At 39.8% G+C, this 57671-nt stretch carries 57 protein-coding genes (2 of these 57 cut by a window edge); 27 read left to right on the top strand and 30 right to left on the bottom strand.

Translation table 11 applies throughout. The annotated features are described in order from the left end of the window. Nucleotides 1-121, top strand: the end of a protein-coding gene (locus JKG64_RS20755; RefSeq protein WP_210356188.1) for a catalase. It extends 1370 nt beyond the left edge of the window; 121 of the gene's 1491 nt are visible here — the last part of the coding sequence; its start codon lies beyond the left edge, outside the window; it ends in the stop codon at nt 119-121. A gap of 114 nt (nt 122-235) precedes the next feature. Continuing rightward, nucleotides 236-1408 carry a trans-sulfuration enzyme family protein gene (locus JKG64_RS20760; protein ID WP_210356189.1) on the top strand — a complete coding sequence of 391 codons (1173 nt, stop codon included), beginning with the start codon at nt 236-238 and terminating at the stop codon, nt 1406-1408. A gap of 72 nt (nt 1409-1480) precedes the next feature. Here JKG64_RS20760 and JKG64_RS20765 read toward each other — a convergent pair whose 3' ends face one another. Further along, nucleotides 1481-2056 carry a hypothetical protein gene (locus JKG64_RS20765; protein WP_210356190.1) on the bottom strand — a complete coding sequence of 192 codons (576 nt, stop codon included), beginning with the start codon at nt 2054-2056 and terminating at the stop codon, nt 1481-1483. A 427-nt stretch (nt 2057-2483) separates the two neighbouring features. On the opposite strand from JKG64_RS20765, the gene JKG64_RS20770 reads away from it, so the two are divergent. Beyond that, nucleotides 2484-3416 carry a lysylphosphatidylglycerol synthase transmembrane domain-containing protein gene (locus JKG64_RS20770; RefSeq protein ID WP_210356191.1) on the top strand — a complete coding sequence of 311 codons (933 nt, stop codon included), beginning with the start codon at nt 2484-2486 and terminating at the stop codon, nt 3414-3416. Beyond that, nucleotides 3416-4126, top strand: a complete 711-nt coding sequence (locus JKG64_RS20775; protein ID WP_210356192.1) for an SDR family NAD(P)-dependent oxidoreductase — start codon at nt 3416-3418, stop codon at nt 4124-4126. Before JKG64_RS20770 ends, JKG64_RS20775 begins: the two co-directional genes overlap by 1 nt. A 30-nt stretch (nt 4127-4156) precedes the next feature. Here JKG64_RS20775 and JKG64_RS20780 read toward each other — a convergent pair whose 3' ends face one another. From JKG64_RS20780 to JKG64_RS20795, 4 genes are read right to left on the bottom strand one after another with little or no spacing between them, the layout of a single operon-like run. Then, nucleotides 4157-5521 (bottom strand): alpha/beta hydrolase family protein, encoded by a 1365-nt coding sequence (locus JKG64_RS20780; RefSeq protein ID WP_210356193.1) that lies wholly within the window; start codon nt 5519-5521, stop codon nt 4157-4159. Between the two features lie 3 nt (nt 5522-5524). Continuing rightward, nucleotides 5525-6109: a hypothetical protein gene (locus JKG64_RS20785; RefSeq protein ID WP_210356194.1), complete on the bottom strand. Its 585-nt coding sequence runs from the start codon at nt 6107-6109 to the stop codon at nt 5525-5527. Further along, on the bottom strand, nt 6096-6578 hold the full coding sequence (locus tag JKG64_RS20790; RefSeq protein ID WP_210356195.1) for a hypothetical protein: 483 nt from the start codon (nt 6576-6578) through the stop codon (nt 6096-6098). The genes JKG64_RS20785 and JKG64_RS20790 overlap by 14 nt, the downstream gene beginning before the upstream one ends. Then, on the bottom strand, nt 6568-6840 hold the full coding sequence (locus JKG64_RS20795; RefSeq protein WP_133585974.1) for a DUF2089 family protein: 273 nt from the start codon (nt 6838-6840) through the stop codon (nt 6568-6570). The genes JKG64_RS20790 and JKG64_RS20795 overlap by 11 nt, the downstream gene beginning before the upstream one ends. Before the next feature lie 194 nt (nt 6841-7034). Here JKG64_RS20795 and JKG64_RS20800 point away from each other — a divergent pair, with 194 nt between their 5' ends. Then, a complete protein-coding gene (locus tag JKG64_RS20800; protein ID WP_210356196.1) occupies nt 7035-7772 on the top strand; it encodes a lysophospholipid acyltransferase family protein in 738 nt (245 codons plus the stop codon). On the opposite strand, the gene JKG64_RS20805 is transcribed toward JKG64_RS20800, so the two are convergent. Together JKG64_RS20805 and JKG64_RS20810 are read right to left on the bottom strand one after the other, a co-directional pair. Further along, nucleotides 7769-8833, bottom strand: a complete 1065-nt coding sequence (locus JKG64_RS20805) for a glycosyltransferase family 2 protein (RefSeq protein WP_210356197.1) — start codon at nt 8831-8833, stop codon at nt 7769-7771. The two genes, JKG64_RS20800 and JKG64_RS20805, sit on opposite strands and share 4 nt — an antisense overlap. 49 nt (nt 8834-8882) lie before the next feature. Next, nucleotides 8883-9857 carry a lysylphosphatidylglycerol synthase transmembrane domain-containing protein gene (locus tag JKG64_RS20810; protein ID WP_210356198.1) on the bottom strand — a complete coding sequence of 325 codons (975 nt, stop codon included), beginning with the start codon at nt 9855-9857 and terminating at the stop codon, nt 8883-8885. A 94-nt stretch (nt 9858-9951) separates the two neighbouring features. Here JKG64_RS20810 and ruvC point away from each other — a divergent pair, with 94 nt between their 5' ends. Further along, nucleotides 9952-10515, top strand: coding sequence for a crossover junction endodeoxyribonuclease RuvC (ruvC, locus tag JKG64_RS20815; RefSeq protein WP_210356199.1), 564 nt, complete (start codon nt 9952-9954; stop codon nt 10513-10515). Here the strand turns inward: ruvC and JKG64_RS20820 are convergent. Beyond that, entirely contained in the window at nt 10512-11555 is a 1044-nt protein-coding gene (locus JKG64_RS20820) for a hypothetical protein (protein ID WP_210356200.1), read from the bottom strand. The genes ruvC and JKG64_RS20820 overlap by 4 nt on opposite strands. 266 nt (nt 11556-11821) lie before the next feature. On the opposite strand from JKG64_RS20820, the gene JKG64_RS20825 reads away from it, so the two are divergent. From JKG64_RS20825 to JKG64_RS20845, 5 genes are all read left to right on the top strand, one after another. After that, nucleotides 11822-12292 (top strand): Lrp/AsnC ligand binding domain-containing protein, encoded by a 471-nt coding sequence (locus JKG64_RS20825; protein WP_133585980.1) that lies wholly within the window; start codon nt 11822-11824, stop codon nt 12290-12292. Between the two features lie 117 nt (nt 12293-12409). Next, nucleotides 12410-14284 carry a DNA mismatch repair endonuclease MutL gene (gene mutL, locus JKG64_RS20830; protein WP_210356201.1) on the top strand — a complete coding sequence of 625 codons (1875 nt, stop codon included), beginning with the start codon at nt 12410-12412 and terminating at the stop codon, nt 14282-14284. Between the two features lie 10 nt (nt 14285-14294). After that, nucleotides 14295-15008: a rhomboid family intramembrane serine protease gene (locus JKG64_RS20835; protein ID WP_210356202.1), complete on the top strand. Its 714-nt coding sequence runs from the start codon at nt 14295-14297 to the stop codon at nt 15006-15008. A 43-nt stretch (nt 15009-15051) separates the two neighbouring features. Beyond that, complete coding sequence (locus JKG64_RS20840; RefSeq protein WP_210356203.1) at nt 15052-15930, top strand: rhomboid family intramembrane serine protease; 879 nt, start codon at nt 15052-15054, stop codon at nt 15928-15930. Further along, nucleotides 15930-17042, top strand: a complete 1113-nt coding sequence (locus JKG64_RS20845; protein WP_210356204.1) for an endonuclease/exonuclease/phosphatase family protein — start codon at nt 15930-15932, stop codon at nt 17040-17042. Before JKG64_RS20840 ends, JKG64_RS20845 begins: the two co-directional genes overlap by 1 nt. On the opposite strand, the gene JKG64_RS20850 is transcribed toward JKG64_RS20845, so the two are convergent. Then, the gene (locus JKG64_RS20850) at nt 17039-18658 is read right to left on the bottom strand and encodes a S41 family peptidase (RefSeq protein WP_210356205.1); all 1620 of its coding nucleotides are present in this window, start codon (nt 18656-18658) and stop codon (nt 17039-17041) included. The two genes, JKG64_RS20845 and JKG64_RS20850, sit on opposite strands and share 4 nt — an antisense overlap. 228 nt (nt 18659-18886) lie before the next feature. On the opposite strand from JKG64_RS20850, the gene JKG64_RS20855 reads away from it, so the two are divergent. The 3 genes from JKG64_RS20855 (at nt 18887) to JKG64_RS20865 (ending at nt 21530) form a co-directional block, all read left to right on the top strand. After that, nucleotides 18887-19456 (top strand): hypothetical protein, encoded by a 570-nt coding sequence (locus JKG64_RS20855; RefSeq protein WP_210356206.1) that lies wholly within the window; start codon nt 18887-18889, stop codon nt 19454-19456. A gap of 138 nt (nt 19457-19594) precedes the next feature. Further along, nucleotides 19595-20992 carry a class II fumarate hydratase gene (fumC, locus tag JKG64_RS20860; protein ID WP_210356207.1) on the top strand — a complete coding sequence of 466 codons (1398 nt, stop codon included), beginning with the start codon at nt 19595-19597 and terminating at the stop codon, nt 20990-20992. 103 nt (nt 20993-21095) lie between these two features. Next, the gene (locus JKG64_RS20865; RefSeq protein WP_246512736.1) at nt 21096-21530 is read left to right on the top strand and encodes a fumarate hydratase; all 435 of its coding nucleotides are present in this window, start codon (nt 21096-21098) and stop codon (nt 21528-21530) included. 41 nt (nt 21531-21571) lie between these two features. Here the strand turns inward: JKG64_RS20865 and JKG64_RS20870 are convergent, their stop codons facing one another. Together JKG64_RS20870 and JKG64_RS20875 are read right to left on the bottom strand one after the other, a co-directional pair. Then, nucleotides 21572-22675, bottom strand: a complete 1104-nt coding sequence (locus JKG64_RS20870) for a toxic anion resistance protein (RefSeq protein ID WP_210356209.1) — start codon at nt 22673-22675, stop codon at nt 21572-21574. An 8-nt stretch (nt 22676-22683) separates the two neighbouring features. Beyond that, nucleotides 22684-23460, bottom strand: a complete 777-nt coding sequence (locus JKG64_RS20875) for a hypothetical protein (RefSeq protein ID WP_210356210.1) — start codon at nt 23458-23460, stop codon at nt 22684-22686. Between the two features lie 109 nt (nt 23461-23569). On the opposite strand from JKG64_RS20875, the gene JKG64_RS20880 reads away from it, so the two are divergent. Next, nucleotides 23570-24583 (top strand): acyltransferase, encoded by a 1014-nt coding sequence (locus JKG64_RS20880; protein ID WP_210356211.1) that lies wholly within the window; start codon nt 23570-23572, stop codon nt 24581-24583. Between the two features lie 2 nt (nt 24584-24585). Here JKG64_RS20880 and JKG64_RS20885 read toward each other — a convergent pair whose 3' ends face one another. Continuing rightward, on the bottom strand, nt 24586-25818 hold the full coding sequence (locus JKG64_RS20885; RefSeq protein ID WP_210356212.1) for an ROK family transcriptional regulator: 1233 nt from the start codon (nt 25816-25818) through the stop codon (nt 24586-24588). A 197-nt stretch (nt 25819-26015) separates the two neighbouring features. Then, nucleotides 26016-26393, bottom strand: a complete 378-nt coding sequence (locus tag JKG64_RS20890; protein ID WP_133585993.1) for a DUF3127 domain-containing protein — start codon at nt 26391-26393, stop codon at nt 26016-26018. A 67-nt stretch (nt 26394-26460) separates the two neighbouring features. On the opposite strand from JKG64_RS20890, the gene JKG64_RS20895 reads away from it, so the two are divergent. The 8 genes from JKG64_RS20895 to JKG64_RS20930 all read left to right on the top strand — a co-directional run bounded on the left by JKG64_RS20895 (nt 26461) and on the right by JKG64_RS20930 (nt 33684). Continuing rightward, nucleotides 26461-27624: a THUMP domain-containing class I SAM-dependent RNA methyltransferase gene (locus JKG64_RS20895; protein WP_210356213.1), complete on the top strand. Its 1164-nt coding sequence runs from the start codon at nt 26461-26463 to the stop codon at nt 27622-27624. A gap of 2 nt (nt 27625-27626) precedes the next feature. Continuing rightward, nucleotides 27627-28274 carry an HD domain-containing protein gene (locus JKG64_RS20900; RefSeq protein WP_210356214.1) on the top strand — a complete coding sequence of 216 codons (648 nt, stop codon included), beginning with the start codon at nt 27627-27629 and terminating at the stop codon, nt 28272-28274. A 40-nt stretch (nt 28275-28314) separates the two neighbouring features. Beyond that, nucleotides 28315-29145 carry a phosphodiester glycosidase family protein gene (locus tag JKG64_RS20905; RefSeq protein WP_210356215.1) on the top strand — a complete coding sequence of 277 codons (831 nt, stop codon included), beginning with the start codon at nt 28315-28317 and terminating at the stop codon, nt 29143-29145. 31 nt (nt 29146-29176) lie between these two features. Further along, nucleotides 29177-29941: a glycerophosphodiester phosphodiesterase gene (locus JKG64_RS20910; protein WP_210356216.1), complete on the top strand. Its 765-nt coding sequence runs from the start codon at nt 29177-29179 to the stop codon at nt 29939-29941. Nucleotides 29942-30159: 218 nt separating this feature from the next. Continuing rightward, nucleotides 30160-30993 carry an endonuclease/exonuclease/phosphatase family protein gene (locus JKG64_RS20915; RefSeq protein WP_210356217.1) on the top strand — a complete coding sequence of 278 codons (834 nt, stop codon included), beginning with the start codon at nt 30160-30162 and terminating at the stop codon, nt 30991-30993. 46 nt (nt 30994-31039) lie between these two features. Next, nucleotides 31040-31822: a DUF4197 domain-containing protein gene (locus JKG64_RS20920; protein WP_210356218.1), complete on the top strand. Its 783-nt coding sequence runs from the start codon at nt 31040-31042 to the stop codon at nt 31820-31822. Nucleotides 31823-31839: 17 nt separating this feature from the next. Then, a complete protein-coding gene (pepT, locus tag JKG64_RS20925; RefSeq protein ID WP_210356219.1) occupies nt 31840-33102 on the top strand; it encodes a peptidase T in 1263 nt (420 codons plus the stop codon). A 12-nt stretch (nt 33103-33114) separates the two neighbouring features. After that, a complete protein-coding gene (locus JKG64_RS20930) occupies nt 33115-33684 on the top strand; it encodes a nitroreductase family protein (RefSeq protein WP_210356220.1) in 570 nt (189 codons plus the stop codon). Between the two features lie 42 nt (nt 33685-33726). On the opposite strand, the gene JKG64_RS20935 is transcribed toward JKG64_RS20930, so the two are convergent. From JKG64_RS20935 to JKG64_RS20980, 10 genes are all read right to left on the bottom strand, one after another. Further along, nucleotides 33727-34377: a hypothetical protein gene (locus tag JKG64_RS20935; RefSeq protein WP_210356221.1), complete on the bottom strand. Its 651-nt coding sequence runs from the start codon at nt 34375-34377 to the stop codon at nt 33727-33729. After that, complete coding sequence (locus JKG64_RS20940; protein WP_210356222.1) at nt 34367-34915, bottom strand: RNA polymerase sigma factor; 549 nt, start codon at nt 34913-34915, stop codon at nt 34367-34369. Before JKG64_RS20940 ends, JKG64_RS20935 begins: the two co-directional genes overlap by 11 nt. A 195-nt stretch (nt 34916-35110) precedes the next feature. Then, nucleotides 35111-36364 (bottom strand): YeiH family protein, encoded by a 1254-nt coding sequence (locus JKG64_RS20945; protein ID WP_210356223.1) that lies wholly within the window; start codon nt 36362-36364, stop codon nt 35111-35113. A 3-nt stretch (nt 36365-36367) separates the two neighbouring features. Continuing rightward, a complete protein-coding gene (locus JKG64_RS20950) occupies nt 36368-37285 on the bottom strand; it encodes a TIGR01777 family oxidoreductase (RefSeq protein WP_210356224.1) in 918 nt (305 codons plus the stop codon). 160 nt (nt 37286-37445) lie between these two features. Then, complete coding sequence (locus tag JKG64_RS20955) at nt 37446-38879, bottom strand: phytoene desaturase family protein (protein WP_246512738.1); 1434 nt, start codon at nt 38877-38879, stop codon at nt 37446-37448. Between the two features lie 134 nt (nt 38880-39013). Beyond that, nucleotides 39014-40798: an acyl-CoA dehydrogenase family protein gene (locus tag JKG64_RS20960; RefSeq protein ID WP_210356225.1), complete on the bottom strand. Its 1785-nt coding sequence runs from the start codon at nt 40796-40798 to the stop codon at nt 39014-39016. Nucleotides 40799-40823: 25 nt separating this feature from the next. Beyond that, a complete protein-coding gene (locus JKG64_RS20965; RefSeq protein ID WP_210356226.1) occupies nt 40824-41999 on the bottom strand; it encodes an acetyl-CoA C-acyltransferase in 1176 nt (391 codons plus the stop codon). 27 nt (nt 42000-42026) lie between these two features. After that, complete coding sequence (locus tag JKG64_RS20970) at nt 42027-42386, bottom strand: four helix bundle protein (RefSeq protein ID WP_210356227.1); 360 nt, start codon at nt 42384-42386, stop codon at nt 42027-42029. A 33-nt stretch (nt 42387-42419) separates the two neighbouring features. Continuing rightward, a complete protein-coding gene (locus JKG64_RS20975; RefSeq protein WP_210356228.1) occupies nt 42420-44846 on the bottom strand; it encodes a 3-hydroxyacyl-CoA dehydrogenase/enoyl-CoA hydratase family protein in 2427 nt (808 codons plus the stop codon). Nucleotides 44847-44973: 127 nt separating this feature from the next. Further along, nucleotides 44974-45429 carry a MarR family winged helix-turn-helix transcriptional regulator gene (locus JKG64_RS20980; RefSeq protein ID WP_210356229.1) on the bottom strand — a complete coding sequence of 152 codons (456 nt, stop codon included), beginning with the start codon at nt 45427-45429 and terminating at the stop codon, nt 44974-44976. 204 nt (nt 45430-45633) lie between these two features. On the opposite strand from JKG64_RS20980, the gene JKG64_RS20985 reads away from it, so the two are divergent. Then, on the top strand, nt 45634-46596 hold the full coding sequence (locus JKG64_RS20985; RefSeq protein WP_210356230.1) for an isopenicillin N synthase family dioxygenase: 963 nt from the start codon (nt 45634-45636) through the stop codon (nt 46594-46596). Nucleotides 46597-46663: 67 nt separating this feature from the next. Here JKG64_RS20985 and JKG64_RS20990 read toward each other — a convergent pair whose 3' ends face one another. The 4 genes from JKG64_RS20990 to JKG64_RS21005 form a co-directional block, all read right to left on the bottom strand. Then, a complete protein-coding gene (locus JKG64_RS20990; RefSeq protein WP_210356231.1) occupies nt 46664-47434 on the bottom strand; it encodes a porin family protein in 771 nt (256 codons plus the stop codon). 26 nt (nt 47435-47460) lie between these two features. Then, nucleotides 47461-48591: a PCMD domain-containing protein gene (locus tag JKG64_RS20995; RefSeq protein ID WP_210356232.1), complete on the bottom strand. Its 1131-nt coding sequence runs from the start codon at nt 48589-48591 to the stop codon at nt 47461-47463. 242 nt (nt 48592-48833) lie between these two features. Further along, nucleotides 48834-49199 carry an MmcQ/YjbR family DNA-binding protein gene (locus tag JKG64_RS21000; RefSeq protein WP_210356233.1) on the bottom strand — a complete coding sequence of 122 codons (366 nt, stop codon included), beginning with the start codon at nt 49197-49199 and terminating at the stop codon, nt 48834-48836. A 26-nt stretch (nt 49200-49225) separates the two neighbouring features. Next, nucleotides 49226-49789, bottom strand: a complete 564-nt coding sequence (locus JKG64_RS21005; protein ID WP_210356234.1) for a thioredoxin family protein — start codon at nt 49787-49789, stop codon at nt 49226-49228. A gap of 241 nt (nt 49790-50030) precedes the next feature. On the opposite strand from JKG64_RS21005, the gene JKG64_RS21010 reads away from it, so the two are divergent. The 3 genes from JKG64_RS21010 (at nt 50031) to dnaK (ending at nt 55736) form a co-directional block, all read left to right on the top strand. Continuing rightward, nucleotides 50031-52730: an outer membrane beta-barrel protein gene (locus tag JKG64_RS21010; RefSeq protein WP_210356235.1), complete on the top strand. Its 2700-nt coding sequence runs from the start codon at nt 50031-50033 to the stop codon at nt 52728-52730. A 52-nt stretch (nt 52731-52782) separates the two neighbouring features. Continuing rightward, nucleotides 52783-53682: a GLPGLI family protein gene (locus JKG64_RS21015; protein ID WP_210356236.1), complete on the top strand. Its 900-nt coding sequence runs from the start codon at nt 52783-52785 to the stop codon at nt 53680-53682. Between the two features lie 146 nt (nt 53683-53828). Further along, on the top strand, nt 53829-55736 hold the full coding sequence (gene dnaK, locus JKG64_RS21020; RefSeq protein ID WP_210356237.1) for a molecular chaperone DnaK: 1908 nt from the start codon (nt 53829-53831) through the stop codon (nt 55734-55736). A 107-nt stretch (nt 55737-55843) separates the two neighbouring features. Here dnaK and JKG64_RS21025 read toward each other — a convergent pair whose 3' ends face one another. The 3 genes from JKG64_RS21025 to JKG64_RS21035 all read right to left on the bottom strand — a co-directional run. Continuing rightward, the gene (locus tag JKG64_RS21025; protein WP_210356238.1) at nt 55844-56527 is read right to left on the bottom strand and encodes a TIGR02117 family protein; all 684 of its coding nucleotides are present in this window, start codon (nt 56525-56527) and stop codon (nt 55844-55846) included. Between the two features lie 68 nt (nt 56528-56595). Continuing rightward, a complete protein-coding gene (locus tag JKG64_RS21030; protein ID WP_210356239.1) occupies nt 56596-57510 on the bottom strand; it encodes a sugar phosphate nucleotidyltransferase in 915 nt (304 codons plus the stop codon). Nucleotides 57511-57664: 154 nt separating this feature from the next. Continuing rightward, nucleotides 57665-57671, bottom strand: the 3' portion of a protein-coding gene (locus JKG64_RS21035) for a helicase HerA-like domain-containing protein (RefSeq protein WP_210356240.1). It continues 1541 nt past the right edge of the window; 7 of the gene's 1548 nt are visible here — the last part of the coding sequence; its start codon lies off the right edge, out of view; its stop codon occupies nt 57665-57667.

Below are 57671 nucleotides of genomic sequence, written 5' to 3' on the forward strand. Positions count from 1 at the left end.
TGACGAAATAGTTATGCGTCAACTTTGCCATTGGTTCAGAGCGGATATGAATCTAGGAATGGGGGTAGCAAAAGGGCTAGGCTTTTCAATGGATAAGCTAAGTGAATATATGCCAAAATAGAAGTTTCAAAAAAAAAGCTACCAATATGGTAGCTTTTTTTTTGCATAAACAATTAATAGATTTTACTTTTATACAAAAGTAAATTTAGTGCTTGTTAAAAAAAGTAGTACATATATGAAAAAAGACCAATCCCGAATCATCAGAGAACAGGCTCCCCGCTCTAACACACGAGAGCATTCCGTACCGCTTTACCTGACTTCTAGCTTTATATTTGACAGTGCGGAACAAGGTAGAGCTATCTTTGCTGACGAAGAAGAGGGAATGGTGTATTCACGTTATGCCAATCCTAATACCGCTGAATTTATCAACCGGGTATGCGCACTGGAATCTGCAGAAGCAGGTCTATCTTTCTCTTCAGGCATGGCTGCTGTATTTGCGGCTTTCGCTGCCTTTGTTCAAAACGGAGACCATATCGTATCCAGTAGAGCTATATTTGGTTCGACACATCAACTATTGACCCAACTGTTACCGCGCTGGGGAGTCACCACCACCTATGTCAATAGTGCGGACATCTCTGACTGGGAAAATTCGATACAGGAGAATACTAAAATTCTATTTTTAGAATCCCCTTCAAATCCAGGGCTGGAGCTGTATGATCTAGAAAAGCTCGGGAAACTGAAAGAAAAATATCCAAATGTCATTTTCGCCATTGACAATTGTTTTGCTACACCTTATCTACAGAAACCATTACAGTATGGCTTTGATTTATCCATACATTCGGCAACAAAATACATGGATGGACAAGGTCGCGTTTTGGGAGGGGTTATCGTAGGTAACAAGAACCTAATGGACAAGTTAATGTTCTTTATCCGCCATACTGGACCTGCGATGTCTCCTTTCAATGCCTGGGTTTTATCTAAAAGCCTGGAGACTCTAGGGCTTCGTATGGACCGCCACTCCTCAAATGCCTTAGCGATTGCTGAAGCACTGGAAAAACACACCGAAATCCTAGAGGTTCGGTACCCTTTTCTTCCATCACACCCACAACACGAATTAGCTAAAAAACAAATGAAAGCTGGTGGAGGCATTATTACCTTCGAGGTAAGCGGTGGCCAGGAGCGAGCATTCAGATTAATCGATGCTCTAGAAATGATACTATATACATCAAATCTTGGCGACTCCCGAACCATTGCCACACACCCCGGATCGACAACTCATTCCAAATTGACAAACGAAGAAAGAATAAACTTAGGAATTAAACCCGGTACGATAAGACTCTCTGTAGGCTTGGAAGACAGAGATGATATTTTATCAGACATTTTACAAGCTATAGAAAAAACAAAATAAAAAAGTTATCAAAAATAAATAGGGGTACCACCAATTGGTGTACCCCTATTTATTTTAAAAAAACTAGAAGCTTTAGTTAGCCTGTTTTGAGAAATTAAAAACGAGATGTCCTCGTGCTCCATTCTCCAATGGAATAGGCATTTTCAACACTAACGACTGCTCGTCTGCGAAAGATAGTCCTAATGCATAACCATTCTTCACATTTGCAGCTTTATCTCCTGCATATAATTTCTTAAACTGGAATTCTGGTTCTCCTCCCATTTTTCCTGGATCGTAGATAGACCAAACAATCGTACGTACGGCACCATTAGCACATAGCTTGCCTGAAGCATTAAACGTGATACTACCCGTCTGATTTCTCATCGCTCCAGCTGGCAAATGCCATACACTGCCAATAAAACACTCAACAGGAGCCTCATCAAAAATATTTTTGATCGTATATGCATCAGGAATGTCTTGACGAGTTACCGAATTTAACACCCATGTCCCTTTGACACCCGAACGCCATTGCGAAGCGGATGGACCTGTTACAGAAGTAGATGAAGAACCATTATTGGTACCGGATGCTCCTTTTTTTTGAGCTCCACATGATGTTACCAACATAATCACTGTAAAAAGTGAAAGGAGGGAAAGAATACGTTTACGCATAATATAATTACTTTAAATAATCTATGATGTATCTTTGCAAAGATATAAAACATTGATATCTTAATTAGCGATGGCATCCAAAAATCATACCATAAGTAAAATTATAGCTAAAACCTTAATACGTGTACTCGTTATTATCTTAGCTTTTTCGGTTTACCTATATTTTGCAAAAGGAGACCAGTTATCGACCACCATACACTTCGAGAACCTGTGGTCTTTAGTCTTTCCTTTTCTCCTCTTCATCATTGTATTTGTTTTAATGTTCCTTACTTTAAAGCACAAATTCGCACATAGCGATATCAATTGGCTATTTTCACTCTCCTGCCTATTCTTCGTTATATATCTTATTTTGTTATATTCAAGAATTTACCCCCTGATATAATGAATAGGATATGTACTTTTGTAAGCTACAAAAAGTAAAAATCGCATGAGCAATAAGACAACACTAAATGTTGTAAAGAATATATTCAAAGTAATCGTAACAGTTGGTGCGTTATACTGGGTAGCACAAAAAATCGACTTTGACGATTTAAAAAATGCACTTATTGACTGTAATTGGGGCTTCTTATTCCTAGCCTTATGCAGTTACACCCTATCCATACTGATTGCCTCTTCGAGATTAAATTCTTTTTTCAAAGCCATTAATTTAAGGCTTAGCGAACGCTACAACCTAAGGCTCTACCAGTTAGGATTGCTTTATAATTTCTTCCTACCTGGAGGTATTGGAGGTGATGGATATAAAATATACTTTTTAAAGAAAAACCATGATATATCGGGACGAAAAGTCCTGAGCTCCGTTTTCTTTGACCGTCTTAGTGGACTCTGGGCACTTGCTATTATTATATGCGCTTTGGTTATTTTCATGCCGAGACTAGCCATTCCCAATATTCTCCCGATCTCAGTTGCTGTTATCGGAACAGCCACCTATTACTTTTTCTTACACCTTCTGTTTCGTGGGTTTTCTAGAAAATTCATCAGTACCCATATTAAAGCACTAGCAGTGCAAGGGTTTCAGGTGATTACCGCAATATTGATTTTGTATTCACTCAATTTTGACGGAAAATTTTCGCCCTATCTCCTCATCTTTTTAGTTTCTTCTTTAGTAGCCATTGTCCCCTCAATCGGAGGTGGCGTAGGATTACGTGAACTGGTTATGATATATGGAGCTAATTATTTTCAGATTGATGAACACACAGCTGTTTTGGTCAGCTTGTTTTTTTATATCATATCACTTCTAGTTGCTTGTTCGGGTATTTACTATATCTTTAGACCTCAGCGTCTAGGTGCAGACCGATTACCGTCGGCAGCCGAAGTAGAAAAAGAAATCGATAAAGAGACACTAGAAGAAAACAATATATAATGGCAAATATTATTATTACAGGGGCAAGCAGCGGTATCGGATTTGAAGCTGTACTAGACCTCACAGCAAACAAAGACAACAATGTAATTGCTTTAGCTCGGTCCGCAGACAAACTACGCAAGCTGCATGAGATTGCTTCTTCTTTGAACCATGATGGAGGAACACTCTATCCTGCCCAATTTGACATTGTATACGACAATTATGCAGAATCTTTAATACCATTTATCAGTTCAAAGTTTGACAAAGTAGATATACTCATCAACAATGCTGGAGCGCTAATAAACAAGCCATTCCTAGAGACATCGACTGATGATTTTGCACAGATGCTACAAAGCAATCTACTAGGACATGTCAACATGATTAAACACATTGTACCTCTAATGACTGAGGGAGGCCACATTGTCAACATAAGTAGCATGGGTGGCGTGCAGGGAGCATCTAAATTCCCTGGATTGAGCGCCTACTCAAGCAGCAAAGCAGCACTCGCTGTATTGACCGAATGTCTTGCGGAAGAGTTTAAAGACAAAAAAATACATGTCAACTGCTTAGCATTGGGATCCGCTCAGACAGAGATGTTTGAAACGGCATTTCCAGGTATGCAGGCTGGAACCTTAGCTTTTGAAATGGGGCGTTATATTGCAGATTTTGCGCAAAATGGGGCGAAATATTACAATGGAAAAATACTTCCGGTAGCCAACACTACACCATAAAAATAAAAGAGCATGATGCTCTTTTATTTTTTACAGTCCTTTTATCCAATCGCCGATATCCTTTAACACTTGAGGACTCATCGTTTCTTCTATTTGGGAATACTCTGCCACCTGCCCTGTCTTGGCCCGCTGGAACAAGTGGTTCACTCCCTCATATTCCTTTAGAACACTATTTTTGTTTTTTGGCAAAAGATCCGCCAAACTCTTCAGATTTGGGGTAGCAGGCACTTGAACATCCAACGAGCCAAACGCTGCAAAAACCGGAATCGTAATCTTAGACAGATACGCTTCTGGCTCTATACGAATGAAATAACGATAAGCGGGTGTCAACATGGTCATTAGTTCGCCCCTCAATTCTGTATTCCCCTTATCCTCAGCAGAAACGCCTACATTATTCAATAGGGCTCTATAAGCTTCTGTCGTGGTTGCATTACTTTTTATTACAGCAAAGTTCTTGATATTAATCTGTTTTGCGATCTCTAGATTAAACTCATTCATCCCCGCCGCTTTGCCTATGGCATATAACTGTTCCACCATCAGTTTATCGATAGCGATGGCTGGCCCCGCCAATGAAACAATATAGGATAAATGAGGCAATTTCTGCCCCGCTAACAATTCGGCAATTAATCCCCCTTCACTATGACCGATTATCCCTATTTTTTTTGCATCTACCTGCTTTTGCTTCTTCAAAAATGCAATAGCCGCGATAGCATCTTTACTAAAATTCTCTATTGTGCTTGCTTCAAATCTCCCTCCACTCTCAGCAGTACCTCGGTCGTCATACCGTAATACAACAATTCCCTGCTTTGTCAAGTAATCTGCCAATACTTTGAAAACCTGATGCCCAAATAGTTCTTCGTCCCTATTTTGCGCTCCAGATCCTGTTAATAATACAACCGCTGGGTAACATCCTGCCTTTCTGGGGTAAGTCATCGTACCAGCTAGGACTACATTATCATAATCATTAGTAAACTTAACATCTACCGTATCGTATCCATAGGGAGGCTGCGGCGTTTGTGGCCTATTTAGCCGGAATGGTTCTTCCCGCATTCCAGTCTGCCTTAATAAAACGAGCGGTAGTTCGACCCCGTTTTGTACAAACGTAGATTTTATCGTGTCAATACCAGACAAATCCCCCGATATACGTATCCCTCCCTGCAACTGAACAAAAAGAGAATCTCCTTTAAAACTTACTTTTCCAGGTATTCCTTTTACTCCTTGTTTGGGACTATCTGCTGTAACGTTCCACTGCCCATCAACTTGTTCCAGCTTTAGAACAAAGGGTAAACTAGCGCTACCATACCTCAAATCCCCTTGCCATAGGCCTTCATAAGATTGTGAAAAACCAATACACGATTGGATCAATGCGAAAAACAAAAAAACAACTCCTCTCATTACCTATAGATATATATTTATAAACTGTAGCACGGTGTTCAATACTAGGGTCAATAATACGATAGCTATCGTATCCCCTCCTACTTTGCTATTCATGGCAATTTTCATTCCTTTTAATAAAAGTGAAAAGAAACCAATCAAGCACGCCAGCGAAAAAAAAGCAAAAACCAACATTAATCCTATTTTGTCGACCGATATGCCTGTTGGATTGTCTATATGGTCTAACACTAAAAACTCCATAGACTTTAAAAAATCTGACACGAAAGGAATAACTGTAATAAGGAGCAAAAGATACATCGCTAGATGGGCTATCAACACCGAATTAACCACATCTATAAATCTAGTCTTTGCAAATCTTAAAATAGCAAATAAATACAAAACAAGTATGTTCGCTAATAGGGTAATCCCAAGATTACAGAGCGATACATACCAAAGCATCGGCTTTGTATTCACGATCTTTAATGCTCCTAACAACATTACATCGTTATAACTGCTCAATAGAGCTGCAAAAACAAAACCGACTAAACCTATGACCAACAGTTTCAGTTCAGAATTGTGTATAAATGGGTTCCAGCTATTTTTTAACATTACTATTTATAATTTCTTTAATAAATTCGTCTACTTCATCCTGCTTTTGGGTACCAATCAAGACTTTCTTTCCATTCTTTAACTCCATCTGAATACCATACCTGCCCTTACAAGTATATGCCACACCACTTCTACCTACGCGATAGCCCCAGCCACCAAACTCGATCAAATCGTATTTTCGAACTTCAATATTCCCTATACTATCCCAATTCCATCGTTTACGCCAAGCGAATGGAATAAAACTAATCTCGACCCCTTTGTTATCGATCGTAGTACAAAGGCGGCTGAATATAAAATACAGTAATACCGGAACGATTATCCACACTCCTACATTCAGCATCCATTCGCCTGTATTTTTGTAGTCTTGATAAACATCTCTACACGCTATCAAAAGGATAATAATTAACAAACTAAACAACCAAACGGACATAAAGCTTTGCTTTTCTCTCCAAAAACTCCTATTTGCCATTTTGTAACTCCTTAATTTTTAAAATTAGGTCATCTAATCTATTGCGAACTGTTGGATAGCTTTTCCCCATTTTACCAGCCATTTCTTTAATACTTCCGGAGCTCAATAAAAACTCCATCATAAACTCCTGATCATCGAGGTCGAGCAACATTAGAACCGGCAGCTTGTAATTCCCAGAAACTTCTGTACCACACGTAGAACATGTTAATTTGGCAACCTGTAGCTTTTCTTCACAGCTGGGGCAGTATATAGGCAACTTCATATATCGATAAAAACTAAATAAAAATAAACAATATAAACAAATATATTAATTTTATTAAAAACAACATTAACATTATTCACAAAAAGGTGTAAAAACCAAAAAATAAGCTTATTACAGCATACACTAATCGGGATTAGCGCCGTATATTGCATATAAGCACTAATTTATCTAAGTTTGCTCCTTGATTTTTTAATATGAGAAAATTTATTGGGTATATCCTTACTCCGATTTTTTATAGCTGCTTCGCAGTATCGCTTTTGATTTTTCACCCTATCCAATGGCTATGCCTCAAGTTAGGAGGATATGCGGCACATAAACGAAGCGTAGATATCTTAAACTTCTTTTTGACAGCCTGCAATTATACGCTATTCAATACGGTGAATTTCACAGGCCATAAAGCATTAGCGACTAACGTACCGATTATATTTGTAGCAAATCATCAAAGCATGTTTGATATTCCTGCAATGATATTCTACCTTCGGAAATATCACGCCAAATTCATCTCCAAAATTGAACTGGCTGAGGCTAAAATTCCAAGTATTTCTTTCAATCTATTGCACGGCGGTGCAGCCAATATCGACAGAAAAGATTCCAAGCAATCTATCTCTGAAATATTAAAGCTAGCCAACAATATGAAACAGAAAAACTGGTCCGCAGTGATATTCCCTGAGGGAACACGAACAAAAACAGGAAAAATGAAAAGTTTTTCTGTAGGTGGTATCGCCACACTTTTAAAGAAGAACCCTAACGCATTAGTCGTCCCAATAGCTATCAACGGATCTTATCAAATGGTAAAATACGGAATGTTTCCTCTGAGACCCTTTACCAAAATGACATGGGAAGTGCTACCAGCTATACCAACAGAAGGACTAACCGCAGAAGAAATCGTCAAAAAGGCTGAAGATATGATAAGAGAGAAAGTAGAGCGCTAATTTACTTGACGGCCTTTCCAGTCATATTTCCCTGTATTCCCAGCAATACCGATGTATACGATATAGAAACTATGAACAATAGACAGGATAGGCACGTATTTCAGCAATTCCTTCCTGCCCATAAAAGCAGTTATTGGTTCCATAAATAAAAACTCTACAACTATCTTCAAAGCAAAGGCGGTCAACAAAATCCAATTGAACTCGGGCATGCGAAATAAAAACGCAAATAGAGAAACCAAAAGTGCCAGATTGAATAACCAAATACTCACTCCCAAAGCAACCACTTTTTTGTTCTTATATTTTGTACTCTTTGAAGCCCAACGTTTGCGTTGACTAATAAAGGATTTCAAATCAGGTTTCGCATCCGTATAGACTATTGCCTCTTTAGATTTGCAAAAGCCTATTTTATCAGCATATTTTTCCGCTACCTTATGCAGAAATAATTCATCATCGCCGGAAGCTAGATTATCGATACCATTAAAACCGTCCATTTCAAAAAAGACAGACTTTCGATAGGCTAAATTCGCGCCATTACATGTTGTGGGAGAATGATTACCAATACCCGCGGCACCTAGCCCTATAAGGTACATAAATTCCAAAGTTTGTAATTCCTCAAAATGTGTCTTTTCCTCCGAATAGAGCACAGGTGAAGACACCAAATAACTGTCATTGGTCTCGAAATATTGAACCACAGTTCTTAACCAATCTTTTCCCATCCGGCAATCCGCGTCTGTAGTAATAATAATATCACCTGTAGACATCTCTATCGCTTTAGTAATAGCATACTTTTTATACGAATTGAGTTTATCTCCAATAGAAAGCTGCAACAGCCTCACTCCCCTATCTGCGTAAGACCGGACAATAGCAGCAGTAGAATCCGTAGAATGATCGTCGACAATAATAAGCTCCAGATTTTCCTTCGGAAAGTCCTGATTCAATATACAATCTATTGTACGTGCGATATTATCTTCTTCATTCCGCGCGGCGATCAATACTGATACTCGCTCGGAGGTCACTTTACTAGATTTGAAACAAGGTATCTTTGCCCAGCCTTTTCGCATGTAAAAGACTAGAAGCACATAGATTATAGCACAAAAAATTAAGGCAGAATTAAGAATTACTATCACTTAGGTAATTAACATTCAGTACAAAAAAAGAACCAATAATAGCGGGCAAAATCAAGTTAACAAACCAAATACAAGAGACAATAGCCATAACTGCTATCTCTTGCGTAGTCACATAACTGTATAGATTGCTCGCCACAAAACTACGCACACTAAAATCGAATATATCCAATGACGGTACCGCAGCCTGCACAAAGAAAAGAATAAAAATCATTAATATCATAGATATCAACGGTATTTCCGGCAGAATCACCAGCATCAGTATCACATACTGCGAAGTAAAAATAACAAACCGAGCCAATGAAAGAAGAAGCACATGGAGAAGCTCTTGAGAACGTACATCCCTAAGAACAGCGAAAAAAGGACTAACCTTATTCAACCATCTCAGCTTCCCAACAAGATGATCTATCCAATGTACATTGAAATATAAAAGTAAAAAAGCAAAAGCGTAAATAACCGCTATCATCCATATGGCGAAAATCACAGGGGTAGGTGCCTCTATAAATACGGTTACAAACCAAGCGATACTCAGTGCTCCAAAAAAACTTGTTAACACTAATTGTGCAAATAGTCCAACTCCCATCAATACGGCACCTCTAGCACGATTCTGTGGCTGTAGAAACAGTACCCTCCCACCATATTCACCGATTCTATTGGGCGTAAATATAGCCCAGGTCAGGCCACAAAACACCGACTGTATCGCTTTCCAATAACTGAGAGACTCGAGGTTCCGGCTCAAATACTTCCATTTCACAACCTCTAAGAACCAATTGCAAAGCATCAAAACGACGACAACGCTCAGTGTTATATACATTGTCGATGAGGGAATACTCTTCATCAGCGAAGTAAATGCAACAAGATTTTGCTGGTTATTGATCTTGGTTATGATAAACCACACCGCCAAACCGACAATACCGAACTTGATTCCGTAATTAAGATATTTTCTCTGTGTTTTCGTCAATTTTAAAAATTTGAAAGCACAATTTTAAGCATATTTTATGTAAACATGCCAATACTAATACAAAAGAACCTTATCAATTGTGTATTTTTGTGATATGCAAAAGGAAAAGGCCAAAGAGCGAATTATTTTAGGTATCGACCCCGGAACTATCGTATTAGGATATGGAATAATAAAGGAAGTCGGCAACAAAATGACCTTAGAAACGCTTGGTGTTGTTAAAATGGGGCATCTAGATGACCATGGCCTCAAACTTCAACGAATCTTCAAAAAGACATTGGCCTTAATCGAAGAATACAATCCTGACTGTGTAGCTCTGGAAGCCCCTTTTTATGGCAAGAACATCCAAGTTATGTTAAAACTTGGACGCGCCCAAGGTGTCGCTATGGCCGCCGCTTTATCCAAGGATATTCCTATTTTTGAATATGCCCCACGAAAAATAAAACAATCTGTAACAGGCAATGGAAGCGCCAGCAAAGAACAAGTAGCTGCGATGCTTCAAAGCTTATTGGGCTTCAAAGAAACGCCAGAATTTCTAGACGCGACAGATGGCCTTGCTGTAGCAGTGTGTCACTCTTTTCAGCAGAACACCACCACTGGAGCCAAAAGTTACTCCAATTGGTCTGCCTTTCTAAAAGACAATCAGGACAGGATCCGCTAGAGCTGCACCTGCCTGATCACATTTTTCACATTTAACTCCACGATGTCAGTCATACTCTTACATCTAAAGTAATTATCATTGCCATAATACCTTGCATATCCTTCGCGCAGCTGAATTATATTTTCATCCGTAGAAAGCTGTTGTGTCTGCGATGCATCTCTCAAATCCTTAATACGATGTCGCTCACTACGGACACGATGTACAATCGATGAACGTTCCTCCTGTTGATACTGCAGTACAGTCTTATCATTCAAATGCTCCATACACAATTTGACATAAGGAAAATTCTCTTTAAAAAACTGCGGCATATATACTTTAGGGTTCCCTTCATAAAACTGCTGATCGAAATCTATAGCTCGGATTCTAAATTGAAAATCATCAAAATCCGGGGTGATCTGCATCACAAAGTTGTAAGCCCGCATATCTCCAAGCAATGAAATGATGCAACGTTCGTTAAATTTGACAAACTCTTTAGCGATCCTGGTCTGATTATAATCAGGGTGTTCAATCCTATCTTTACTAAACATATCTCCAGGTATCCCTACGATATGCTCTTCCACTAGCGTATCCCTATCATACACATAGTTAACTTGATTCGGGGATAAAATCTCTTCCAACTCGAGTCCATATATTCGAGATGCATCAGCCTGTTTGATGTAAAAATAGTCATAGACATCATTTAATCGATTTATGATGCGCACCCGAAACGGCCTGGTATTACCAAAAGCACAATATTCAATACGATCTATAACCTTATGCTGTACTATCCGCGTATTGCCGGATGCTTTGAGGACAGCATATACAACCTTCAATCCCTCATACAATTGGTCTTGAAGATGTGGTGGGTACAATGGAGTCTCCCAGAAGGTATCGTTACCATACTTGTCCATCACAGGCGCAGTCTCTTGAAAGTGCAACAGGTCGTAATAGGATATAGGTAGCTTGGCCTCTCGCTGATACATCTTCAGATACTTCAATAAGCCTATCCCAACAGAAAATATAGGTTTTTTTCGTAAAATCTTTACATCGTCAATCTCCATAAACCGCTACTTAATTCTTTAATTTTTATAAAGATAAATAAAAGCTACAGTCTATAAAAACAGATGGATTATTAAAATATCACAAAATACAATTCATTTTTTTCAAAAAATAAAAATACAATATGATTTTTTGTTATTAATTTTGAAAAATATTAAAGTACAAAAATCAGTTTTCCTATTACACTATCTTTAAGATTTAAGTGTTAGAAAAACGGTTATTATAATTTTACAAACACGATAAAACAACAGCATAAATTTTACTCTTTATGGAAAAAAACTATTCAAATTACGATTTAGATAATCTTGACGTTCAGATTTTATCCATTTTAATGGAAGATGCATCCATTCCATACACAGAAATAGCAAAGAAATTAATTGTATCTGGAGGAACTATACATGTCCGCATGAAAAAAATGGAAGAGCTCGGTATTATCCACGGCTCTAACCTGATCATCAATCCTCAGAAAGTCGGTTTTGATATCACAGCATTCTTGGGTATCTACCTGGAGAAGGGTTCGCAATATGCTGATGCTGTGGAGCAACTTAAACAGGTAAAAGAAGTTGTAGAACTGCACTATTGTACCGGTCAATACAGTATGTTTGCTAAAATAATATGTAAAGACACGGCACATCTACGCAAAGTTCTCAATGAGGACATCCAAGGCCTAACAGGCATACAGCGCACAGAAACGATCATCTCCTTAGAAGAGAGCGTAAAAAGACAGATTACGTTGTAATAACAGATCGCTTATGGCTGCTAGCGAATGTTAGCAGCCATAAGCAAACACCTTTCCCTAAGCTAAAAGCCATAAGTTAGCATCACACGTAAAGGTTTTTTCGTAACTTCGCATCGTATGTCTGATATTATACAATTACTCCCAGATTCCGTTGCCAATCAGATCGCCGCAGGTGAAGTGGTTCAAAGACCGTCATCCGCTGTGAAGGAACTTATAGAAAATGCGATCGACGCTGGAGCAGACCGTATTAGGCTAATTGTTAGAGATGCGGGAAAAACTTTGATTCAGGTTATAGACAATGGCTGTGGAATGAGTGTTACTGATGCACGCTTATGTTTTGAGCGGCATGCCACCAGTAAGATTAGAAAAGCAGCAGATTTGTTTGCTATTCGCACCATGGGATTTCGTGGAGAAGCGATGGCGTCTATTGCCGCAATTGCACAGGTAGAACTAAAAACCAAACGTGTAGAAGATGAGCTTGGGACCATCATCGAGATTGAGGGTTCGAAAGTCGCGGACCAACGTCCCGAAGCCTTACCATCAGGGACTAGTATTTCCATAAAAAATCTTTTTTATAATATCCCCGCCCGTCGCAACTTCTTAAAGAGCAATTCTGTAGAAATGCGGCATATTATTGATGAGTTTCAGCGTATCTCTCTCGCTCATCCTGATATTTTCTTCAGTTTACACAGTGACAATAACGAATTGTTCCATTTATCTCCGGGCACGTTAAAACAACGTATCGTCCATCTATTTGGAAATAATTACAATCAGAAATTGGTCCCTGTAGAAGAAGAAACCAGTATTATCAACATCCAGGGATTCATTGGAAAACCTGAATACGCAAAAAAAACTAGAGGTGAGCAATTCTTCTTTGTCAATAAAAGATTCATAAAAGATCCTTATCTGAATCATGCAATCATGAATGCTTATGAGGAGGTATTACCTGCGGATAGTTTCCCATTGTATGTCCTCTTTATAGAAATTGATCCTGCAAAGATTGACATCAACGTACATCCCACCAAAACAGAGATAAAGTACGAAGATGAAAAGGCTATTTATGCCATTTTACGTTCTGCTGTAAAAAGATCTTTGGGTCGATACAACATTACTCCTTCGCTAGACTTTAACCAGGAAACGAGTTTTAGTAACCTGATTTCGACCAAACCGTTAGACGAAATACAGGCACCTACGATTTCTTTCAATCCAAACTTTAATCCTTTTGAAGAGACTAGTGATGTTTCAACATCCTCAAAAACGTCTCGAGCCGAGACCTACTCAAAGGGCCTTGAAAAGAAAATAGGTATTCCTCAAAACTGGGATACCCTGTATCAGATTACAGAACAGGAAGAGCATACACAATTACCTCTTCATCCTGACGAATCGGAAACAGAAGATATTTTCCAGCACAAAAACGAAAATAAGAAGCATTTTTTCCAGATTCACAACAAGTATATCATCTCCCAGATCCATTCTGGCTTCATGCTCATCGACCAACAGGCAGCACATGAGCGTATTTTGTTTGAACAGTACAAAGAACACTTAGAGAACAACAAAGGATCAAGTCAGCAAAGCTTGTTCCCGAGTACCCTTGAGTTATCGGCATCGGACTTTGCTTTAATGAATGAGCTCCTTCCCGAACTCCAGACCTTAGGATTTCAACTTCGTCCTTTCGGAAAAACTACTTATATTGTAGATGGAATCCCTGCAGATTTGGGAACGAATGTCAACGAAGTAAAACTAGTAGATCAACTGTTAGAAGATTACAAAAATAATGCATCAGAACTCACGCTCAGCAAAAGAGAGAACTTAGCAAGGAGCTTGGCCAAAAACGCGGCGATCAAGCCTGGAACAGCATTAGATAATGAATCAATATCAGATTTAATCGACGCCTTATTTGCTTGTGAGAGTCCTAATATTTCGATACACGGAAAGCCGACGATCATTACCATCACGTTGCAGGAATTGATGGAAAAATTTAATAAAAACTAGAAAAGCATAGATGAATAACTTACTTGACAATCTTACACCGGTAGTAAAAAACCTATTAATAATAAACATCATATGCTTTATAGGAACGGTCATTTTTGAACCAGCAAGTAGATGGTTTGGGGTTTACTATCCGGATTCTCCTTTTTTCCATATATGGCAACCTATCACGTATATGTTTATGCATGGCGGTTTCAGCCATATTTTCTTTAACATGTTTGCTTTAGTCATGTTCGGTCCAATCATCGAACGCATGTTTGGTTCCAAGCGCTTTTTAAATTACTACCTTATCTGTGCCTTAGGCGCCTTGGTACTTCAGTATGGAGTACAAGCAATAGAAGTAAAACAAATAACCGGAACGATCAGAGCCAGTACTTTTCTAAACTTCGACTTTGCGCAAGATCGTGTTTCATCATCCTTACAGCTTTCACAAGACAAGTTCAGTACACTAGTCTCTATTTATGGGACACCAATGGTTGGTGCATCTGGAGCGATATTTGGCTTATTACTTGCTTTCGCATACCTATTCCCCAATATGCCGTTATACTTTATGTTTATTCCGGTCCCTATAAAAGCTAAATATTTTGTCGGAGCATATATTTTAATCGAAGTTTACCTTGGCTTTAACAATTCAGGATCATCTATTGCACATCTTGCACATGTTGGCGGGGCATTATTTGGTTACCTCTTGATAAAATCATGGAAAATAAAAAAAGGATATCATTAAGATCAACTGAAGAATAAGGAATACTTAATCTAAAATGAGTGGCATGAAGGAAAATGTCTTAAAATCGTTTGTTAGGGATACGTATAAAAACACATCAGCTATCCCGTACATCATTACAGGACAAGCTTTCATGTTTATACTGTTACACATTTTTGAGCTCCTGTCATTTGATGACGTCATTTCTATTGACCTTTTCAAGTGGACTTATGAACATTTGAGCCTTCCGTCTTCAATACAAGTATTCATACAACAACCTTGGTCATTAATAACGCACCCCTTTCTTTATAAAAGTATCTTCAACATCCTATTTGACTGCCTCTGGCTATACTGGATAGGTAATATTTTTCTAAATTTTCTCAACAACAGACAACTCCTGACTGTCTTTTTCGGAGCCTTGACGCTAGGAGGTCTACTTTACATTGGAGTTAGTTCATTTCCATATTTCTCGCACTCTCCAAAATACTGGAACACAACAACATTTGGACTAGCTGCACTCATTAGCAGTGTCGCCCTATTGGTGCCCAACTTACAAGTTAGAATGTTCCTATTGGGTGACATAAAACTAAGAACGATTGCCTTCCTATACTTAGCCATCCAATTTGTTTTTTTGATTATAGACACTCCTGTAGCTGCTATAGTTTATGTCTTCACCGCTGGCTTTGGCGCAATGTTTATAGGGCAACTTCAAAAAGGGAATGACTGGAGCAAATTCTTCAAAAAAAGCAGGCGTCCTAAACATCTAAAAATCGTACAGGGCAAAAACGCAGGCCGTGATAATAGCTCAAACCGAAAACATCCTACAGATCTGCCCAACCAAGACCTTATCGACCAAATACTGGACAAAATTTCGGTAAGTGGTTACGAAAGTCTAAATTCGCAGGAGAAAGAGGTCCTTTTTAAGGCCAGCAAGCAGGATCAGTAATGACAAACCCATCATTTTTCCGCAAAAGACTTGGCTATTTTAGCAAGACTGTTTTTATTGCAAATATACTTGCAGTAGTCGCTCTTCTATTGAGTTATTCGGCTTCTTTTATAGATCCCCAACAGTTTTGGCCCATAGCCTTCTTTGGACTCGCCTTTCTCCCTATTATCATTATTAACATCGGTTTTATTATCTACTGGTTTCTAAGAAAGAAAAGATATGCCTTACTGAGTCTGTTAGCCATACTGGCCGGTTGGAGCTTGTTAGGCAAACACATCAACTTTAAAAACAGTAATGATAAAATTGTTGTAAAAGCTGATACCACCCTTCGCGTTATGAGCTTTAATGTACATCTCTTTGAAAAGTATAATAGTCCAAAGGACAATTTCAGAGAAGAGACCGCTGAGTTAGTAAATACTGTCAATCCGGACATCATCTGCTTTCAGGAATTTTACAGCCGTATTCGCGGATCACGACAATTCACAAAAATACTAAAGGAAGAGGGCAATTTCGAAGATTACTATTTTGAGCCTGTTTCAAAAAATGACTACGAAGGTTATGGACAGGCCATATTCTCCAAATTTCCGATTATCGACCATGGTACAATATTCAAAAATGGCTATGGTATCAACCGGATTATTTTTGCCGATATCAAACGAGAGGCAGACACCTTGCGTATATACAACGTCCATTTACGCTCTTTCGCGCTGCAAGAGGAGGACAAAGAGTTCATACAATTATCTGCTGCCGCTCAGGTCAAAGATGAACAAAAAACAAAGCAGGTAGGCCGTAAGCTCAAAAGAGCTTTCACCCATCGTAGCGAGCAAGCCAAGTCGCTACGAAAACACATCGAATCATGCCCCTACCCCTATATCGTCATGGGAGACTTTAATGACACACCAATGTCTTACAGTGTCAATACCGTAGGAAAAAACATGTATAATGCTTTTGAAGAAAAGGGATTTGGCTGGGGCGTTACTCATTTTGGGATGCTTCCCTTATTCCAAATCGATTATATATTGTGCGATAAAGCCATCACTGTTGACAATTATGGCATTATCAAAGAGCGTCTGTCAGATCACTACCCTATTTGGGCAGATCTAATCCATTAAGTCCCTACAGTATTCTTAACAGGAGGCATCAAGAGTTCTATCGCTCGCCTTACATACTCATCTCTTCTATTTTTGACTTTAAAATAGGCTTCCCTTCCAAAATAATAACGTCCGACTATTGCCTCGATATCAGACTGTATTAACTTCAATAAGTCTTTACTTCTCCTTTCATTAACAACAATATCTCTATCTTTCAAATAGAGGATGAATTTATCATACTCCGCTTGCGGTAAATGATATCCTTGAATGAAGTTTTCTATCGAGTAAGCTGGCAACTTCTTTGTAAAGCGCTCATAAACAAACTGCTCCAAATAACTAGACTTTACAATCTCCTGATAAAGTAAGCTCAGCGTATTTGAATCAACGGAAATCTTAACATCAGGATCAATCCCCCCACCACTGAACAACTCCCGCCCTGCAAGTGTCTTGTACATCTGCGCATTCGCAAAGGTCGTATCCAACACCCACAAACCTCTATACATACTAGCATAATCGATCATATTGGACCAGTTTGCCGTATATTTCTTTTGTATACTACGACCTAGAGGTGTATAATATCTAGAAATGCTCAAATTCACCCTAGAACCGTCTAAAAAGTCGAACTGTTCCTGCACGATCCCTTTACCATAAGACCGCTGTCCAACAACGGTCGCTCTATCCCAATCTTGCACAGCTCCAGCTACGATCTCTGAGGCAGAGGCAGTACCATCGTTAATCAAAACGATCAATTTACCGTCGGTATATTCGCCCTCCCCTTCAGAATAATATTCCCTCTTGTTCTCGTGTGCTCCCTCCGTGTAGACCAGCATTTTGCGGTCTTTAAAAAACTCACTGGCTAGACGAATTGCAATATGGAAGTACCCGCCCCCATTATCTCGAAGGTCTAAAATAAGACTTTGGGCACCCTGTTTTTTAAGCTCTTTGATAGTCGCCTTAAAGTCCTCTGCCGTCTTTAGTCCAAACCGTCTTATACGCACGTAGCCAATAGTCGGCTTAATCATATAAGATACATCAATAGAACTAACATTGATCTGGTCTCTAATGACCTTAAAAGGTTCTTTTTTAATATCATTATCTCTAGCAACGTAAATAGCAACGGCCGACCCCTTCTTACCACGCACCATTTTATCCACTGTCTTCTGAGCAATTTTTCTACCCGAGACATCGGTTGAATCAATTCTCAAAATTCGGTCTCCCACTTTTAAACCAGCTTTTTCAGCAGGTCCTCCTCCTATCACCCCAACAACCAACAACGTATCATTGAGATTGAAAAATTCTAAACCAATCCCTTCGAATGTTCCTTCCAATGCCTCTGATTGTGCTTTAGATTCATTAGGCAACAAATAAGAAGAGTAGGGATCGAGATGCGCTACAATATGATTGATAGCACCGTTTTGCAAAGAATCCACATTTAGACTATCCACATAGGTATTAGATAGCAAATCCAGCACTTGCTGTATTTTATAAGAATTGTCCGAAAGTCCAATAGGTACCAGAGAGTTTCCTGGATTATTACTTTGTTGGTCTACGTAATTTTGTCCAAGAATCAATCCCAAAAATAGAGTTGCTGCGTAAGTCGCAGCTACAAAAATATTCCGTCCAGTACCTTTTTGCATTTATTTAATTCGTATGCACCTAAACCAGGATTTATGTGTTACATTATTGATAATTTGCCCGAGTAAACACAATGGTCAAAGATACCAAAATAACTGCCAAACTATTTAAAATCAGCAAACAATTGCTAATTTTTATGTCAAAAATCATGTTATAAAATAGAAGTGTAGCTGTATAATTACATTGCAGATAAAATTGAAATTATTTAGGTTTGAAAAAAATTGACACATATGCATGAGATTGAACCCTATTATCTGTGGAGACATGACTACATTTCATCTGACGATGAAAAATCTCCGTTTTATGGCACAATCTACAATGAGTTTGAATTCGACAAGCAGGTCTATAACTTCCTCCTCCACCCGCAGTGGGATGATTTTGGGTCTCAAACTCTCTATCTAAAAATTCTTTATGTCGACTATGACCTGGGTTATACGATCATAGAGCTTATTGGAGAGTGGAATGATGCTATCTACAACGACATTATGCTTCTTAAGCGAGAGATCATCGATGTATTGATACAAGAAGGTATCACAAAACACATACTGATCGGTGAGAATGTACTTAATTTCCATTCCTCAGACGATTCTTATTACGAAGAATGGTTTCAAGATATCGAAGATGGCTGGATCGCTGGATTGCATTTCCGCGAACATGTTATACAGGAGTTCCAAAGCAGTAATATCGATTACTTCATCAATTTTGGCGGAATCTTAAATGATATTCCTTGGCGAACATTGAAACCCAAACAACTATATCATCATATCCAGGAATACCTTCAAAAGAGATTGGGTATTTAGGTGACGTGTATATGATTTTCCGCGCTACAAGTTGCCTATTCTCTTTATTATTAAGTAACTTTGTTTTTAAGATTTCTATCTACAGGAAAAGATTAAGGAATCCCATTTTTTTGAATTTTAACTTTTTACTTTAACATTATGTCATTCAGAATAGAAAAAGATACGATGGGTGAAGTTCAGGTGCCAGCAGATAAATACTGGGGAGCCCAAACAGAACGTTCGCGCAACAATTTTAAAATTGGACCTGCTGCTTCTATGCCCCTTGAGATTGTCAATGGCTTTGCTTACTTAAAAAAGGCTGCTGCCTATGCAAATCATGAATTAGGTGTACTTCCTATCGAAAAACGCGATGCTATCGCAGCCGTATGTGATGAAATATTAGCCGGTAAATTGGATGACCAATTCCCTTTAGTTATTTGGCAAACTGGATCAGGGACACAGTCCAACATGAATGTTAATGAAGTTATTGCAAATCGTGCACAAGTCTTAGTTGGAGGAACTATTGGAGAAGGCGAGCCTGTACTAAAAGCAAATGATGACGTCAATAAATCGCAATCATCAAATGACACTTTCCCTACGGGAATGCATATTGCAGCTTACAAAGCAGTTGTTGAAGTAACCATCCCTGGTGTCGAGAAGCTTCGTGACACATTAAAACGCAAGTCCGAAGAGTTTATGAATGTCGTTAAAATTGGACGTACACACTTAATGGACGCGACGCCTTTGACCCTAGGTCAGGAATTATCTGGATACGTAGCGCAACTGAGCTATGGTATCAAAGCAGTCAAAAACACACTGGCACACTTATCAGAGGTTGCTCTTGGAGGAACAGCAGTAGGAACAGGTCTGAATACACCACAAGGATATGATGTTCTTGTCGCAAAATATATTGCTCAATTCACAGGACACCCGTTCATCACAGCAGAGAACAAATTCGAAGCTTTAGCTTCTCACGATGCAATTGTAGAAACACATGGTGCATTAAAACAGCTCGCTGTCGCTTTAAATAAAATAGCAAATGATATTCGGATGTTAGCATCTGGCCCACGTTCAGGTATTGGTGAAATAATAATCCCTGAAAACGAACCAGGATCGTCTATCATGCCCGGAAAAGTAAACCCTACACAATGTGAAGCATTGACAATGGTAGCAGCACAGGTCATGGGTAATGATGTGGCTATTACAATTGGTGGCACACAAGGTCATTATGAGCTTAACGTTTTTAAACCCGTAATGGCAGCTAATTTCTTGCAATCTGCTCGCTTAATTGGTGATGCTTGTATTTCTTTTGAAGAACACTGTGCAATCGGTATCGAACCGAATCACGCGCGCATCAAAGAACTGGTTGACAATTCACTGATGTTAGTCACTGCATTAAACACCAAAATAGGTTACTATAAAGCCGCAGAGATCGCCCAAACCGCTCATAAAAACAACTCTACACTAAAAGAGACTGCTATTGCTTTGGGCTATGTTACAGCAGAACAATTTGACGAATGGGTAAAACCTGAAGAAATGGTAGGTAGCTTAAAATAACCGAGTGCAGATATTTATCAAAAAACATTTAAACATAATTGCATACTTAGGGCTTTTTCTAAGTATGCTTTTTATCTTTTCAGGGTGCCAGCGACATTCTGAAATGCAAACCGAGGGAGTCTCTTTTCTTCAAGGAGTGTGGGTGCAGGACAGCATCCCCCAGCAGCAGCAAATGCTTAATTTTACACTGCATGAGTTTACATTCACCTGCGACTCTCTATATGCAAAAATGCACGTGCATGCAAAAACGAAGACCATGCCCGATAGTTGTTTCAATAACGGTTCATGGACCGAATATGCTAAGGCAGTATATGTGCTACGAGGCGACAGTATCATAGCTGAAGGTATATACACCAAAGAAAATGGAAAACAAAAGATATCAGGTTGCTACAAAAGTGGTCAATACCTACCTCGATTCAAATTAGTATATCATGATAAGGATTCGGTCGTATTGGAAAATAAATTTGACTCTAGACCAATCATATTACGCAAGACTAAAGATATTACCTGCGTCCCCAAAAAGCGTTGGGAAATGTAGAAAAAATAAAAGAGCCACAACAATCGTTGCGGCTCTTTTCTTTAGTTTATCAACTTTGAATCGTCTGAAGACTTCAATAGATTTGCTTTTAATTCGTTTTCAGATTGTAGCAATTCTTGCTCCACCACCTTTCTTTTTTCCCTTCCATCACGCTGTATCTGAAGCACCTGTTCGATTGTACTTATGATGTCGGTATTTGCCTTTTTTATAGTCTCGATATCCACTATCCCGCGCTCTGTTTCACGAGCTACACTGATTGTAGACTCTTTAAGCATTTCGGAATTTTTACGCAATAGTTCATTTGTCGCATCCGTTACCGCTTTTTGTGCCTCCAATGCACGTTGAGAATGAGCAATACCTAGAGTAAGCACCATTTGATTTTTCCACAAAGGCAAGGTATTGACAATACTGGACTGTATTTTCTCCATCAGTGAACTACTATTGCTTTGTATCATCCGAATCTGCGGTGCCGTCTGCAGCACAACCATGCGCGTCAATTTCAGATCATGAATCTTGCGCTCAAAACGAACGACATGTTGCTCCATATCTTTATAGGCCTGTATCTTGTGCTGATCTCCAGACTCTTCTGCCTCTTTCTTCAATTCAGGTAGCGTAATACGATGCACTTCGTCCAACTTTTCCTCTCCTGCAGCGATGTGGAGCGATAACTCTTTGAAATAGTTTTGGTTTTCGACAAAAAGCTTATCAAAGATATTAACATCCTTCAATAGGGTTTTATAGTGTCCTTCTAATTTCAATTCAATCTGATGAATATTCTTCTCGACAGAAGCATACTCTGTACGCATGCGTTGGATTTTCTTCTTTAAAGAATCAAAAAATGGGATCAGTGGTTTTTTATTCAGATTCTCATCAAAAGATTTAATATCCGAACGAAGATTTAACAGAATCTCTTCCGCTCCACCCATATCTTTTGTACGCACCTGCTTTAATATCTCATTCGAAAAATTACTCACCTTGGTCTGACTAGCGACACCAAATTGAATAATATCCGTTGTTGAGTTCAAATTTATCTTATCTCTATACTGCTGAATTAAGGCTTTCTCTTCATCCGAAAAGCTGACCTGCATATCTTTACTTTTATCCTGATTGTTATCTTCGTAGGAAGTCAAATCTATAGTGCTCATAGTTTCTATTAATCTTTTAAGAGGTTCTTATTTTTTAAGGTCTGCAAGTAAACATCCGACTCTGCCGACACATCCAATAGACGTGCTTTTATTAAGTTCGTGACATCAATTTCAATGGCCGCCGCGGCCTGGGCAAGTACTGCTTCTAGTTTATTTTTAGAATCCAGTGTCACTTGATTATTAAGTCTCGTATTTTCCAAATCATCGTACTCCCGCAGTACATTTACAACCGTCCCGTGTCTAACCAAGAATTTTTCAGCCTCTTGAACATCTCTTTGCTCTAACAAATGGAAAAGGCGAACAATTTTAGCCACATACTGTTGTATATTTCGATTATCCACCTCCTTTTGAAAATACATCAATTTAGTGACGAATGATTGCGGTGTTTCTATCTGTGCCTGTGCCAATTCCAAACGGCGCTGATCCGCCAGGGTATTAATCCATGTCAACGGACGGACTTCGCCCAACTCTAGTCGTTGCAAATAGGATTTTGATTGATTGAGCAACAGCCCATTCCCTACAATATAAGAGGTGATATACCCACAAACCGTAAGTAGCATCCCTTGCGACATCGCTCCAGCAAAGACATAGAAGGAATAAAAAAGACCAAATTGAACAAAAAGCAATAGCCAAGAAAACAAATACCATGATCTGACTTTCCCCTTAGATGCCTGAGACATCATCACCAATGGATGAATAGGAGGCGCAAACATTAAAATAGACAAAAATGTCCATTTCAATCGTCCCAACTCCCAACGTTTACTCTTTTTTGTGGCCCAACCCATAATGCAATTTAATTATTTTTTTTGGTAAAAAGCCAACTATTCAGCTCCACCAAAAGCTATTGTTACATCGATATCCAATTCTTGTTCCAATTATATATATTTTTACATCATGGCAGAAAAAAACAGTTACATTATTTACTTACGTGTCATTGCGACAGTCTTCGTTGTGTTAATCCACGCTTCGACAGGTTTTCTCTACCGAATAGATACAACCGCCTTCGATTGGAATTACGCCAATTGGATAAATGCTGCAACACGATGTGCTGTCCCTTTATTTGTCGTTATTTCGGGAGCTTTGTTACTTCAAAAAGAAGAGAACACTTGGGATTTTTATAAAAAAAGGCTCCCAAAACTGATTTATCCTTTTCTATTTTGGACAATCATCTACCTGATATATTACTTTTATCGGTACACCAATTTTGCGACATTGTCATTTGAAACGATATGCACTATCGCTCAAGACAAAATATTGCACGGCGCCAATGCACATCTATGGTACCTGTACATGATTATCGGACTCTACCTAACCATTCCCTTTTTAAGAAAAATCATCGCAAACTGCACCACGAAGGAAATTGAACTATTTCTATTGTTTTGGTTTCTGAGTATGTTTATCGCCAACAAAGGATTTTATACAGTAATGCCAAAGTTTGACCTGACCTTTTTTTCAGGCTATATCGGCTACTTAGTACTAGGGTATTATCTAACGATAAAACAGTTTAATTGGAACCGATCTGCGCCACTAGTAGGATATCTATTAGTCACCATTATTACGGCAACAGGCACCTACATACTCAATCAAAAAGGCAACCAACTGAATACTATACTCTATAATTATGTATTCCCCACTACAGCACTAGCCGCTACCAGTATATTTCTATTGGTCAAACAGTATACAGAACAGACGAGTATCATCCCAAAATGGGTTTTAATAATAGACAGATACAGCTTCGGCATCTATCTCTGTCATATTATCCCTTTGAACTTTTTACATCCACTATTATCACGTTACATGGGCACCGGATGGGTCATCCCTCTAGCGACATTAAGCACAGTGATAGCATCCATCTTCATCACTTTTGCAATTCGAAAAATCCCTTACGGTAAGTATATAAGTGGTTAAGCCTAATTTGTAGACAGCAAATCATTATCAAAACAATTGATAATGAAATAGCGCGACAGCCCACAAGTGATATCCTTGTCGCTCAATGTTGAAAGCACAACCTCACAGTTGTTCAGAATCCTTCCCATAGCATAAGTCTGTATCTGCTGCTGAATAGGATTTGTAATCAGCGTCGCTGCCTTAGCGAACTTACCACCGAGTACAACCCGTTCTGGATTAAAGATCTGAACGAACAATGCAATCGCCTTACCCAGGTTTTTGCCCAATTCTGTAATTAATTCAATAGCGTATTGATCCCCTTCCAAGGCGGCATCTATAATATGTTGCGGCAAAATATTCTCACTATTAAATTTTTTCGCCAATAATGTGGGCACATTATTTTTAATATCCTGTCCCGCTCTCTTGACCAAAGATATCCCCGAAGCAACCGTTTCCAAACATCCTCTTTTCCCACAGTAACAGAGCTCCCCGTCCTCAATAAAGTTCATATGTCCCATCTCTCCCGAAAATCCATTTTTACCCATATAAATTTCTCCCTGAGCAACGATACCTAATGCCATCCCCCAATCCATAAGAATCGTCAATCCATTTTCGACATGTTTCAACGCTCCAAAATTCTGTTCCGCATAGGTCGTCAACTTAACATCGTTGACAATATAAACCTTCTTAGCAAAAGATTTCTCCAGATGACTTTTCAAGTCGAAATCAGTCTCGAAGAAGAAAGAGTAATTTTTCCCTTTTGATTTATCAATCAGCCCGGGCATAGAAATAGCCAGTCCAGACACATCCTGCCAACTCAAAGCATGACTCAGAACATAGTTACTAATTAAATCCTCAAACTTACTCAGTCCTTCTATTCCGACCGACAAATCATATTCAAATACCTCAAACGGAGCTAAAACTCTATTGTTATTATCTATGAACGAAATTTTAACAGAAAATCGGTTCACTTCGACGCATAGCACCTTAAATATGCCATCATTCAATTGATACAAGTTGGGTTTACGCCCACCGACAGACTCCCCTCTCTCATTCTGAATAAGTAATTTTTGGTCTATCAGCTCCACAATCAAGGTATTCAATGTCGGAAAGCTTATACCTAAAACCTTCATCAATTCATTGACAGAAATAGCCTCCTTGTCATACACAGCACGCAGCAGTCTATTTTTCTTCTGCATGGCACGGATTTGCTTAGGATCAGATAAGCTTGATAAAAGATTTTCTAAAATACTCATAAAACAGGTCCTGTAAAGGTTGACGATTTATTCTATCAACAATTGCTTCTAATATACAACTTATAATAAATACTACCTTAAAAATGAAAGTTTATTAAAAAAATAAAAAATAATCGTTGGCGATTATTTAAAAAATAGATAAAGAAAAAAGCTATCCATTGGATAGCTTTCTATATTTTCTTTTATATTGAATTGACTTAGAATGGTAAATCATCGTCATCTGCTCCTGAAGAGCTGATATCTACCGGTGCAGGCATTTCTCCATAGCCTGGAGCCGAAGCACCTGATCCTGTGTTTGCCAATTTCGTTACACGCCATGCGACCAACGAGTTAAAATATGTGGTAACGCCATCTTTATTAGTCCATGGGCGTCCACGAAGGTTAAATGATATCTCAATTTCCTCGCCTACCGCCAAGTTATCAAAGATATTAACTCTATCTTGTGTCGCTTCAAAGCGAATATACTCTACAAACTGTGGGTTCTCGGCGTATGCAACAATAAGATCTCTTTTCTTGAAAGACTCTGTAACCTGCTGTAAAGCACCGACTTCGTGCACTTTTCCTCTGATTTCCATATTCAAAATTATTAAACGATAAAATTACACATTTTTTGCGTTTTAGATTAACTAACTTTGCATAAATATGAAGGAAGTTTTCAACACCCAGAAAAAGGTGATTATAACATGCAATAAAAGACTGTCACCTTACTTGCAAGAAGAAGTACTAGCTCTAGGCTTCGACATCAAACGTTTATTTAATACCGGCTTAGAGCTATTCGCATCTCTAAACGAGTGTATCAAATTAAATCTGAATCTACAAACAGCAAGTCAGGTCTTATATGAACTGGCCTCTTTTCGAGCAAAAGACCCTAAAGAGCTATATGACAATCTAATTAAACTAGAGTGGGAAAACATCATTCCTTTTGATGGTTATTTTTCTGTCACCTCCAATGTACACAACGAGACGATTACTACTCCACTATTTGCTAATGTAAAAGTGAAAGATGCAATTGTCGATCGTATAAAAGACAAAAAAGGGGTTCGTCCCAATTCCGGCCCAGAACTTTCTAAAATCGTGATTCATTTACACTGGATGGAAGATCGTGCAGAGATCTTTATAGATAGCTCTGGAGAAACTCTTGCCAAACACGGTTACAGAAAACATCCTGGAAAAGCACCTATGCTTGAAGCTTTAGCTGCATCAACGATACTGGCAACCAAATGGGATGGGAAGACACCGTTTATAAACCCAATGTGTGGTTCCGGCACGCTGGCTATTGAAGCGGCCTTAATAGCTCAACACCGAGCACCTGGATTATTACGTATGAACTATGCGTTTATGCATGTGATAGGATACGATGAAAGTGTTTTCTTTAATGAACGAAAATTATTAAAAGAAAAAACGGACAAATCAAACATTCCTCCAATTATCGCCTCTGATATTTCGGAACAAGCTATAGGAATCGCAAAAATAAACGCACAAACAGCGGGTGTAGAGCACCTCATAGATTTTCAAGTCTGTGATTTCGCAGAGACTACAGTGCCGGATGGTCCCGGAGTAATCATGTTCAATCCTGAATATGGCGAACGTCTGGGTACACATAGCAAACTAGAGATCACCTACAAAAGAATGGGCGACTTCATGAAACAAGAATGTAAAGGTTATCGTGGGTATGTATTTACTGGAAACCCTGATCTAGCCAAAAAAATTGGGCTTAAGGCCTCCAGACGCTTTGAGTTCTTCAATGGAAAATTGGATTGTAGGCTGTTGCAGTACGAACTCTACGACGGATCCAGAGAGAATTAATTATGCAGGAGATAATTGATCAGACGGTCATTTTTGTTCAGGACACCCTTAAAGATGCCGAAGCAGGACACGATTGGTGGCATATACAGCGTGTATGGAACAATACCAAGTTGATCCTGGAAACAGAACCGGCAGATCGCTTGGTCTGTGAACTGACGGCTTTACTGCATGATATAGCTGATAGTAAGTTCAATAATGGCGACGAACAAATAGGACCTCGAATCGCAGGAGAATTTTTAGCATCCATCGCAGTAGCTCCAGAAGTTATAGAACATGTACAGAAAATCATTCTCAACATGTCGTACAAGGCCTCGTTAGGAACTGTAGATTTTCACTCCAAAGAATTGGAAGTGGTCCAAGATGCTGACCGCCTAGATGCTATAGGAGCTATAGGAATAACGCGTGCATTTACATACGGAGGTTTTAAGAATAGAGAAATCTACAATCCCCACATTCCTATCCAGTTAGAGATGGACAAAGAGTCCTATAAAAATACGACTGCTCCTACGATAAATCATTTTTATGAAAAACTACTTTTATTAAAAGATAAAATGAATACTGCTACTGCAAAAAAAATAGCGCAGGAAAGGCATCAATACATGGAAGACTTTTTGCAACAATTCTATAACGAATGGAATGGTTTAAAGTAAGTTAACCGTTAATTAACAAAAGATTCTTAATTTAGGCAGTATGAAATTTAAACCTACTGCCTTTTTTTATGCCTCATTATTGGTGTTAACTGCTTTTTGCTCTAACACTTACGCTCAAAATCAGGATTCAATCACTTTTACAACGACCGCCTGGAAAGCAAACACCCTTAAAAAAGGACTTTCCTGGAAACAAGCTAATATTACGAATCTATTCGGTAGCCGTCAAGAGATCAATATCATAGAAATAAACCTAAAGAAACACGGAAAAGCACTCCATCTCGCTGCACTTTCCCGTAGTCTCGAAAAAACTTCGGTATTAGCAAAATCTCACAATGCAATTGTAGCTATCAACGGTGGCTTCTTCAACATGAAAGATGGTGGTGCCGTAGATTTTATAAAAGTAGACCAGCACATCATCAACACAACAGCCAACCACTCCTCTAGAGCTAATGCTTACCTCGCATTTGATTCAAAAAATGTACTGATCAGCACCGACTCTACACAGATTTCGTCATTCCCAAATATACTGCTGTCGGGCCCTCTTCTTTTAAAAAATAGTCAGGAAGCAATTCTTCCTAAAAATGCTTTTAACGACAATAGACATCCAAGGACTGCCATTGCTATCAAAGGGAATAATCTTATCCTTCTTACAGTCGATGGTCGAAATGCTAATTCCCAAGGTCTTAGCCTGAGCGAATTGGCGAAAATATTCCGCTGGTATGGGTGTCAGGATGCGATGAATCTAGATGGAGGAGGTAGCACGACCATGTACGTAAAGGAACAGGGAGTTGTCAATTACCCTAGCGACAATAAACAATTTGATCATTTGGGCGAGCGGGCCGTCGCAAACATCATATATTTATTGAATTAAATCAACCAAAAAACTATAAAACTCAAATACAATGAAACGACTAGCAACTCTATTTCTAGCTTTATTCATCTTAAACACTGCAGGAGCACAAGAAACTAAAATCATAGCACATCGTGGTGCATGGAAAAACACGCATGCACCACAAAATAGTATTGCAGCATTACAAGAGGCCATCAAACAAGGCGTATGGGGCAGCGAGTTTGATGTACACATGACCAAAGACGGCATACTTGTCGTAAATCATGACAATGATTTTTACGGCATTGACATCGCGACTTCTACTTACGAAGAGCTTTTAGCAAAAAAGCACCCTAACGGCGAAAAAATACCAACTGCAGAAGAGTATCTCAAAGAAGGTTTAAAGCAGAAAAAAACAAAATTAATCTATGAGCTCAAAACCAACCGTCTTGGTGTAGAAGAAACCCTGAAGTCTGCGGAGCTATCTTTAGCACTGATCAAAAAGTTACATGCGAATAAAATGGTTGAGATTATTGCTTTTAGTTGGGACGCCTGCCTAAAACTGCGTAGCATAGATAAAAAAATAAAAATCCACTATTTAAACGGAGACAAAAATCCAACAGCACTGAAAGAAGCAAAGCTATCCGGCTTCGATTATAACATCAATGCATTAAAAGCAAACCCGACCTGGATTGAAGAGGCTCACAACAAGAAGTTGAATACCAATGTTTGGACAGTGAATAAACAAGAAGATATGCAGTATTTCATCCAGCAAAAGATAAATTACATCACTACAGACGAGCCTGAATTATTACACACTGTTTTAAGTCAAAAATAACATGAAATATCCATGTAGCACTGACTGCACAAATACGCATGACCGCGAAGCAGCATGCACACTAATTGCAACAAGTCGTGCATAATATACTTTGGATCCGCCAACTGGCGGATGACCGTTAAAAAGACAAATCATTTACATATGAAATACTCATGTTTAGCGAAGCACGAACACCCATGAGTATTCCATATGGCAACTGAAAATCAAATTATATACATATGAAAAGAGCAATAGTATTCCTTTTCCTTATAGGCACCCTGTATCAGGGAGTTGCGCAAGAAATTCGTACTGCAAGCTTTAATATCCGATTAAAGACGGATAATGATGTCGGCAATTTTTGGGATGACCGCAGAGATCCCCTCTGCAATCTGGTTTTATTCCACGAATTCGACATCTTTGGCATACAGGAAGGCTTTATTGAACAGGTTAAAGATATGAAAGATCGACTAGTTGATTATTCTTATATTGGTGTCGGCCGGGATGATGGGGCGGAAAAAGGAGAACATTCTGCAATTTTCTATAGCAACAAACGGTTTAAAATGCTGAAAAATGGCACATTTTGGTTGTCCGGTACCGATACGGATAGACCAAACAAAGGCTGGGATGCAGCGTTGCCGAGAATATGCACATGGGGTATTTTTCAAGATAAAAAAAATGGTAAAAAATTCATTTTCATGAATACTCATTTTGACCACGTTGGCGTAGAGGCCAGACGAGAAAGTGCAAAACAGATTTTAGCAAAAGCGAAAGAATTTGCTAAAGATCTTCCCCTTATTTTAACGGGAGACTTTAATATCGACGAAAAAAACGAAGCTTACTTCACACTGGCAAATAGTGGTATAGTACAAGATGCCTATGAGTTGGCTTCTCTTAAATATGCACCCAACTCTACATTCAATGGCTGGGGAAAAAGTCTAAAACAGAATGGGCGGATCGATCACATATTCATCACCAAACCCTTTAAAGTTTTAAAATTCGGAATATTAACGGACACGTACATGGGAAAATTTCCCTCCGATCATTTCCCTATACTTAGCGTACTCAAGTGGTAGGTTTCTAGCATATACTTTCGTATTTTTGCACGTTAATAAAATGTTCATGAAAACGATAAATATTCTAGCCATAAGCATAGCTTCTATTTCATTTCTTTTTGGAATAGAAGCTACTGCACAATCAAAGCGTTCAAAATCATCTACAGGACGTAAGACAACGACCACTAAAACGACCCCGGCTTCGTCGCAGACTAGCGGTACTATAACACAAACCCAAGCGATTACCGGTATTAAACAGGCCTTAGGCAATGGACTCAACAATAGTATTAACACATTGTCAGCGACCGATGGCTTTTTGGGAAATGCAGCAGTCAAAATACTGATGCCAAAGGAAGCACAACAAATTGAAAAAACGTTACGCTCAATAGGAATGGGTAGCCTTTGTGATAAATTCGTTATGAGTTTAAATAGAGCTGCCGAGTCAGCGGTCAAAGAAGCTGCTCCAGTATTTGTAAACGCGTTATCCCAGATGACAGTAACAGATGCTTTCAATATCCTATTAGGTTCAGAACAGGACGCTGCTACTTCTTTTTTCAAGCGCACGACTTCTGCTGCGCTAAGCTCAAAATTCAGCCCCATTGTTGAATCGGCTTTAGGCAAAAACAATGTTAGTGGTTATTGGACACAACTCACCTCCGCTTATAATAACCTTCCTCTTGCTCGAAACAAAGTCGACACGGACTTAAACGCTTATGTAACCGAAAAAGCGATAGAAGGACTCTTTGTACAGGTTGCTACCGAAGAACTCAAAATCAGACAGAACTTGGTTGGGTCTAGAAACTCAAACATTTTAAATGATGTCTTTGGCTGGGTAGATAAACAGAAATAGATAATAAACAATAAAACATGGATCACTCAAATATCAATACAATAAAAGACCTCAAAGTTGCAGAGCACTTTATCCGTTATGTACAGATCGATACGCAATCGGACGCTAGTTCGGCAACTTTTCCGTCTACTGCAAAACAGCTCAACTTAAGCAAACTGCTCGTTGAAGAGCTTTTAGCGATAGGTGTAAAAGACGCTCAATTAGACCAAAATGGTTATGTGTATGGGACAATTCCCTCCAATACAAACAAACAAGTTCCTGTAATTTGTTTTTGTTCACACGTAGACACTTCTCCGGATTGCTCAGGAAAAGATGTGAAACCTATCGTACATAGCAACTATCAGGGGCAGGACATTGTCTTGCCAGATGACAACAGTGTGATTATCAGATTTTCAGAACATAGGGATCTAGTTGAACAAATAGGCAACGATATAATCACGGCCTCTGGAACTACACTTTTGGGAGCAGATGACAAAGCTGGTGTAGCCGAAATCATGGAGGCCGCGAGATTGTTAATCAATAACCCGCAGATTAAACATGGAGATATCAAGATTCTATTCACACCAGATGAAGAGATTGGCCGTGGAGTTGACTTTGTCAACTTAGAACACCTAGGTGCACAATTTGCCTACACTATGGATGGTGAAAAAGCAGGTACCATTGAAGATGAAACATTCTCTGCCGACGCAGCAAAAGTCACCATACATGGTGTCTCAGTACATCCAGGATTCGCGAAAAACAAAATGCAAAGTGCGATAAAAATCGCTGCAAAGATTGTAGAATCTCTTCCTACTGATCGCTTATCTCCAGAGAGCACATCAGGCAAACAGGGATTCGTACACCCAACAAACATCTCAGGTACAGTCGAAAAAGCTACCATAGATTTTATTGTCAGAGACCACGCCACCGACAATCTTCAACAGCATGAAAATGAACTAGAAACACTTGTCAAGGAGATTACCGCTACCTATCCAGGTTGCACATACACTTTTGAGACTAAAGAGCAATACCGCAATATGAAAGAAGTGCTTGACCAATACCCTCAAATCATGGAGATTGGTTTAGAAGCAATTGAGCGAGCAGGTATGAAAGCTGAAAAACGTAGCATCCGTGGCGGTACCGATGGTTCAAGACTGTCTTTTATGGGCTTACCTTGTCCAAATGTGTTTGCAGGAGGCCATGCCTTCCACGGAAAAATGGAATGGGTGAGCGTACAGGATATGGAGAAAGCGGTTAAAACAATTTTGCATATTGCTGCACTTTGGGAAGAAAAATCATAAAATCATAATATCATGAAGAAAACAAACAATGTCTTAGATGCAATCCACTTTAGAAGAACAGTAAACCAAAACAGCTTTACATCGGAAGAAGTAAGTAGAGAAGACATTTTGACCATATTGGAGGCTGCCAATGCAGCTCCAACACACAAGCGCACACAACCTTGGCGCTATGTAATCTTTCGCAAAGAAGGACTAGAGCGTCTAGGCACAGAGCTAGCTCGTATCTATAGATCTATCACTCCTGCTGAAAAATACACAGAGGCAACAGAACAGAATATGGCGAAGAAGGCAACCATGTCCAATGTCGCGATCGCTATTGTTGTAAACTACACGGGCGATGTTCCAGAGTGGGAAGAGCTAGCTGCGACAGCATGTTCGGTAGAGAATCTATGGCTAGCTGCACATTCGTTGAATATTGGTGGATACTGGGCGACTCCAGGATTAATCAATCACCTAGGTGGTTTCTTAAATCTTGAGGAGAACCAAAAATGTATTGGTATCTTTTATTTAGGACATCATAACGCTGATGCGCGTGAGCCAGTAAGAACCCCAATTGAAGACAAACTTCGCTGGGAAGAATAATAAAAAAAGAGCAAAGACATTCAAATCTTTGCTCTTTTTGATTTACATCTTCAATTGATGTAAATCTACACGAATCTCCACCTCCTGCCCTCTCCATTTTGGGCCATCCTCCAACAGCTTTACCAGCTCCGCATATTCGGTTAGATCTTTTTTTCCATTAATAGATAGCTGGAACGGTTTCCCTTGTTCATCCACTTTGAAACGAACCAAAACCTCTCCTTCCTTGTGCCCCCACCCCGTATAGTCATGTGTGAGGTAAAGCTCATATTTTGCCCATCCAATCACTGGTTCTCCATCAAACTGTCCTGTATTGGCTACTGCTATCGAAAACACCTGATCCTGCATTAGTTCTACTTCTGTCAACTTCGATTTCTGCTGTGGCAGATACCGCAACAACAAAAGTGTACAGATCGTCACAAACATCACCGCGGCAGTTGCCCCTATCGCTAGACGTTGCCAGCCATAGAATCGCTTACTTTTACCGATTGATTGTTCTGCTATACGGGTTGCCAGTCGCTGTTGCAACAAACTTAACTGCTTGACGTCGACTCCCTCTTGCAGACCATAACCATCAATAGCATCCTGCAGAAATGGATCTTCTAAAGCTTCTCGCTCTAGCGCGTGCATTTCCTCACGGTTCATTAAACCATTGACGTAGTTATGAATTCGCGATAATTGATAATTATTTTCCATTTCCTTTACTTTCCATACAGATTTTCAAGTTACGCTTTCCATTTTGAATCGCACTCTTCACTTTATTCAAATCATACCCTGTACGCTCTGCGATATCTTTATAACACATTTGTTCTAAATAAAACAAGCGTACACATTCTCCCTGTTCCATATTCAGCTTTTCCAAACAGGAGTCCAATTTTTCAAAATCTTCCTCATCCCACTTAAAACCATCATCCCGCACCAGCTTCTGCTCGCTTTCCAAAAGATTATCTTCAATATCTAAATGCACCGCCAGCTTATCCTTCCTCAGCTGCATCAGACAATAATTCTTAGTGTAAACGTGTAGCCAACTTTTAAAATTATCAACGGCATGCAATCTCAGCTTATTCACTAGTTCCTCGAAAATATGCATAACCGCATCCTGACTCCGATCGGCATCCTGCAGGTATTTGAAGCACACACCGTAAAGAAGAGACATATAGGGGGCATAGAGCTTGCCCAGAACATCTAAGTTTCCGGTTATTCTGTATTCCTCAAGTAACTCCTTTTCATTCATTCAGTCCTGCTTTCTATATTAAAGATGTATTAAGATACATAATTCCATAAACAAAATGTGTTTTCCTAAAAATAGTTCTCTTCGATATGAAATAGTGCCAGCCCAAAATCAACCTTAGTCAAAAGCGATTCAATTACAGTTCAATCCAAAATAAAAAGGATTCAAGAACCGATACACTTTCAGAAAAGCCAGTACTTATCTGAACAGTAAAACCGCAATTATTAGGGTTACAATGACGTTAAAAGTCTGTGCAATGAGAAAGGCATATAGCGGTTTCTTATTATCCTGTTTAAAAAGATCCTTAAAATTCGTTTCTAAACCTATCGAAGTAAACGCCAAAGCAAACCAAAGACCTTGTAAACTTTTAAGACTGTCCTTTACAAGCTCGTGCGTCTCGCTGGGCACCACAAAGGAGAAAAGAAGGGAAACAAACACAAAACCTATAACAAACTTCGGAAAGCGCTCCCATATTAATTTTAGTGTCGGCTTGTCACGTTTAGTTTCCTCATCGACAGAATTGGAATAAGTCCAATAAATACTGATAAAAAATGCTGCAATTCCTAATAATACATTTTGCGAAAACTTTACGATTGTACTTATTTCCAATGCTTTATCACCTACCAGTGTTCCTGATGCGGCCACCGCCCCAGAAGTATCTATAGAACCCCCTAACCAAGCACCAGTAACTTCTTGGGAAAGCCCCATCTTATCAGCAAGATAAGGCATGAATATCATCATCGGTATCGCGGTAATAAGAACCAGCGAAATCACATACGATAGTTTCTTATTATCTCCTTTTATTGCCCCTGACGTCGCGATTGCTGCAGATACCCCACAGATAGACACCGCACTGGAGAGCATCAGCGACATTTCCTTATCAATTTTCAATTTCTTACACACCCAAAAAGCAAAGTACCAAACCGAGATAACAACAACGAGCGCTTGGATAAGCCCTAAAGATCCTGCCTTCAGTATATCGCCAAATATAACCGTAGATCCAAGTAAAATAAGGCCTATTTTGACATATAGCTCTGTACTCAATGCGTTCTTAAACCAATCAGGCAGAACAAAGAAATTACTTATCGTGAGACCTATCCCCAAACTAAAGATAACAGCCTCCAAATTGTACTCCTTTACAACCGTATTTCCAGCTAGAACGACAGCTACTATTGTCAGTAAGTACACAATAGGAAATACGACTAATAAAGCTCTGACATTTTTCTTTAACAAAAAAGCGCCCACTATACCCACTCCATAGACTAAGATAAATTGGCATAAAACAGCAAACAGGTTGGTCGCAGAAAAAACCTTACTCCCTAAATCTCCAAAATCATTCCAGCCAAAACTAGGTACGGGAACAACAACACCAGATAAGGCTAAAAATATGACGGCAAGACCTAATATAACGACTACCCAATCTTCTGTGAAGGAAAATGTTTTTGATGACATAATTTATGTTGATTTTATCAGTTGAGCCAAAGCGCTGTGAAGATAGCTATATTTGAATTTAAAACCATCTTCTATCGTTTTTTTTGTTGTGGCAGGCACCGTCTGCAACAATAAACTTACGTCAACTCCTTTCAAAAAAGAACCAATATAAGCTATCGGAACAGGGAGTGGCATCCCAAAGGAAACTTTAGCTTCTTTTCGAAAGATCTCCATAAACGTTGCGTTACTTACTGTCTGTGGACTACATGCATGATAAAGAGGCGCAGGATTCTCTAGCTCAACAATCCACTTTACCATTTGCATAAAATCGTACTCATGGATCCAGCTGATCATCTGTTTTCCATTACCAACTTGCCCTCCCATTCCCATTTTCACTAGAGGGTGCAACTCCGCAAACATCCCTGAGTTCACCCCTAAAACCGGGCTGATACGTAATATCACTTTCTTTGTCTGTTGTAATGGCACACTGTCCATTGCCTCTTCCCATTCCTGAGCCAAAACACTCAAAAAATCTATCCCATAATCGAGACTATCCTCAGCATGTAATCCCTTCTTTCCGCCAAAGATTGAAATCCCTGAAAAGTTAATCCACAACCGAGGAGGACTCATTAAGGATTGAATAGCATTCCCTAGAAGCTTGGTCGGGACCACCCGTGATTCAGTCAACGCTTTCTTATTTCTTTTTGTAAATCGGCATTGTATACTTTTTCCGCAAAGATTAATTAAGGTATCCGCTCCCTCTAATTCGTTCACCCAATTGCCTATAGTCTCTCCATCCCAATAAACATAGTTGACTTCTTTCAGACTCTCCTCCGATTTACTTCGTGAAAGGACCACGACTTCTATTCCCGAAGCCAATAGCATCTTGGCCAACAGCTGACCCAAATACCCACTACCTCCTGCTAGTACAATCTTTTTCATATATATATGATTTGATTTTTAATTGTCATCCGCTCCTTGGCAGATTCACCACTGTTTGTGCCCCGCACTAAACAAACGTATTTTTCTCTTTAATCGCTTCTATTTTTCAACAATTTTCGAGATGTTCCCTTAGATATGACACTCTATCTTCTGCAGTACCTCACAGCATCACATCAATATTATGATGATCCTTTAGCGCAACTTTTGCTGCTGCATAACCACACATCCCATGCACACCTCCACCAGGAGGCGTAGATGACGAACAGATATAGACTGCTGGATTTGACGTGCGATAAGGTGTCAATGAACGTACAGGTCTCGTATACAACTGCCGGATATCCATCAGGCCTCCATTGATATCTCCTCCTACATAATTGGGATTATAGCTTTCCATTTCCATAGCACTCATCGTAGACCTCCCTATAATGGTATCCTTAAATCCTGGCGCAAATCGCTCTACCTGCGCTTCTATAGCTTCTGTCCGGTCCACATCCAAACCATTTGGCACATGACAATACGCCCAGCCGGTATGTTTTCCTTCCGGCGCCCGCGTCTGATCAAAAGAACTCTGCTGTGCAAACAAAATAAAAGGGTCGGCTATCACTTTGCCTTGCTGTGTCATCTTTTCATAATAAGCGATCTGCTCATAGGTATTCCCCAGGTGTACCGTTGCGGCCTGATTGCATCGATTATCCCTAAACGGTGTAGGGTCGGATAAAGCCCAGTCTACTTTAAATACTCCCATCCCCTGTTTGTAGCGTTCCAGTTGCTTTCGATAGCCCGCTTTCCATTCTATCCCTTTCAATGTCAAAAGTTGCCGAGGCGTAAGATCCAATAGTAACATACCATGCGGCGGGAGCTCCCGAATATCCTCCACCCAAAAACCGCACTGTACCTGCCCCCCTAGCGAGAGGTAATAAGCTTGCAAAGCATCTGCAATAGATTGTGAACCTCCAACCGGAATAGGCCAGCCATATTTATTCCCCACTGCCATCAGCACCATTCCGATTGCGGATGTCCCCCAATTGGACAGAGGCTGTATCCCATGTGCCGCCATCCCTCCAAACAAAGCTCTCGCTTTTTCCGTCTTGAAGCTATGGACTAACCAATCTGCTGGTAAAAGCGCATCTAAACCAAATCCAATCATCTGAAACGGACGTTTTGGAAAGCGAAAAGGTCCCATGATATCGAGCGCTAATGTCTCCCATTGCTCTGCTACAGGAGCAATGAGATCTTTATATTTTTTTTCATCCACGCCCAGATAGGCCGCAGTCTGTTCGACACTCTGACATAAGAGTCCGACTTCACCGCTTTCCAAAGGATGGGCTGCCGCATAAGGAGCCTGAACAAACTTCAACCCATAGTCTGCCAGAGGTAAAGACCGTAAAAATGGAGATGCCATGGCCATAGGGTGTATTGCCGAACACAGGTCGTGTCTATAGCCTGCCAAAGTAAGTTCTTTGGTACGCATGCCCCCGCCTACAGTATCCCTACCTTCCAACAACAAGGTAGATAGCCCTTGCTGTTGCAGCGTAATCGCCGCAGCAAAGCCATTCGGTCCAGATCCAACTATAACTGCATCGTATTTTTTCAATTTGGTCGTTTTTATTAAATGTAATCAAAAACAAGGTAGTTTTAAAATTAAAGTGTCCCCCGTCCCTTTCCTTAAACAGAAGAAGAGCCTGTACAATCGCACAGGCTCTTCCTATCTATAAGATACGACCTTAATTAAAAGCAATATTTATTCTCTTCAATCAATTTACGGGCAATACGTTGACGAGCATCTTTTACATTGAAAGGTTGTGCTTTTGTAAATCGACGTAGACCTACCAACATCATATTTAGCTCATCTCCTTCTCCAAAAGAATATAACGCTTCTTTTGCAGCTACATTCACTTTGTCTATAGCGGAGTACAGGTATACCCGCGCCATATCAGCCTGTAGGCTTGTAGCTTCTTCACCTTGGCTGTGGTACAGCTTTTCAGTTCTTAATAATACAGATTCCGCAACATATACGTAACCAATAATATCAGCTATATTCATCAGGATTTCCTGCTCTTTAGACAAAGACATCATCAACTTCTGAACCGCTGCACCCGCGACAAGCAATCCCGCCTTTTTTAGATTGGCGATAATTTTCTTCTCTGCTGCAAAAGGTGTGGTATCTTCCTCTCCAAAATCAGGGATAGCCATCAACTCACCAACTACAGCCTGTGCAGGCCCCATCAAATCCAACTCTCCCTTCATGGCACGCTTCAAAAGCATATCCACGACCAATAAACGGTTTACTTCATTCGTTCCTTCAAAAATACGGTTGATACGCGAGTCGCGATAAGCTCGTTCCATCGGAGCTTCAGCAGAATAGCCCATTCCACCGTAGATCTGCACGCCCTCATCGACCACATAATCTAACATCTCGGAACACCACACTTTGATAATCGCACATTCGATTGCAAACTGCTCGACTGACTTCAGTTTAGCTTTTGCCTCTTCCATCCCCCCTGCAACCAGCGCATCATAAGCATCGTCAATATTTTGACCTGCCCGATAGGCGGCCGATTCCGTTGCAAACAGACGAATCGCTGATTCAGCCAATTTATAACGTATAGCACCAAATTTAGATATCGGCAAGTTGAACTGTACCCGTTCGTTAGCGTAATTGACAGCAGTAGAGATTACAGCACGAGCCGATCCAATAGTAGCCGCCCCCAACTTGATACGTCCTATATTCAGAATATTAACAGCAATCTTAAATCCGTTCTCCCGATCAGAAAGCATATTCTCTACAGGCACAGCACAGTCGTTGAAGAAAATCTGCCGTGTAGACGATCCCTTGATCCCTAATTTATGTTCCTCAGGGTTCATCGTAATGCCACCAAAATCTTTCTCTACGATAAATGCGGTCAAGTTCTTATCTTCTCCAATCTTAGCAAATACAATATAGATATCAGCAAATCCTCCATTAGTGATCCACATCTTCTGCCCATTAATTAAATAATGTGTCCCTTCTGGATTCAACTTTGCTGAGGTACGACCTGAATTAGCATCCGACCCCGAATTTGGTTCCGTCAGACAGTATGCTGCCTTCCATTCACCCGTTGCCAATTTTGGAATATATTTGGCCTTCTGCTCAGCATTACCATAGTATAAAATAGGAAGCGTACCGATTCCAGTATGCGCAGATAGTGCAACAGCAAAAGAAAATCCTCCGCCTACTGCATCAGCGACTAACATAGAGGTATTGAAGTTTTTACCAAAACCGCCATACTCTTCGGGGATTGACACACCTAGCATACCCAGCTCTCCAGCCTTATCCATCAGATTCTGCATTAAGCCTTCTTCCTGAGCATCGATTCTATCTAATTTATTCAAAACCTCTGTATCCAAAAAATCAAGACAGGTCTGACGAATCATCTTCGCTTCTTCATCAAATTCTTCTGGAATGAAAACTTCGTTATAGGGTGTTTCCTTGATTACAAATTCTCCACCTTTGATTGCTATTTTATTTGTCATTTTATTAAAATTTGAGATTACTAACCTAGTCCATCATTTCGAATATCCCAGCCGCACCTTGTCCTGTACCTACACACATCGTTACCATACCATATTTTTTACCGCGACGCTTCAACTCATTTAAAACCTGAACAGTCAACTTCGCTCCGGTACACCCCAATGGGTGTCCCAAAGCAATAGCCCCACCATTGACATTGACCTTCTCTTCGTCCAGACCTAGCGTACGAATGACAGCGAGTGATTGCGATGCAAAAGCCTCATTGAGTTCAATAAGATCAATATCTTCTTTTTTCAGTCCCGCCTGCGCCAGCGCTTTTGGAATAGCCTCAATAGGACCGATTCCCATAATACGCGGAGGAACACCCGCAACTGCATAAGAGATTAACTTAGCAATAGGCTTCAATCCAAGTTCCTTCATTTTACGCTCAGACATCACTAGCACAAATGCAGCCCCATCAGAAGTCTGTGAAGAGTTCCCGGCAGTAACCATCCCGTCCGCTGCAAAAACAGGTCTTAGCTTGTTCAATGCCTCCATGGTCGTATCTGCACGAGGCCCCTCATCCGTATCTACTACATATTCACGTGTCGCCATTTTACCATCCTTCACGTAGTTCTCCTTTATAGTAATAGGTACTACGCCATCTTTAAGATGGCCGTTTTTAATAGCTTCGATCGCTTTCTGGTGCGATTTTAGGGCAAAAGCATCTTGATCTGCACGGGAAACATTATACTCCTGCGCTACAGCTTCTGCCGTCAATCCCATTCCCCAGTACCAATCTGCATGATCTTTCGCTACTTTTGGATTAGGCACGATCTTCCATCCACCAAATGGCATACCCGACATCACCTCTGCTCCTCCAGCAATGATAACATCTGCCATTCCTGCCTTAATCTTCGCCGTCGCCGTCGCTATCGTATCCAGCCCGGAGGCACAATAACGGTTGACCGTTACCCCCGGCACCTTATCGGTGTCTAAGCCCATTAGAGAAATAAAACGTCCCATATTCATCCCTTGCTCCGCTTCGGGCATCGCATTACCTACGATGACATCATCAATCTCTTCTTTATTCAAATTAGGAACCGAACCAACCAAGTGCTTAATCACCTCGGCGGCCAGATCATCCGCCCGCATAAAACGAAAACCACCCCTAGGGGCCTTGCCAACGGCGGTACGGTATCCTGCTACAATGTATGCTTCCATATTTTTTTAGTATTAAGTAGTTAGATATTAGTATTTAGATTTCAGTTTCTGCTGAAAAGCGTAATTCATCTTCTGCAATTCCGCAATCTTACCTAACATCGCTTCTAAATTATCATCTAATAAGTAACCTAAGTTTTTTGATATGATTAACTGTGTTTCGACTTCATATGTAGACGCATGTGCTATCGCAAGAAATTGAACGAACTCTTTATCAGAATTACGGCCAGCTCCCTCAGCAATGTTGGAAGGGATCGATACCGCGGCACGATTGATTTGACTAATCAATCCAAAACGCTCCCTTTCAGGGAAGCAATCAGTTAGGTTATATATTTCAGAAACCAGTTCGATTGCTTTTTGCCACAATTTCAATTCCTTATATTGATGCATACATCTAAATACTAAGTACTAAATACTTTTAATCTAATTCCGTAACGCCTTTCCTTTAGTCAACATATGCTGAATCCGTTCCAAGGTCTTTCTTTCGGCACAGAGTTCCAGAAATGCTTTACGTTCTAGATCGAGTAGATATTGTTCTGACACCTCCGTAGGTGCTGAAAGATCTCCGCCACACATCACCCAACCTAACTTTTCAGAGATTTTCTTATCATGATCCGAGATATAATTACCGGCGCGCATAGAAGAAGCCCCCACATAGACAATGCCCAGGCCTTGATTGCCGAGCACTTTGATATCCTGTCTTGGTGCAGGCTGTACATATCCAGCATCAGCCAATTCTATAGCTTTAGCTTTTGCATCAGCCAATAAACGTGCACGATTCATACTAATAGCATACTTACCTTTCTGCAGATAACCTAACTCAAAGGCTTCAACAGCAGATGTAGATACTTTAGCCTGGCCTATGGTAAGGAATTTATCTTTCAGTGTGTTTTGGGTAATTTGATCGTCTTTAAATTCATCAGAAGCACGTAAGGCGAATTCTTTAGAGCCACCACCACCGGGAATCACTCCGACACCAAACTCGACCAATCCCATATAGGTCTCCGCGTGTAACTGCACAAAATCCGCATGCATAGAGAACTCACAACCGCCACCTAAAGCCAATTGGAATGGAGCGACCACAACAGGTATCGCAGAATAACGAATACGCATCGAGGTATTTTGGAACATACGTACCGCCATATTCAATTCGTCATAATCCTGCTCTACAGCCATCATGAAAATCATTCCAATATTCGCACCTGCTGAGAAATTTTTACCGTCATTGGAGATAACCAATCCCCTGTAGTCTTTTTCAGCGATATCTATAGCCTTATTTATACCTTGTATTACATCCCCTCCAATGGTATTCATCTTCGTATGGAACTCACAGTTGATGATACCATCACCCAGATCGATGATAGATACTCCAGAGTTCTTCCATATGGTCTTCGTCTCACGGATGTGGTCTAGCACAATCAGCTCTTCAGCCCCAGGGATTACTTTGTACGATTTAGTATTGATATCATAATAATGACGTACACCATTCTCTACTTTATAGAACGATTCACAACCTGCCTCTAACATATCATGCACCCACTGCGCCACTTCACCACGTTGTCCCGGAAGTCGTTTTTCTTCCTTTTTAATCTTCTCTAACGTCTCCCGTACACCCAATGCATCCCATACTTCAAATGGACCGATCTCCCAACCAAAGCCAGCACGCATCGCATCATCGATACGGAAAAAATCGTCCGTAATCTCGGATACCCTATTCGAAACATACTCAAACAATGGATAATGCATAGCACGGAATAATTCTCCCGCTTTATCCGTCCCTTGTTCATATATCTTCATCCGTTTGCGGATATCTTCCACCTGTTTGGTCGCTTCCAATGTAGCCGATTTTACTTTTGATTGAGGGCCGTACTCCAGTGTTTTAAGATCTAAAGACAATATTTCAGAAGCACCATCAGCTCCTCTTACCTTTTCATAAAATCCTTTTTTCGTCTTTTCTCCCAACCACTTGTTAGTGACCATCTGCGTAATGAAACTAGGCAATGTAAATACCCCCTTCGCTTCATCGTTGGGTGCATTTTGATCCAAACCATTAGCCACATTGACCAAAGTATCCAATCCCACCACGTCTGCAGTACGGAAGGTCGCTGACTTTGGGTGTCCCATTGCCGGTCCGGTATATTTATCCACTTCTTCTACGGTCAACCCCAATTGATCAACAAGATGGGTCAATGCTAACATCGAGTACACACCGATCCGATTCCCAATAAAAGCTGGAGTGTCTTTACACAGCACCACTGTCTTACCCAACATTTTATCGCCATAATGAATAAGGAAATCCACGACCTCTTTATTCGTCTGAGGAGTAGGTATAATCTCTAACAGCTGTAAATACCTAGGTGGGTTAAAAAAGTGAGTCCCACAAAAATGAGCAACAAAATCTGCCGAGCGTCCTTCTGTCATTAGATGGATAGGAATACCGGAGGTATTGGAAGTTATGAGCGTGCCCGCCTTCCGAAACTGCTCTACCTTATCAAAAACGGACTTCTTAATATCTAATCGTTCGACCACCACTTCAATAATCCAGTCGACCTGAGCAATCTTGGCCATATCATCGTCAAAATTGCCTGTAGTTATCCGCTTAGCAAAAGACTTGCTAAATAAAGGTGCTGGATTAGACTTTATGGCCGTGTCAAGCGAAGTATTTACAATACGATTACGTACAGTTGGGTGATCGAGTGTCAGTCCTTTGGACTCTTCCGCAGGAAGTAATTCTTTGGGAGCGATATCCAATAGTAGGACCTCCACACCAATATTGGCAAAATGACAGGCTATTCGCGACCCCATCACGCCAGAGCCCAATACGGCTAACTTTTTAATGTTTCTATTCATCTGCAAATAATTTATTTCTTAATAGCCGCCAGCTAGCGGATCCAGATTATCTTCGATGAGCTCGCAGGCTCGGTTATTTTCAATGGTGTTTGTGTTTTACAATCGTGGATATTTCATATGTAATAAGCTATTCCGCTTCCACCATCACCATAGGCTCGGGCTCATAATCACTCGCTAGATCATTTACCTTAGCCAGCATTTTGATCAACTGTACCCGCTCCTTCTCCGATAGCTGCGCTTCTAAATACTCATTAAACCCCCGTACCACATTTTTTGCCACTCTGCGCTTTTCTACGCCAAGAGGGGTTAGATAGACCTTCACGGACCGCTTATCTGTCGTACTCGTCTCCCGGTATATAAAACCAAGCCCTTCTAGGTTATTTAACACCCGAGATAGCGAAGTGGTTTTTACGCCGGTGGAATTTGCAATCTGGGAAACAGCGGTTCCCTCCTTGTGGATATTTATTAAAATATATCCTGCAGCCTGTGTAAAACCATGTTGTGAAGCAATATTATTATATTTGTTCGCAACAGTTTGCCAAGCCGCTTTTAAAAAATAGTCGATTGTATTATCTTGGTTCATTGTTGATTATTGTGACCTACCTGCATTTTATTATGCAAGCATAACAAATCTAACAGTTTAACTTGTATATTCCAAATACTTACCCCAAAATATTTAAGCGAAAAACACATGGTTAAACATTAATTTTTTCCCTATCAGCGCGAGATAGATTCGAGAATACAAAGCATTTTATTTAGGTTTGTACTTGGTTAAAAACAAAGTAATATGGCATTAGTAAATATTCCGCGCCTAGACCTACTGCACTACACAGAAGGCAGTATCGATCAGCGTAAACAATTTGTACAAGACATTGGTAAGGCATTTAATGAGACTGGATTTGTTACCATTGCAAATCACGGATTAAGCGAGGAGCTAATCGCTGAACTATACCAAACCGTCAAGGCGTTTTTTGACCTACCTCAGGAAACGAAGGATAAATATGAATTTCCCGAACTTGCAGGTCAGCGTGGCTATACCACAAAAGGAAGAGAAAAGGCTAAAGATTCCAAAACCCCGGATTTAAAAGAGTTTTGGCAGCGTGGACAGACTATCGTTGGAGAAGACTATTCTAAAACAGACTTTCCTGACAACCCATCCGTAGATGAGTTACCCCGTTTTGACATCGTAACTGGCGAGATTTACAAGAAACTAGAAAACGCAGGCCGCAATCTATTAAAAGCCATAGCGACCTACCTGGAGCTGGAAGAGAATTATTTCGAAAAGCATGTTATTAATGGAAATTCTATTCTTAGAGCCATTCATTACTTTCCAATCGAACAGCCAGAAGCCTTAGCTCCTGATGCGGTACGAGCTGGTGCACATGAGGACATCAATCTAATCACCCTGTTGATAGGGGCATCTGCAGATGGATTAGAAGTTCTGACAAAAGATGGGGAATGGTTTCCTATTAAGGCTAAAGGAGAAGATATCGTTGTCAATGTTGGGGATATGTTACAACGACTAACGAACAACAAACTGAAGTCGACGACACATCGTGTAGTAAACCCACCAATCGAGTTGATGAAGACTTCTCGTTATTCAGTACCGTTCTTCTTACATCCTAAGTCTCAAATGAGCCTTGCTTCATTGGATTCGTGTATAGACACAGCGCACCCTAAAGCATACGAAGACTACACCGCGGGGCAATATCTGGACGAACGTTTACGTGAAATTGGATTGAAAATGTAATATCTATAAATAAAAAAGGCCTGTTGTTTTTTACAACAGGCCTTTTTTATTTATAGACAGCTATACTTTAAAAGCTATAACCAAATCCAACATTAAGATAGATATTGTGCATACTGAAGTCAATAGATGAAAAATCTTTTTCAAAAATATTATTGAAACCGTAAGTAACATCACTTAATAGTTTAAAATGTTTGTTCATTTTCCATTCAGCACCTAATTGCGTTCCCCATTGAAACTTGCGTACATTATCAGAAAAATCATAACCTGCTTGACTACCCTCTTCAAACGTAATCTTAGCCCCTGTTGGTGTATCTTGTCTCAAATAACCATCTGAGACATATCCATCAAACGTATTATCCAATAATGCTGAAAAATAGAGACCTCCATAAAGGTTCCAAGTATCCGCTAATTTGTAAACAGCTAATACAGGCGCAGTAAGGTAAGTATTTCTAACATTCGTTTCTACGCGACCGGTATAGTACCCCCTAACTTTAGAATTATCTTTAACAATTTCAGTAAGATAGTTCTTAACTTTAGCCTTCGTCTTCATTCCCTTTTCTTCAAAACGAAGCCCCACACGTACACCCCACTTTTTATCTAGCCATTTCGTAGCATTAGCCTCCAATCCAAATTTAAAGCCGGGATTAAAACTATCTATTTTACGGATGGTATTTGGGAAACCCAACGGAGCACTACCGCCAATACTAAAGTGAGCCTGCACCCCATAATCCATGTTCGTATTAAAAAAATTTGTATTCTTATCTCCCGCACGCTCCTGTGCCTGTGCGCTAGTAACAACTGTAAAGAAAACTGCTACTATATATAATATTCTATTCATTGAGAATCTTTTTACTGCGTTTATGATTATTTCGTTTGATCTACAACTAACTCTACCTCGTCAATATACAATGTACTTCCTACAGCGCCATTGAATAAATCTCCTTCTCTACTAGAACTGAATACGATGGTATACATATATTCTTTAGTCGGGTCAAAAGAATTTCCATTGACAAAAGAAAAGGGTATCTCAAAAGCAGTCCATTCATTAGTTTCAATTTGCTCTTTCTTGCCTATACGAGCAACACTAACCATTCTAGCATCCTTAAACGCATGTGTACCTGATAAATAATCGTTACCATTCGTCGATTTCTCGAATAAAATAGCATAGGCATCCCAAGTATCTGTAGTTAACTGCGACGGAGCTGTGTTTACAACAAATTTTTCTCCTGCTTTATATTTAAAAAATCCCTTTAAAGCCACAGGTGCTTTTTTAGCGTTATAGGGCAGACCGAAGCGGGTCGAGTTGATAGCAGGAAAGGACAGTTCAAAATTTCCCACAAATAAGTTTCCTGCGGCCAATGGTGAACCAAACATTCCTCCTAATGGGCCTGTACTTTTTGTAGTCATCTTAACACCTTTACCTATATACCCATTTACTTGGACTGTAGGATAAACACTTGGCTCAAGTTTTTCTCCAGGCTCTAAAAGAGTCTCAGCTAACATATTATATCCCTGATTAGCCGTAGCCCAGTCATATTTTTTTTGATTGTTAGTTGTTAGCTCAAAGAATTGATGATAAAATCCTGTTGGATTTTTAGCTTCTACAACTTCAGCATTCTCAAATGTTGAATAAAAATCAGCTACATCGTCGATAATAAAAGAAACCGTATAAGTTTTACTCCAAACCCCATCTTGCGAAGTAACCTTGTATTGCTTAGGAGTGAAAAAATCCTGCTCAGTTCCACTAGCTGGTTCAATGGTAGCTCCTCCTGTCAGCGTAAACTCTGGTGCCTGTAAGTAGCTTCCAGAAAATCGCTTAAGCCTAAAAACGACCCTATCATCCCCAATAGAGGGCTTTACCTGCAAAACCTGATCCCCGTGAGGAATTGAAGCAGTTTCGATATCGGCTTCGGTATTCAGTGCTTCATCTTTAATACAACTACTCATAAACAGCGTAGTCACAGCGGTTAATAAAACTATAATTCTATACTTCATATTTATTTAATTTGTTCATTAATTATAGGTTTGGCTTATATCCCTCCTGATTTCATCTGTTCAACAAAAAAAGCTAAATATCCCAATTTATTTTGCTTTTCATCTATTCTTGTGCCTCCCAACAATAGCTCACCCTGTCCACTTACCAAACGCACAAAGGTATAATAAATCGTCCCTCAAGCACAACAATAGCCCAAACCGCATTAAATCTTTACATTCCTCTGTTTAATCTAAAAGTCATATTATTGACTACCACCGATCTCTTCCTGTATTTTCTTTGGCAAACTTTGAAAAACAAGTTGGTAACTATGATCGACCAATCCAAACAATCTGTCATCTGGCAATTCTCTATTGGCATAGACGGTATTCCAATGTTTTTTGTTCATATGGTACCCGGGTGACACCGTACTTTCGTACTGCTCCCTCAGCTCCACAGCATACTCCGGATCACACTTCACATTAAAGCTCAACTGATCCACCTGATCCAACCCCACCAATAAAAACACTTTACCTGCTACCTTGAACACCAGCGTCTGGGGTCCAAAAGGCAACTCCTCAGAAACAGCTTTCTGACGTAGACAATATTCTCGCAGTTCTTCGATATTCATAACCGTGACAAGTAAAACTGAAATCCTTATTTCTCTACCGTATTAAGCAATTGAACCAACTCCTGTTGAAGTTCTACGCCCTTATCCGCATTATACCAGGTCTGAAAGTAGGTCTTGATATCTTCAAATTCCTTTCCCTCAGCCTTCATTTCCTCAAAAATCTGTTGCAATGCCTCTGGTCTCGGTCCCCACACGGCAATATCCTCACCTGCCTCATTTCTAATAATCAGTTTAGGAATAGACTTACCACCATTAGTTAAGTATTGATCAATAAGGAATGGCGCTGTATCTCTAAGCTGTATATCCAAATCAATATTAGGATTATCCTTCACCAAACTATAAATCTGCGGCACGCTGTGCGCGGCATCACCACACCAAGGCTCTGTAATCAAAATCCAGGTTTGCTTCCCTTCCAACTCAGACAAAAATGCCTTAGCATCGTCGCTGGATTCAAATTTCTTCAACCAACGGCTCATCCGAGACCAATTGAGCTTCGCATAGTTAAAATATTCAGGATCGTTGTAAGTAGGATAATTAGATGGATTTGCCAATACATCTTCAAAATACGCTAGATAAGCTTCGAAAGTCATATTATTATATATTTTATTTATTTAAACCAACACAAACCTGTACCGATATGCAGAACAAAAAACGCCTCATATCGGGCACATCACACGCTACTCTTTACTAGAGATATTTCATTGGTAGACATTATCAAAAGACAAAAATAAGCATAATATAGCAACAAAATAGTCATCAAAATGTTGCAAAGCATTTAACATTATTTAATAAATGTTCGCTCTATCTTTGACTTGTCTTTAAACCAATTGAATGAAAAGAATTATATTCAGCATCCTTATGTTAGTTGCCGCAAACTTAGTTTATGGTCAACACACCTTATCTGGTAGAATCATAGACAAGGCGGACAGTAAGCCGTTGACCAATGCATCTATTGTAATACTCAACCAAGATTCCATCATGCAACAGTTTACACGCGCAGACGAAGACGGAAAGTTTTCATTCAAAAGTTTAATAGATTCGTCTTACCTACTTATTGTATCCTACCCGAAGTACGAACTCGTTTCTAAAAAAATCAAACTAGAAGGTTCAAGCTCAACACTCGTTCCTATAGCACTGAGCTCTCAGGCTAATCTAATAGAAGAAGTCGTCATACAACAACGCCTACCGATACGGATCAAAGGGGACACCTTAGAATACGATGCAGGTAGCTTTGAGACAGAGAAAAATGCTAAACTGGAAGATTTGTTACGGCGCTTGCCAGGACTCTCCGTTTCGGGTGATGGTAAGATAACTGCAAATGGAAAATCAGTATCCAAAGTATTGATAGATGGGGAAGAGTTCTTTGGCTACGACCCTAAAATCGCTATCCGCAATATCCGTGCGGATGCTGTTGACAAGGTGCAGGTCTACGAAAAAAAATCCAAAGAAGCTGAGCTAACAGGAATCGATGATGGTGTACGCGAGGTCACAGTCAATGCAGTCTTGAAAGAAGAAGCCCGCAAAGGTATTTTCGGAAATGCTGAGGCACTAGCCGGCACTAGCGATTTATACACTGGAAGCCTATTTGCTGCAAAGTTCAATAAAACCGAACGCATAGGAATCACTGCCAACACCAATAACATGGGGGCCGGTATGGGACGAGAGGGTGGACTTCGGATGAATAGTCAAATCACAGGTAATCCACGCAGCACCTCTGTTGGAACGAATTATGAAAATCAGTTTTTTCAAAAGAAAGTCAACTTCAACGGTAACTATAATTTCAACAGTAACGGCAACAATAACGAGAAAGAGTCTTTCAACAAACAGATCGTATCTGATAATGTAATCGAAGAATCGGTAAATAGGTCTAAGACCTCCAATTCATCTGATGCCCATGGTATACGATCAGACATTAGATATAGAATTGATTCTACATCTAATATGGAGATTAATATCGGTGCTAACTTTGCCAACAACTACAGCAGTAGTGAATCCCAGAACTATACAACCCAAAACGGAGATGCATTTAGCAGAATAGGTGACACAACCAACACAGACGGACAAACTCGGTCAAACGATATACGGATTAATTACCGGAAACGTCTGAACAAAAGAGGAAGTTCACTCAACTTCCATTTTAACAACAGCTATAATAAAAACTACTCGAAGAGTATCGTTGACCAGACTACTATATATTATGTAAAAGGTGATACGACTATTCTCAACCAAGACAGGATTAACAATAGCAACGGCAACAATATTTCAGGACAGATTCAATATTCAGACCGTATCTCCAATAAAATCAATTACTCCTTGGGCTATAACATCGGTAATTCAACTAATAAAACCCTACTCGAGTCTTTTAATCAGAGAAACAGCAATACCCCTGTGCTGGATCCCGAATATTCTCAGGATCAAAAAACGGTGAATATTAGTCATGGAATGGTCGCTAACATCAATTATTTCACGGAAAAAATATCAGTAAATCTTTCTAACCGTACAAATTTTAGAGATCAGTCCTTGACGGATGATTATAGAAATATCAACCTCGATCGTACATTTTGGGACAATGATATTAATATGAATGCCAATTACAGAATCTCCAATAGAAAGAATTTAGGATTGAATTACCAAAACAGCTTTAATATCCCTTCGTTCGGACAATTACAGGAGCTACAACCACAGACAAATCCTTTATTCGTACAAAAAGGTAATCCGGATCTGAAACGATCAAACAATAATTCCTTCCGGTTAAACTATCATACGATGAGTTTATTAAAAGGAACAAGTTGGAACATGAATGCTGACATATCATTTACGACAGACCCGATTGTAAACCAACGAACAATAAATACATCTACGGGAGTAACAACGAGTTCCTATATCAATGTAATGGGAAAATCAAGCTGGCGGGCCGGAATGAACAGTAACTTCAACAAACCTGTATTCGATAGAAAAGCACAGTTAAACATATTTGGTGGACTGAATTACAACAATAGTTTTAGCTTTATTAAATATGGCGACGACGTCAAGAACCAACAATATGAGCTAAACAATGAACAAACAACCAGCCTATCTACCGGAATCGGGGTCAACGAACAAGATTCCAAAGGACTAGACTACGACTTCAATTGGAGAATCAGTGCAGATAACCAACGAAATAGTTTACGAAAAGAATTCAACTATACCAGTTTTAACACCTCAGGCTCTGGTTTTTTCAAGTATTTCTTACCTAAAAAATTCAACGTTAGTAGCAATATAAACTATGCTCTAGAAGGGCCAACGAAGTTCTATAACAAAAGTCTACATCAGTTTTATGTCAATGCTGAAATCAGCAAAAAGCTGTTGAACAATGAAAGCTTAACAGCCAGTATTAAAGGCTTTGACATCTTCAACACGTACAACAATATCAATAGATCCTCTTCTGAAACCGGTTTCAGTCAATCCAGTCAACAGATCTTGACTCGTTACATATTAGTGGGGTTAAAATGGGATTTCAACAAGAACCTCGGAAAGAAAAAAGAAGGATAATAGCATACAGACGTACACTATCCAATACGGCATACATAGAAAAGAACTCAACATGAATAAAATATTAATATTATCCCTAGCGCTACTATTTGGCATTTCTGCTCAAGCACAATATGCGTACTTTGGCAATAGAGGTGTCATCTCATTCGACAAGATAAGCTATACTCGGGCACAGACGAGAGAGATGATGAAAAAATTTGAAGAAGCTGCCCCTGGCCAAATGGGCGGTAGACACTTTTGGGGTGGCGATATAAACAACATGCCCGACTCCCGTACCGAACGTATGACCATGTACTTTGACGAGAATGGAAGTTTGTTGATGCCCGAAGTAAGTGATGAAGAGAACAAAGACACTGCACGTGGTCAAGCAAGAGCTGGCGGAGGCCGGGGCAATCGAGGAGGTTCATCCATGTCCATGGGAGCTGTAAGTGTACATGGCGGCGGTGGCGGAGCCATGATGATGCGTGGAGCCCGTAGTCGGGGTGGCTCTTCCAAAGTACTTTATCAAAATTTAAAGTCCAGTCAGGCCGAAGTACAGGTAGAGCTCGATGATAAATATATCCTTAAAGACTCCTTAACAAACATCACTTGGCGGTTTACGGATGAATACAGGAATATAGCAGGATTCGAGTGTCGTCGGGTAAATGGCGCTACAGCAGACTCTCTATACCTCGTTGCATTTTACACCGACCAGATTCCCGTATCAGGAGGACCTGCATTAAGCCATGGGCTACCAGGAATGATCCTTGGGCTCGCGATTCCCGAAATGCACATCCAGTATTGGGCGACAAAAATAGATTACCATAATGAAGTCATACCAAACGACTGGAGAGATAAAAAGACAAAGGCGATGACATTGGACGATTTTGCAAAGTCTGTTGGCAGGTTTTTCCAACGAGGCGATGACAGTGGGTCTGCTAAAAAGAGCATATTAGAGCAGATAATTTACTAAGTAGAGACATTTTGTCACAGTATACTGTCATATTTCCGACAAATTGAGGTTCTTTTTTGTTTTTTTTGAGCAAACATTGTGTTGGCATAAGGGTTGTTGTATTGGTATCAAGAATTAATAACTCGTAAACAACAATACATAAAAATATGTCTAAAATTATAGGAATCGACTTAGGAACTACGAACTCATGTGTAGCCGTTATGGAAGGTAATGAGCCCGTAGTAATTGCAAACAATGAAGGTAAACGTACAACTCCTTCTATTGTAGCATTTGTAGATGGTGGAGAGCGTAAGGTAGGAGATCCTGCTAAACGTCAAGCTATCACTAACCCCCACAAAACTATATACTCAATCAAACGCTTTATGGGTACCTCTTTTGATGAGGCCTCTAAAGAGGTATCACACATCCCTTACAATGTTGTTAAGGGAGATAACAACACTCCTCGCGTAGAGATTGATGACCGTAAATACACACCTCAAGAGATCTCAGCGATGGTTCTTCAGAAAATGAAGAAAACTGCTGAAGACTATTTAGGTCAAGAAGTAAGCCGTGCAGTAATTACTGTTCCTGCATACTTTAATGATGCACAACGTCAGGCAACAAAAGAAGCTGGTGAGATCGCTGGTCTAAAAGTAGAGCGTATTATCAACGAGCCTACAGCTGCTGCGTTAGCATACGGTCTTGATAAAGCAAACAAGGATATGAAGATTGTTGTATTCGACTGTGGTGGTGGTACACATGACGTATCTGTTCTTGAATTGGGTGACGGTGTATTCGAAGTTAAAGCTACTGATGGTGACACTCACCTTGGTGGAGATGACTTTGACAATGCAATCATCAACTGGTTGAACGACGAATTCAAAGCTGAAAACAATGGTTTTGATTTGAAAAAAGATGCGATGGCATTACAGCGTTTGAAAGAGGCTGCTGAAAAAGCAAAAATCGAACTTTCAAGCACTTCATCTACTGAAATCAACCTACCATACATCACAGCTGATGCTACAGGCCCTAAACACTTAGTACGCACATTATCTCGTGCTAAATTCGAGAGTTTAGTAGCTGATTTAGTACAACGTACTATCGAGCCTTGTCGTACGGCACTAAAAAACGCAGGCTTCAGTACATCTGATATCGATGAGATCATCCTAGTAGGTGGTTCTACACGTATCCCTGCTATCGTAGATGCTGTTAAGAGCTTCTTCGGAAAAGAGCCTTCTAAAGGTGTAAACCCGGATGAAGTAGTAGCATTAGGAGCAGCTATCCAAGGTGGTGTATTGACAGGAGAAGTAAAAGACGTATTGTTATTAGACGTTACTCCTCTTTCTTTAGGTATCGAGACTATGGGTGGTGTAATGACTAAATTGATCGAAGCGAATACAACAATCCCTACTAAAAAGTCGGAAGTATTCTCTACCGCATCAGACAATCAGCCTTCAGTAGAGATTCATGTATTGCAAGGTGAACGCCCAATGGCAGCACAGAACCGTACATTAGGACGTTTCCAATTAGCAGATATCCCTCCTGCTCCACGTGGTATTCCACAAATCGAAGTAATCTTCGATATCGACGCCAATGGTATCATCAAAGTATCGGCTAAAGATAAAGCGACAGGAAAAGAGCAAAATATCCGCATCGAGGCTTCTTCAGGTCTTTCAGACGAAGAAATCCAAAAGATGAAACAAGAAGCAGAAGCAAATGCTGAAGCTGACCAAAAAATAAAAGAAGAAGCAGATAAAATCAACGCAGCGGATGCATTGGTATTCTCGACAGAAAAACAATTGAAAGAATACGGTGACAAAATCTCTGCTGATAAAAAAGCACCTATCGAAGCTGGTTTAGAGAAATTGAAAGCGGCACACGCAGCTAGAAATTTTGCAGATATCGACAGTGCTTCTGAAGAATTACAAAATGCATGGAATGCTGCATCTGAAGAAATGTATGCTGCATCTCAACAAGGAGGACAGCCTCAAGGTGGAGAGCAAGCTGGACAGACTGGTGGAAACCAAGGTGGAGCAGATGATGTACAGGACGTAGATTTCGAAGAAGTTAAATAAGAACACTTCTTATCCAATAAAAAGCTCGAAGATTAATTTCTTCGAGCTTTTTTTATTCCTTCATCCTACCAATCGATAAACAACGGGCTTTATACTCTCCCTTGCGACTACCTCCGATAATGCCTTAAAATTCCCTTATCAAATACAGTCCAGATCCCAGACGGCATATTTGCTTTCTTAAGTCCCCGATTCGTCCAAGTATTGCACGAATAAAAAATACTATAAGCCCCTTTAGCCTCGTAAAAGGCATCCGAATTCCCATATTGCGCATCTGTAGGGATCAAGATAGCATGACCGTTATCATCGGTATCCAAACTAGCGAGTATATAATCCCTCAATTGAAGCAATTGTACACTATCCACCTCTACACGATAACAGTATTCGTCGACCAACATCTTATGATAATAAGTCACATGCACAGCTGTCTCTCCAATCCCTAATGCAGCTACTAGCGCTGTTTTAGCCTTTAGATCTTTCCATTCTGGCGTATTCAGATAAAATCCCTTATCTCCCCAGCCTACGGCTACAAATCGATAGCCAGCTTCTTTCCGCTTAACATCATCCAAAGGAAATACAGCGCCCCAATCCATTAAATCCGTTTTAACAGGCAAAACGATATCTGTATGCACTCCATTAGACAGAATATACACTTCGTACTTAAGAGGCAATGCTTTATCACTCACATCATAGGCCGGAATTCTAGACAAGACCGCATCTAGGCCCATATAGGACCCTATAAAACCAACAAGGCCTAACACCGTATAAAGGATGACTAACCCTAATCTTCGCATATATATAAAATTAAAAAAAGTGCAAAACTTTCCGTTTTGCACTTTCAATATATTAAGAATCTACTTAATTAAAATAACTTTTCGGGATAAGCTCCCGCAGCAATAAGCTTTGAGATACTCTCCTTTACGATCGGCTTATCCTCGGAATAAGTAACCCCAAACCATTTCGATGACGTTGGAATCACTTTAAAATCAGCAAGACGATTTTTTACCATGTAATCTGGCACCGATGGAATGAAAAACTCAGCTTTCAAGTTTTCCGCATTTTCTTCCACAAACTTAGGGAACATAGCCAATGCTATCTCAAATACCTTCGGTGTGAATCCCCAGAAATTCATAGAAACCCGTGTATCCGCGGCGAGCTCCGTTTCGACTCCGTTCTCCTCATATACAATCTTTTTCGCTCCGGAAACATCTTCTTTATAATAGATATTAGTACGTTCTGTAACACTATCCATGTTTCCATCGGCAGATACTTCACATACTCCTCTAGAGACATAGCCGTAGTCCGACATTGTATTACCCACTTCAAATCCCATCAATGACATATGTGTATCCGAAACCTCATTATTTAGGAAGTTAGCCATCTTAACAAAAGAATCCGTACCATAAAAATCGTCTGCATTAATCACACAGAACGGCTCGTTGATAAGATCTTTTGCGCTAAGTACAGCATGGGCCGTACCCCAGGGTTTTGTACGTTCGATTACACGATCCACTCCAAACTTTGTCAAGTCAAAATCTTGGAAAGCATAATCAACTTCGATCAATCCCTTAAATTTAGCGTCAAATTTTTCGCGCATGATGCTTTCAAACTCCTGACGGATAATAAAGACTACTTTTCCAAATCCAGCGTGTATAGCATCATATATAGAATAATCGATAATAGTCTCCCCATGAGGGCCAAAACTATCTACTTGTTTCAAAGATCCATAACGACTCGCCATCCCAGCTGCTAAAACTAACAAAGTAGGTTTTCCCATAATATGTAATATAGTTATATGCTTTTTTCTAATTGTGCACAAACCTACATAAATTCATTTTTATGTGCAATATAATTGACTCATATTAATGAATTTATGTAGTTCTCCTCAACCGGCCTTAAGGCCATCAGATAGAGAAGACAAAGTATCGATACTATTTC

This window comes from Sphingobacterium tabacisoli (assembly GCF_017908035.1).
GTDB classification, from domain to species: domain Bacteria; phylum Bacteroidota; class Bacteroidia; order Sphingobacteriales; family Sphingobacteriaceae; genus Sphingobacterium; species Sphingobacterium tabacisoli.

Bases quoted from the DNA above. Each gene is read 5' to 3' on its own strand.
- JKG64_RS20760 (WP_210356189.1), top strand. From the start codon at position 236: ATGAAAAAAGACCAATCCCGAATCATCAGAGAACAGGCTCCCCGCTCT.
- JKG64_RS20765 (WP_210356190.1), bottom strand. From the start codon at position 2,056: ATGCGTAAACGTATTCTTTCCCTCCTTTCACTTTTTACAGTGATTATG.
- JKG64_RS20770 (WP_210356191.1), top strand. From the start codon at position 2,484: ATGAGCAATAAGACAACACTAAATGTTGTAAAGAATATATTCAAAGTA.
- JKG64_RS20775 (WP_210356192.1), top strand. From the start codon at position 3,416: ATGGCAAATATTATTATTACAGGGGCAAGCAGCGGTATCGGATTTGAA.
- JKG64_RS20780 (WP_210356193.1), bottom strand. From the start codon at position 5,521: ATGAGAGGAGTTGTTTTTTTGTTTTTCGCATTGATCCAATCGTGTATT.
- JKG64_RS20785 (WP_210356194.1), bottom strand. From the start codon at position 6,109: ATGTTAAAAAATAGCTGGAACCCATTTATACACAATTCTGAACTGAAA.
- JKG64_RS20790 (WP_210356195.1), bottom strand. From the start codon at position 6,578: ATGGCAAATAGGAGTTTTTGGAGAGAAAAGCAAAGCTTTATGTCCGTT.
- JKG64_RS20795 (WP_133585974.1), bottom strand. From the start codon at position 6,840: ATGAAGTTGCCTATATACTGCCCCAGCTGTGAAGAAAAGCTACAGGTT.
- JKG64_RS20800 (WP_210356196.1), top strand. From the start codon at position 7,035: ATGAGAAAATTTATTGGGTATATCCTTACTCCGATTTTTTATAGCTGC.
- JKG64_RS20805 (WP_210356197.1), bottom strand. From the start codon at position 8,833: ATGCGAAAAGGCTGGGCAAAGATACCTTGTTTCAAATCTAGTAAAGTG.
- ruvC (WP_210356199.1), top strand. From the start codon at position 9,952: ATGCAAAAGGAAAAGGCCAAAGAGCGAATTATTTTAGGTATCGACCCC.
- JKG64_RS20820 (WP_210356200.1), bottom strand. From the start codon at position 11,555: ATGGAGATTGACGATGTAAAGATTTTACGAAAAAAACCTATATTTTCT.
- JKG64_RS20825 (WP_133585980.1), top strand. From the start codon at position 11,822: ATGGAAAAAAACTATTCAAATTACGATTTAGATAATCTTGACGTTCAG.
- mutL (WP_210356201.1), top strand. From the start codon at position 12,410: ATGTCTGATATTATACAATTACTCCCAGATTCCGTTGCCAATCAGATC.
- JKG64_RS20835 (WP_210356202.1), top strand. From the start codon at position 14,295: ATGAATAACTTACTTGACAATCTTACACCGGTAGTAAAAAACCTATTA.
- JKG64_RS20840 (WP_210356203.1), top strand. From the start codon at position 15,052: ATGAAGGAAAATGTCTTAAAATCGTTTGTTAGGGATACGTATAAAAAC.
- JKG64_RS20845 (WP_210356204.1), top strand. From the start codon at position 15,930: ATGACAAACCCATCATTTTTCCGCAAAAGACTTGGCTATTTTAGCAAG.
- JKG64_RS20850 (WP_210356205.1), bottom strand. From the start codon at position 18,658: ATGCAAAAAGGTACTGGACGGAATATTTTTGTAGCTGCGACTTACGCA.
- JKG64_RS20855 (WP_210356206.1), top strand. From the start codon at position 18,887: ATGCATGAGATTGAACCCTATTATCTGTGGAGACATGACTACATTTCA.
- fumC (WP_210356207.1), top strand. From the start codon at position 19,595: ATGTCATTCAGAATAGAAAAAGATACGATGGGTGAAGTTCAGGTGCCA.
- JKG64_RS20865 (WP_246512736.1), top strand. From the start codon at position 21,096: ATGCAAACCGAGGGAGTCTCTTTTCTTCAAGGAGTGTGGGTGCAGGAC.
- JKG64_RS20870 (WP_210356209.1), bottom strand. From the start codon at position 22,675: ATGAGCACTATAGATTTGACTTCCTACGAAGATAACAATCAGGATAAA.
- JKG64_RS20875 (WP_210356210.1), bottom strand. From the start codon at position 23,460: ATGGGTTGGGCCACAAAAAAGAGTAAACGTTGGGAGTTGGGACGATTG.
- JKG64_RS20880 (WP_210356211.1), top strand. From the start codon at position 23,570: ATGGCAGAAAAAAACAGTTACATTATTTACTTACGTGTCATTGCGACA.
- JKG64_RS20885 (WP_210356212.1), bottom strand. From the start codon at position 25,818: ATGAGTATTTTAGAAAATCTTTTATCAAGCTTATCTGATCCTAAGCAA.
- JKG64_RS20890 (WP_133585993.1), bottom strand. From the start codon at position 26,393: ATGGAAATCAGAGGAAAAGTGCACGAAGTCGGTGCTTTACAGCAGGTT.
- JKG64_RS20895 (WP_210356213.1), top strand. From the start codon at position 26,461: ATGAAGGAAGTTTTCAACACCCAGAAAAAGGTGATTATAACATGCAAT.
- JKG64_RS20900 (WP_210356214.1), top strand. From the start codon at position 27,627: ATGCAGGAGATAATTGATCAGACGGTCATTTTTGTTCAGGACACCCTT.
- JKG64_RS20905 (WP_210356215.1), top strand. From the start codon at position 28,315: ATGAAATTTAAACCTACTGCCTTTTTTTATGCCTCATTATTGGTGTTA.
- JKG64_RS20910 (WP_210356216.1), top strand. From the start codon at position 29,177: ATGAAACGACTAGCAACTCTATTTCTAGCTTTATTCATCTTAAACACT.
- JKG64_RS20915 (WP_210356217.1), top strand. From the start codon at position 30,160: ATGAAAAGAGCAATAGTATTCCTTTTCCTTATAGGCACCCTGTATCAG.
- JKG64_RS20920 (WP_210356218.1), top strand. From the start codon at position 31,040: ATGAAAACGATAAATATTCTAGCCATAAGCATAGCTTCTATTTCATTT.
- pepT (WP_210356219.1), top strand. From the start codon at position 31,840: ATGGATCACTCAAATATCAATACAATAAAAGACCTCAAAGTTGCAGAG.
- JKG64_RS20930 (WP_210356220.1), top strand. From the start codon at position 33,115: ATGAAGAAAACAAACAATGTCTTAGATGCAATCCACTTTAGAAGAACA.
- JKG64_RS20935 (WP_210356221.1), bottom strand. From the start codon at position 34,377: ATGGAAAATAATTATCAATTATCGCGAATTCATAACTACGTCAATGGT.
- JKG64_RS20940 (WP_210356222.1), bottom strand. From the start codon at position 34,915: ATGAATGAAAAGGAGTTACTTGAGGAATACAGAATAACCGGAAACTTA.
- JKG64_RS20945 (WP_210356223.1), bottom strand. From the start codon at position 36,364: ATGTCATCAAAAACATTTTCCTTCACAGAAGATTGGGTAGTCGTTATA.
- JKG64_RS20950 (WP_210356224.1), bottom strand. From the start codon at position 37,285: ATGAAAAAGATTGTACTAGCAGGAGGTAGTGGGTATTTGGGTCAGCTG.
- JKG64_RS20960 (WP_210356225.1), bottom strand. From the start codon at position 40,798: ATGACAAATAAAATAGCAATCAAAGGTGGAGAATTTGTAATCAAGGAA.
- JKG64_RS20965 (WP_210356226.1), bottom strand. From the start codon at position 41,999: ATGGAAGCATACATTGTAGCAGGATACCGTACCGCCGTTGGCAAGGCC.
- JKG64_RS20970 (WP_210356227.1), bottom strand. From the start codon at position 42,386: ATGCATCAATATAAGGAATTGAAATTGTGGCAAAAAGCAATCGAACTG.
- JKG64_RS20975 (WP_210356228.1), bottom strand. From the start codon at position 44,846: ATGAATAGAAACATTAAAAAGTTAGCCGTATTGGGCTCTGGCGTGATG.
- JKG64_RS20980 (WP_210356229.1), bottom strand. From the start codon at position 45,429: ATGAACCAAGATAATACAATCGACTATTTTTTAAAAGCGGCTTGGCAA.
- JKG64_RS20985 (WP_210356230.1), top strand. From the start codon at position 45,634: ATGGCATTAGTAAATATTCCGCGCCTAGACCTACTGCACTACACAGAA.
- JKG64_RS20990 (WP_210356231.1), bottom strand. From the start codon at position 47,434: ATGAATAGAATATTATATATAGTAGCAGTTTTCTTTACAGTTGTTACT.
- JKG64_RS20995 (WP_210356232.1), bottom strand. From the start codon at position 48,591: ATGAAGTATAGAATTATAGTTTTATTAACCGCTGTGACTACGCTGTTT.
- JKG64_RS21000 (WP_210356233.1), bottom strand. From the start codon at position 49,199: ATGAATATCGAAGAACTGCGAGAATATTGTCTACGTCAGAAAGCTGTT.
- JKG64_RS21005 (WP_210356234.1), bottom strand. From the start codon at position 49,789: ATGACTTTCGAAGCTTATCTAGCGTATTTTGAAGATGTATTGGCAAAT.
- JKG64_RS21010 (WP_210356235.1), top strand. From the start codon at position 50,031: ATGAAAAGAATTATATTCAGCATCCTTATGTTAGTTGCCGCAAACTTA.
- JKG64_RS21015 (WP_210356236.1), top strand. From the start codon at position 52,783: ATGAATAAAATATTAATATTATCCCTAGCGCTACTATTTGGCATTTCT.
- dnaK (WP_210356237.1), top strand. From the start codon at position 53,829: ATGTCTAAAATTATAGGAATCGACTTAGGAACTACGAACTCATGTGTA.
- JKG64_RS21025 (WP_210356238.1), bottom strand. From the start codon at position 56,527: ATGCGAAGATTAGGGTTAGTCATCCTTTATACGGTGTTAGGCCTTGTT.
- JKG64_RS21030 (WP_210356239.1), bottom strand. From the start codon at position 57,510: ATGGGAAAACCTACTTTGTTAGTTTTAGCAGCTGGGATGGCGAGTCGT.